We start from the raw sequence: 57,374 nt of genomic DNA, 5'->3' as shown, positions 1-57,374 counted from the left end.
AAGGGCAGGTTTGCCAGCACCCAACCCTTGCCGAATCGACCACGCCCCAGGTTGGGCCAGCACTCGATCCGGTCGTGACGGATGCGTACCAGATGCTGCTGACCGCTGCCGAGTACATCGCTGAAACCCACCCATTCGCGGGTTGAGCGGGAGACGCTGGGCAGGGTGTCATCGGCCGGCGTGTGGGGCACATCGGTGCCAGGGGCAAACCCGGCGTGTTGGCGGTTGGCATACAGGCGCACGCTGCGTGGGCCGACCAAGGCCAGGTCGTTATTCCCGCCACCCATCAGGTCGCCAAAGACCGCGTCAGGGTGGAAATATTCCAGGGGGAACGCATCGAAACGGATGAAACCCGACCAATTGAGATGCTCGCTCAGGCTGAAAAAACCACTGAGGCCGGGGCGGCCGATCACCCAGTCAAGACGCCCGTCACCCGTGACATCGGTCAGTTGTTGGTGCACGGGATATGCGCTGTCTGGCGTGGGGATTGCGGGGATTTTCCGGGCAGCGCCGTAGCTGACCTCATCCCCCCCGGCGGAGTCGGCTCGTTGCGGTTCCCTGTAGTACCAGGCCTTGTCGGAGCGGTACAGGATGCCCGGCAACCCTTCACCGTACAGATCGACCCATTGATAGCGCTGGCGGTCGTTCAGTCCGGGGCAGTCGCCAAGGGCTTGGAAGCGCGTGGTATCAAGCTTCAGGTCGACTTTTTGATACAGGCATTCAAGGGGCGGCAGGCTGCTGATCCTGCCATGCTGGTCGATGGCTTGTTCATGGGCGGCGAGCAGGAGGTTCAGGCGGTTGCGCAGGGTTTGGTATTCAAGCACCACGCGCTTGACCAACACCGGTGAGCTGCCCATTTGGGCTTCATCGGGAAAATGATGAAACAACAGCACCTGCCGGCACAGGCGCAAGGTTCGGCATTCAAATCCGTCGGCGAAGCTGGAGAAGGGGTCTTCGCGCAGTGTCCAGGGCGTGTCCGTGGCGTAGGGCGGTACGTGGTCGAGTTCGGCGTTGCGTTGCCCGTAGTCGAACAGCAGTTGGAAGTGCCAGCCCTTGGAGGCAGCCTCGTCGGTTTCAAGCAGGTACAGGCGCTCATTCGTCCGGGCGGTGAAATTTCCGTAGCAGACTTTGTCCAGGTAGCGCTGGGCGCGGCAGTCCCTTGGGTAGCGCGACGTCTCGGTCTCTTTTTGGTAGTGGTAGTAAATGTGCTCGCCGTGGGCACTCAGGCTTTCCTGCAACAGCCACTGCGCCACGTGTTCAGGCTGGTCCGGATCGGCCATCCGCGCGGCGGTGGTTTTGCCATAGAGATGCTGGCTGCCGTCGGCACTGTGAATCAGCCAGAACCCCGTCGGGTCGCCCGCCGACTGCCAGCGCTCAATGCGATCAAACTCGCGCTCGGTCCTGGGCCAGTAGCGGGTCACGGCGTAGCGGGTATCGGCTGGCCCCCGCTCGTGGCGGATCACCGGGGCGCCCTTGGCGTCCTGTTCGGGCAGCAGGGGCTGGCCGCTGGGGCCGATAAACCGGTCGTGGGCGCTGTAGGCCGGCACGCCTTGGGAGGTTTGCCGGCTCACCGTGTTCACGGGGACCGTCCAGCCCATCCCGAACGGGCCGTTACCCGCCGCGCTGTGGTACGCCAAGGTCATGGCGGGCGCGAAACCGCGAGCGGCAGCGGCGGGCAGGGGGATTTCAAGCGATGCGCCACCGTTGAAACCGATATCGCCCCAGCCCTTGGCGGTGGCTTGTATCGAGGCGCCGTCCTTGGGCAGTGCCGGTGCGTTGATGGGCGTGCTGTTCATCGGCGTTCACCCATGCCTGCTGCCCTGGCGGTGTAGCGCACGTGGATCACGATGTCGTTGATCGACTCCAGCATGGCTTTCTGCCGAGCCGGTTCGGGAAACGTCAGGGTCCAATCGGAAATGGCGCCGGTGTATTCGAACGGCAGGTAACGATCATTGCCTTCGAACATCAGCGTGAACAGCCCGTTGTCATCCAGGCCGGTAGACAGTGCGATTTGCTGGTGCGCACGGATATCCTTGCGCGAGACCCCGTTGGGCAGTTCGATTTCGTTACGGGTCTGGGTCAGGAGGGCCCTGATGTCCTGGTAGGGGCCCAGTGTCGCCGGCAATGACACGCTGATGCTCTTGATTCGCCGGAGCACATGGCCGGGATAGTCCTGGTCAAATAGCGCTTTGGTCAGCTTGAAGCCAAGCGTGCCTTTTTGCACCAGGTTGCCTTTGTGCAGGCTCCACTGTTCTCGCGTATCCAACGGCTGGGCGGCGCCGAGGCTGCTGACTTCGCATTCGCTCAAGCGATCGCGCAGGGACAGGGTCTTGACGATCTCCAACTCCCGAACGTGATGGCTCACGTAGTCCCTGTTCATCTGGAGCAGGGACAGTTTCAGCGCCTCGCCTGCCAGGTAGCCGCGATAACTGTTATTCCAAGTGCCGGGCGTGATGAACGTGCGCTCGAAGTCCGCCATTTCATATTGCCAGCAGCCTTCGGCCGCCTGGCACAGGGACAGACACAGGTCATAGGCCTGGTAGAAAAACTGGCCGAGTTGGACATTGAGCCAATCGTAGAGTCGCGCCTTGGCAAAGCGCTTGGTCAGTAACTGATAGCTGGACCACGCTTGCGCCAGCGACGTCTCGGCCAGGCGCAATTGCAGGCGCGTGGCTTTTTCCTGTTCGGCATAGGCTTGTTGTTGCGCGTCTATCTGGGCGAGTTCCAGGCGCGCTTGATCCCGTGCCTGGGTCCACTCCTGTGCGCGCCGGTTGAACTGCTCGGTGCGGTCCAGGTCGGCGGCACTGCTGCGCAAGGCAGTGGCGGCGCCCTGGGCTACCGCTTGCGCCGCATGGAAGGGACCTTCCCAGCGCGAGCCACCTACCGACATGCCGACGATATTCGGTGCCAGCATCGCGACGCCCGCTGCGGCGCCGGCAATTGCACCGGCCGCCTCGAAGCCGGCACTGCGCAGGTACAGCAAGCCGGCCTGAGCCTCCGCGCTGCTGACGCCGTCGGCGAGCTGGCGCTCGTAATAATGGGCTCGCTCCTCAATGATCCGTCGGCCTGCCGCCAGCGCCTGGCGGTTTTTTTCGTCCAGCAACACGGCTTGCTGCTGTTGGCTCACGATGATGTTGGCCAGGTCCCAGGCTTGCTGTTGTTGCAGTTCCAGGAGTTCGGCGTGCTCTTTGCGCTCGTTGAGGCTGAGCATCGTGTTGCCGAACTGGATAAGTGTCTCGGTGGCTTCTCTGGCGTGGCCGAGCATCACCTGGAAGCGATAGTGAGTGGCCGGCGCAGGCGCCAACGCGGCGAGGCTGTCCTGGTCCAGCGCCCCTTTGGTCTGGCTGACCAGCAGCCGGTGCGGTGAAAGCGGCGTGGCATACAGCGCCAGGCGCAGCGGTTTGCCACTGATGTCCAGGTTGTGCCGCAGGTTGTGCAGGCGGCTTTCCAGCTTGTCCCACCGCGCAACAAGCTCAGGGTTGAAGGGCAGGCACAGGTTGTCGGTGTCGGTGAGTAACGGCAACGAACAGCCCTCGATCGCACGGTTTGCGTCGATGTACAGGGCTTGCCACTCAAGGTGTCTCAACGCCGTGGATTGGCTCTTCGCCAATGCATCCAGGGTGATGCTGGCCCAGGGTTCGACCTGTGTGATCCTCGGCCGCGCCTCCAGCAACTGATTCACGCGGGTGTACCAGAGCTTGGCCTGCGTCAGGCTGTCGGCGGTCAGTTGCCGGTACGCCGCATCGCCGCGATTGAGCAGAACGTCGAGATAGAACTGGTAAACCGCTTTACGGAAATGAACCGGCGCCGCCAACGCCAGTTGATGCGGATCGACGCTCGCTTCACCCGTCGCCTGATCGTGGCGGGTCAGTTCGCGGAACCCCCAGTACGCCGGGCGATCACTGGCGGCATCGGCGCTTCGTCCCGGGTCGAAGATGTAGTTGAGCCACTTCAGGGCCTCGACGTACTGCTGTTCCTGATTCAGTCGGTGGGCCACCAGCCAGGGCAGGTAAAGGAACAATTCCCAGAAGTACTTGCCGTTGGCGCCCTGGAACTCAATGCCCTGGGGGGGGCCATTGGCTGTCAGCGGTGGCTCTTGCCACTGCTTTGGGGTTAACGAGTACAGGTGCTCAAGACTGAGGTTGGCGGCTTCTGCCAGTTTGCCGGCAAAGCAGGTATTCAGGCGGATGGCGGCCGGTGGGTCCTTGATCAGCGTGCTGCCGGAGAAATCAATGAATTCGGCGGCCCCCAGCGTGTGTGAAGGCAGTCGGGTGATGGTTGGTGCGCGTTGTCGGACCGGCGCAGTTCCGGGACTGGCGGCCGCGACATTCAGCGTAACGGCCTTGAGCGCGTAGCCCAGGATCTGCGGCCCGTCTTCGCTGGGCGTAAGGGTTAGTACGCCGTGTATCAGCGTGATCAGCGATTGCGCCGTGTTTGGCACTGGAATATGCGCGGTGACGCGGTGCCCAGCCGGCAATTCCGGGCTTGATCCAGTCAGGCTGTCGTGTGCCGTGTCCTGGAAGTTGAGGATGCGGTTCGAGTTGGCGTCAATGGTGTCGGTGAGTGGGTAATCATCAAAGTTGGCGCTCATGATGATGTGTTTGAATGCTTTCAGTGTGGAGGTGGTGACCGCGGCATTTGTCACCTTCAGCGCGTTTTGCAGATGCAAGCTTGCCTGTTGTTCCGTGTATGCGCCGTAGCGATTGAGGGTCACATGGATAGGGATATGCGCGTGGGTATAAAGGTGCACAAAGGCCGATTTATCAATGAACTTGCCGTTTAACGAAATAGTCTGTTGTGGCGTTAGTGTTTTATCCGAAGTGATTAATAGCTTGTCTTTGTCATGCACAAAGTTGGGGAACTCTTCATGGGTGATCGAGTTTCTGAAGTACAGCGCGTAAAAGTCGGTTTTATGTATTTCTCCCGTGCCGGTGATTATCGACCCTTCGCCCAGTTCGAGCTGCTGGGCCTGAGGGTCATTGAGCGTAGAGTGGGTCGTCAGCGTGAGGGTGATCTCTTCTTTTGTCAGCGTGACGCTGTAGGTCTGGCGAAAATCGTTCTTGAGCGTTGAGGTAATAATCAGTTTGTTGGTGTTTGAGTCGAATGACGGCGAGCCGATGGCTACGTCATCAATATGGTCTTGCTTGCCTTCAAGGTTCCAGGTGGCTTTCTCTGGAAAAGGCGCTTGCTGGTGCGTGATCGTGACATCCCGCTGGGTGTAAGGCGCAATCTTGAACTGCAAGTTGCCTTTGTTGATATAGCCAAAATACGTGAAGTATTGCCGTGCCGTATCAGGCAGCAGTTCGCTGTAATACCCATTGTGGTTGTTTGCTTCCCCGCTGAGCACACGCTGCACGGTGTCGCGCTGGTTAAAGTCAAAGGGTTCCAGCAGGCGGCTGATTTCTTCGGACAGTTCCGACCCCGGCAGCACCTTATAGCGCTCAGGGCTGCCGCCGTCGGCGACTTTAGTGACGTTGAAATGCTGGTCGAGGTGCACCGCCTGGAAAAATTTGCCGGTGAAAGACTCCTGCTGTTTTGGATCCTTGCGCATCGGCACATGCAACCCCAGGAACAAGGTGGCCGGTGAGTCGGCATCGACTATGGCGACTGTTTGGGTGACGGCTTTCAGAAACGCGGCCGTCGAGGCGTTGACCTCTTCGGTTGCGCAGTGCTGGTTGATGCAGGCCTGGGGCACGCTCCAACTGTCATCGTATTTTTTGTAGGCGTAATTGAGGCGAAACTTCACGTAGTGGCTGTTGAGCCATTCGCCCATGTGATTGCCGTTGTCGTCCTTGTTGCCTGGCGTATTGAAATTGCCGGTTCGCTCGGGCTTGACGCATTCGGCCCAGATTAAATACAACCGATTATTGAGGAAGACCGGACGGATGCTGTGCTCGGCAGTGTCATCAGAGAGTGCCAGGTTGATTTTCCGCCAATCCGACCAGGCCTGTATCGAGGGCTTGGTGGGATCACTGGGGGAACGTTTGGACAGGTCAAGCGAGCGCCAGTAATAGGCTTTTTCGGAGGTGGACTTACCGACAAAGTAATAGCGGCTGGTGTGCAGCTCAGAGGCATTGCCATCGATGTAGCCATTCAGGGTGCGGATGTTAGCCATTTCCTCGAACCGGCCCAGGTAGCTCTGCACGGCGGTGAGCACCGTGTCTGGTTGCAGCCGGTATTGGCTCAGGTCGTTTTCCAGTTGCTGGAAACTGTCAGTCTTGTTACGGCGCAGCGTGGGGTCCAGGTAATTGGCCGGGTGGTAGCGCAATTGCTGGCTGGCGCTCCAGAGCGGGTAGGCGTGCAGTTGTTCACGCCACACCTGGTCCTGCTGCGCGGTCATGCCTTGTTTTTCGTAGCCCGGTTCCAGGCCCAGCTGGATGCGCGTGATGTATTGCTGAAGGCTGGCAATCGCACAGGCCACCGGGCTGGTGGGCACGGCCTGGCTGACTTGCACGTCGAGCAGCCAGTATTCGTAGAGGTCATCGGCGTTGTTGATCTTGCCGTGTTGGGCGGCGGGTATTTTGTGGGCCAGGTAGTACGCCAACATGGCGTCGCGCAGGCTTTCATTGAGGCGTTGATTGAGCAGGTGAGACATGATCAGTCCTTGAACAGGTCGTGTAAGGGGGCTGCGAAGTAGCGTTATTGATGGGTACTGGTGAGCGCTTCACCCACGGCCTGCCATTCATCGAACGTCGATCCGCTGTGCAGGCGGCAGATATCCAGCAGTTGTTCAACGGGCAGGCCGATGTCGGCGCTGGCCTGGCGACACCGCAGGATCCAGTCCAGGCGTTCGATGGAGGTGATGCGGGGGGGCTGCAAAGACTGGCTCAAGATCTCGATTTCACCGGCGCTCCAGCCCAACAATTGGGCGAGTTGGCTGTGGGCTTCGGCGCTGCTTGACGGCATGCCGTCGGAAACGGAGTTGGCCTGTTTGAAGTAGTCCAGCAGTTGTTCTTCCGACACGCCGTAGTGGTCGATGCTGTATTTGAATTGCTCCATCAAAAACAGGTTGTGCAGGGTCAGTTCGAGCAGTGAATGACTTTTATAAATGTCATTGAGCCAATGGGGGTTGACCAGCAAGTGGTCCAGCGCCTGCCGGCTGATGGGCAATTGCAGCAGATCCACGGCGTGAGGCAGCAGCAACACCAGATGGCTGAGGGTTTGCAACGGTGAACTGGCGGCTCCGACGGGGGCGAGCAGGCGCAGTAATTGATCGTCTTCGTCGTATTTCAAATAGCGGGTTTGAGAGCCCTGCGCCTGGGGCAGCTTTTGCAGGGTGAGTTTGAGGCGAGCATACAGCGGCTGTAAGTCTTGCTTGAGTGAGTCCAGGGTCGACAGCAGTGTGTCCTTGGCCTGCCTGATCAGCGCGGACGCGCGACTGCTGTGATTGCTCAGTTTGAGCGTGGCGAGGGCTTCATCGAGTGCGGCGCTCTGGGATTTGCCCTGGCGCATCAGCTTCAAGGCACGATGGGTGGTGGCTTCCCAGTCAATCGTCGGCAAGCGGGGGTGTTCTTCCGCAGGTTGCGCTACCAGGGTGCGTTCTTTGAGCTTCTTTGACAGCGATGGTTGTGGATGGCTGTTGAACACATCGAGCAACATACCGACGCCTGGGTCCAGGCTCACCGGCTCCAGCAGCAACTGGTGACGCAGCCGTGCAAGGGTGCTGCCATTCTTTTTGATCCAGCGACTGGCCCAGTCCAGGTGCATCAGTACATCGAGTACGTCCGGCGACCCTTTTAACGTTGTGCGCAGTGTCGGTCTGGACAGCTGCTGCTGGTAGCCCCCGGGCTTGAGCAGGTGCAGCAGGTGCTTGCAATCCATGAGCGACAAGCCGAACAACCGGGCGATCCGCGCATGCCGATAGAGGATGCTGAGCGTGACGACGGTGCGCCTGGGGTGCCGGTCGGCGCTGAGCAGCAGTTGCAGCGAACTCGGCGAGTCCTGCAGGCCCAGGCTGGCGCACAGCTGTTGTCGGGTCGTGGCGTCGAAGGGTTGTCCATCCAGTTGCAGAGGCGGCAGCGCCGAGTCGGCACGGTTGAAGACCTGATCGAACAACGACAGGCGCTCGCCCGAGGCGTCGACCGGCAATTGGTGGAGGATTGCGGCGAACTCTTCGGCCTGCAGTGCGTAGCGCGTATGCAAATAGCGATACACCCCCAGCGCCCGCAGCGTGTTGTGGGTGATCAACAGCGAGGGGTTGGCCTCACCTTCGCAGCGCATGGCGCTGACCAGCAGGGTGTCGAGTTGGGCGAACGGTACATCCAGCCAGCGGTTCAGGCGAATCATGCGTTGCAAGCGATCGAAGCCTTCGACCGTGACGTTCAGAAGCCTGGCCGGGCGGGTGCTGTCCTGGCTGATCGCAGGACCCGTCGGGCCATTGATATAGCAGGCCCCATACGCCGCATCGGTGACCATAGAGCAGTAAGGAGAGCGGCGCGGCTTGTGGGTGGTCTGTGCGAGCAATACCTGAAGCTGTTCGGCATTGAGGCCGGTGTGGCGCAGGAAGTCAGTGACCCGTTCCGGGCCTTTCAGGTCGGGACCTTTATCCCAATTGTAGTAGTCGTGATAGAAACCCAGTGCGCGCGAATTGTCTGCCAGCGGCTGCTTGAGCAAGGCCTGCTGTTGCGGGCTCAGCCCGGATAACAGGAGCTGGGCGTCATCATGGTCGGCGACGACTTGCCCGTAGGCGTGCGCGGCGCGGGTGGTGATGGGCAGCTTGCGGCTGATTCGGTAGTTCAGTTCACCCAGCGACAGTTTGTTTTCAGATAGCCCCAGCACGCATTGATGGTGGTAGGCGTGATAGGGCAAGGAAAACGGATACCACGTGCTGCTCAAGAGTCTGCAGGCTTTTTTCTGATCGCCCTGGGTGAGGTTGTCGAGAAGGGTCTGGTTGATGATCGACAGCATGGGGCGCTGGCCAGACACGCTGTGGGGGGTGATCAGCAGGTCCTTGAAGTCCGGGCGGCGTTTGGCCAGTGTGGTCACCGCCGCGCCGTGGGCGTTTTTTTCCAGTTGCAGGGCGAACAGATACAGCGCTCGCAGGTACGCCACGGGCGAGTCCATCGCGGCGATGGAGGTGCTGGCGCAAAAGTGTTGCCAGTCCTCCTTGAACAGGGCGTTGTAGGTGACTCCTCTGGTGGCTGTTGCGTCAGCGGCGTCAGCGGCGGGGGGCGATACCTGTTGTCCGCGAAACAGCGTTTCCAGTTGCGCGGCAGCGCTGCGGGCCTTGAGGTGCAGGCTGGCGGCATCGTCATCGGTGTGCTGGGCCACTTGTCTGGAAAACTCGGTTTCGGGCAGTCGGACGATGTCGAATACCGAATTGATGCTCAGCAGTTGCAAGGTGTCTTTCATGTCGCGGCGGCCGGGTGCCGGCGGCAGCGAGTCGTCGATCAGCCGGGCGAGCAGCGGGCTGCTGTCTTCTTCCATGTGCATGCGTCTCCTTCGGGCCCACCGGAGGGTCCGGTGAGCGACGAGGGACGCTATCACGCAGGTTGCGAGGGCCGGGGTCAGCCGACGCCGCGACGACAGTGAGGAAATATCAACAAGCGTGCCGATGCCATCGTGACCAGGGATTTGTTAGAATGCGTTACGCGCCGCCAGTCGGCGCATTTTTTTGCATCCGGTTCACCCTTTGCGAGGGTAGCCACCTGGAGAGAACACCCATGACTCAACCGATTGTCGTGGCGGCACTGTATAAGTTCGTCACCCTCGAAGATTATGTTGCCCTGCGCGAGCCCTTGCTGCAGGCGATGGTCGACAACGGCATCAAAGGCACCTTGCTGATCGCTGAAGAAGGCATCAACGGCACCGTTTCCGGCAGCCGCGAAGGCATTGACGGCCTGATGGCCTGGCTCAAGAACGACCCGCGCATGATCGACATCGACCACAAAGAGTCGTACTGCGACGACCAGCCGTTCTACCGCACCAAGGTCAAGCTCAAGAAAGAGATCGTGACCCTGGGCGTCGAAGGTGTGGACCCGAACAAGCAAGTCGGCACCTACGTCGACCCGAAAGACTGGAACGCCCTGATCAGCGACCCGGAGGTGCTGTTGATCGACACCCGTAACGACTACGAAGTGTCCATCGGCACCTTTGAAGGTGCAATCGACCCGAAAACCACCAGTTTTCGCGAATTTCCCGACTACATCAAAGCCAACTTCGACCCGGCCAGGCACAAGAAAGTCGCCATGTTCTGCACCGGCGGCATTCGTTGCGAGAAAGCGTCGAGCTACATGCTCAGCGAAGGCTACGGTGAGGTGTATCACCTCAAGGGCGGCATCCTGAAGTATCTCGAAGAGGTGCCCCAGGAAGAGACCAAATGGCAGGGTGACTGCTTTGTTTTCGATAATCGCGTGACCGTGCGCCACGACTTGAGCGAAGGCGACTACGATCAATGTCATGCCTGCCGTACGCCGGTAAGTATTGAGGACCGCGCCAGCGAGCACTACGTGGCTGGCATCAGTTGCCCGCATTGCTGGGATAAGCTGCCGGAGAAAACCCGTCGCAGCGCAATCGACCGGCAAAAGCAGATTGAACTGGCCAAGGCCCGCAACATGCCGCACCCGATTGGCTTCAACTACAAGCAAACCCCATCCGAGGCCTGACCCATGTCCGCGCGCCTGCTCTATGTAATGGACCCGATGTGTTCCTGGTGCTGGGGCTTTGCCCCGGTGGCGCAGGCGCTGGTTGAGCAGGCCCACGCGGCCGGTGTGGACGTGCACCTGGTGGTGGGCGGCCTGCGTACCGGCAGCGGCGCGGCGCTGGAACCGACTACGCGGCGCTACATTCTCGAACACTGGCAAGCCGTCACCGACGCCACCGGCCAGCCGTTCACGCGTGAAGGCGCGCTGCCCGACGGTTTTGTGTATGACACCGAGCCGGCCTGCCGCGCCATCGTCACCGCCCGCAGCCTGGCGCCGGATTGTGCGTGGACACTGTTGGGCCTGATCCAGCGTGCGTTTTATGTCGAGGGCCGCGACGTGACCCTCGCCAGCGTGCTGGTGGAACTGGCCGAGCAGGCGGGCATCCCGCGTATCGAGTTTGCCGGTGCGTTTGACCGTGCCGAGCAGCACGCCGCCACGGCCGCTGATTTCACCTGGGTGCAGGACCTGGGGATCGCCGGTTTCCCGACGCTGCTGGCCGAGCGCAATGGTCAACTGGCGCTGCTGACCAACGGCTACCAGCCGCTGTCCGAGCTGTCGCCGTTGCTCGCCCGATGGCTGGAGCGAGCAACCTGTGCAGGATGAGTCTAAGCGCACCGACCGCCTGACCTGGGCGGAAATTCGCCGCCTTGCCCTGCGTCACAAGAAATCCCTGTGGATCGCCAATGGCGTCGCCGTGCTGGCGACCTTGTGCAGCGTGCCGATTCCTTTGCTGCTGCCCTTGCTGGTGGACGAAGTACTGCTGGGCCACGGCGATGCCGCGCTCCAGGTGATGAACCATGCGCTGCCCCTGGGTTGGCAGAAAGCCGCCGGCTATATCGGCCTGATGCTGGTGGTGACGCTGCTGCTGCGCTGCGGCGCGCTGGTGTTCAACGTGGTGCAGGCGCGGCTGTTTGCGCGGTTGGCCAAGGACATCGTGTACCGCATCCGCGTGCGCCTGATCGAGCGGCTCAAGCGCATCTCCCTGGGCGAATACGAAAGCCTGGGCAGCGGCACGGTCACGACTCATCTGGTCACCGACCTGGATACCCTGGATAAATTCGTCGGCGAAACCCTCAGCCGCTTCCTGGTGGCGATGCTGACGCTGGTCGGCACCTCGGCGATCCTGGTGTGGATGCATTGGCAACTGGCGTTGCTGATTTTGCTGTTCAACCCGCTGGTGATCTACGCCACCGTACAGTTGGGCAAGCGCGTCAAACACCTCAAGAAGCTGGAAAACGACAGCACCTCGCGTTTCACTCAGGCCCTGACCGAAACCCTCGATGCCATCCAGGAAGTCCGCGCCGGCAACCGCCAGGGCTTTTTCCTCGGGCGCCTGGGCCAGCGCGCCCAGGAAGTGCGTGACTACGCGATCCATTCCCAATGGAAAACCGATGCGTCGAGCCGCGCCAGCGGGCTGCTGTTCCAATTCGGTATCGACATCTTCCGGGCGGCGGCGATGCTCACCGTGCTGTTTTCCGACCTGTCCATCGGCCAGATGCTCGCGGTGTTCAGCTACTTGTGGTTCATGATCGGCCCGGTGGAGCAGTTGCTGAACCTGCAATACGCCTACTACGCGGCGGGTGGGGCGCTGACCCGTATCAATGAGCTGCTGGCACGTGCTGATGAGCCGCAATATGCGGGTGGCGAAGACCCGTTCACCGGGCGTGAAACCGTCGGTATCGAGGTGCGCGGCCTGGACTTCGGTTATGGCGACGATCTGGTGCTCAACCAACTGAACCTGCAGATTGCGCCCGGCGAGAAAGTCGCGATTGTCGGCGCCAGCGGCGGCGGTAAAAGCACTCTGGTGCAACTGCTGCTCGGGCTGTACACGCCGCAGGCGGGCAGTATCCGATTTGGCGGTGCCACCCAGCAGGAGATCGGCCTGGAGACGATCCGCGAGCACGTCGCGGTGGTGCTGCAACACCCGGCACTGTTCAACGATACTGTGCGCGCCAACCTGACCATGGGCCGCGAGCGCAGTGATCAGGCCTGCTGGCACGCCCTTGAAATTGCCCAGTTGGACGCTACGGTCAAAGCGTTGCCCCACGGCCTGGACAGCGTGGTGGGGCGCTCTGGCGTGCGGTTTTCCGGCGGCCAGCGTCAGCGCCTGGCAATTGCGCGCATGGTGTTGGCCGAACCCAAGGTGGTAATACTCGACGAAGCGACCTCCGCCCTGGACGCCGCCACCGAGTACAACCTGCACCAGGCACTTGCGCGGTTCCTCAGCGGGCGTACTACACTGATCATTGCGCACCGTCTGTCGGCGGTAAAACAAGCCGATCGGGTCTTAGTGTTTGACGGTGGTCATATCGCTGAGGATGGCGACCATCAGCAATTGATTGCCGATGGCGGTTTGTACGCAAAACTCTATGGGCATTTGCAACAAGTACGTTGATTTAGCCTAGGCTGTGCTATCGGAAGTGGGTGTTTGCGTGCGTATCCAGCAGTGCATATGCAAGGGACTTCATGAAGCAAAAGCGGACTCTCGGAACGCCTCGGCTGTTGGGCATTGTCTGGCCCTTTATCGCCGTGGTGCTGTTCCAGGCATTGTTGGGCTGCGGAAGTCTCTACATGCTTTCAGCGGTACGAGGCTATGTGGGCGGCGAGAGCTTATGGTCCAAGGGCCAGAAGGACGCTATCTATTACCTGACGCTGTACGCCGATGACCGCGACCAGGCCACCTATCTCAAATACCAGCAAGCCATCGCCGTGCCCCAGGGCGGACACGAGCTGCGTATCGCCCTGGACCGTGCCGCTCCCGACCTGGATGCCGCGCGTCTGGGCATCCTCAAGGGCGGCAACCACCCGGATGATGTCGCCAGCCTGATCTGGCTGTACCTGAACTTTCGACATTTCAGCTACCTGGAAAAAGCCATCGAGCTGTGGACGGTGGGGGATAGCTATCTGGTTCAGCTGGACGAATTGGCCCGTGAGATGCACAGCGCGATCAACGCCGACCAGGTCAACCCTAACGATGTGCGGCAGTGGAAGGCCCATATCACCGCCATCAACGAAGGCGTGACGCCGGCCGCCAAAGCCTTCAGCGATGCCTTGGGCGAAGGCTCGCGGATGATCCTGCGGTTGCTGCTGATCACCAACCTGGCGACGGCGCTGGGCCTGATCGTGCTGGCGCTGTTACGTACCCATAAGCTGCTGACCCAGCGCCATGCCTTCGCCGATGCCCTGCAGGCCGAGAAAGAACGTGCGCAGATCACCCTGGAGTCGATTGGTGACGGGGTGATCACCACCGATGTCGACGGTGCCATTACCTATATGAACCCGGCAGCCGAGGCGATGACCCACTGGAATTCGACCCAGGCCCAGGGCCTGCCCCTGGCGGCGCTGTTCAACCTGCTGGATGACAACGCCCAACCCGACGGCTTTACCCTGATTGAACACATCGTCAAGGGCCAGCTCCGGGGCGGCAGCGAGCATTCAAAAACCATCCAGCGCCTGGACGGCAGCACGGTTTCGGTCACCTTGGTGGGGGCGCCGATCCGCAGCGCCGGCAAGATCAGCGGCGCAGTGCTGGTGCTGCACGACATGACCCAGGAGCGCCAATATATTGCCAACCTGTCGTGGCAGGCCACGCATGACGCCTTGACCGGCCTGGCCAACCGCCGCGAATTCGAATATCGCCTGGAACAGGTCCTGCACACGGCCGGGCAGCCTGAAGGCGGGCGACATGCATTGATGTTCCTCGACCTCGACCAGTTCAAACTGGTCAACGACACCTGCGGCCATGCGGCAGGCGACGAGTTGCTGCGGCATATCTGCGCGCTGCTGCAATCGGACCTGCGCGAAGGCGACACCCTGGCGCGCCTGGGCGGCGACGAATTCGGCATCCTGTTGGAACATTGCCCTGCGGCGGCGGCGGAAAAAATCGCCGAGAGCCTGCGCCATACGGTGCAGAGCCTGCATTTTGTATGGAAGGGCCGGCCGTTCATGACCACCGTGAGCATCGGGCTGGTGCATATCTCCCAGACCCCGACCACCCTGGAGACCTCGCTGCGCGCCGCCGACATGGCCTGCTACATGGCCAAGGAAAAAGGCCGCAACCGGGTGCAGGTGTACCACGCCGATGATTCGGAGTTGTCCCTGCGTTTTGGCGAAATGGCCTGGGTGCAACGGCTGCACATGGCGCTGGAAGAGAACCGGTTCTGCCTGTACGCCCAGGAAATCTCGCCGTTGGGAAATACGGATGCCGGCAACGGGCATATTGAAATCCTGCTGCGCCTGCATGATGAGGCGGGTCGGATCATCCTGCCTGACAGCTTTATCCCGGCCGCCGAGCGTTACGGGTTGATGACGTCGCTGGATCGTTGGGTGGTGGAGAACGTGTTCAGGATCATCGCCCGTTGCATGCACGAGCGTCCGGGCCGACCTATGGCCATGTGTGCGATCAATCTGTCAGGAATAACCATTGGCGATGATGATTTTCTCGGGTTTTTGCGTGAGAAATTCGAGAGTTACAACATTCCGCCAGAAATGATTTGTTTTGAAATAACTGAAACCAGCGCCATTGCCAATCTAGGCAGTGCTATTCGCTTTATTAATGAACTCAAAGCCTTAGGTTGCCACTTTTCACTGGATGACTTTTGCGCCGGAATGTCCTCGTTCGCGTATCTGAAACATTTACCTGTAGACTTCCTGAAGATCGATGGAAGTTTCGTAAAGGATATGCTGGACGACCCGATTAACCGCGCAATGGTCGAAGTGATCAATCACATCGGCCATGTCATGGGGAAGCGCACGATTGCCGAATTTGTTGAAACACCGCAAATCGAACAGGCATTGCTCGATATTGGTGTGGATTACGCTCAGGGCTACCTGATTGAACGACCGCAATTGTTTACCTTTGATAGCTTGCAGTGTCGACCTGTGCGGCCGCAGCCTCTGTTGTTCAGGGCGCCCGGCACATTCCGCTGAAACATTTGCTGGTCTGTAAATCACACTTAAAAAGGAGCCTTAACAGTGATCGACACCTTCAACAGAACCGGCCCGCTTATGGAAGCCTCAAGTTACCCCGTCTGGGCTCAGCAATTGATCCAGGACTGTAGCGAGAGCAAGCGCCGAGTTGTCGAGCACGAACTGTACCAACGCATGCGTGACAACACGCTCAGCGCCAAGACCATGCGTCACTACCTGATCGGTGGCTGGCCCGTGGTGGAACAGTTTGCCTTGTACATGGCACAGAACCTCACCAAGACCAAATTTGCCCGCCATCCCGGCGAGGACATGGCGCGACGCTGGCTGATGCGCAATATCCGTGTGGAGCTGAACCACGCCGACTATTGGGTGCACTGGGCTCGCGCCCATGGCGTCAGCCTCGAGGAGTTGCAGGCCCAGAACGTGCCGCCGGAGTTGCATGCCCTCAGTCACTGGTGCTGGCACACCAGCTCCTCGGATTCGTTGATCGTAGCCGTAGCCGCGACCAACTACGCCATCGAGGGGGCGACAGGGGAATGGTCAGCCGTGGTGTGTTCCACGGGTGTGTATGCGGCGGCTTTCCCCGAGGAAGACCGCAAGCGTGCGATGAAATGGCTGAAGATGCACGCCCAGTACGACGATGCCCACCCTTGGGAAGCCCTGGAAATCATCTGCACCCTGGCTGGGATGAACCCGACCAGGGCTCTGCAGACAGAGCTGCGCCAGGCCGTGTGCAAGAGCTACGACTATATGTACCTGTTCCTGGAAAGCTGCATGCGCCTGGAAATGGACAAGCCGGTCAGCGTCGTGCGTGAACGCCCGCTGCGCGTCGCCAGCGAGGCATGAGGTAACGGCGATGGCGGGGGTTTTTACCCCGCCATCGCCAGGCGATTACGGCCTTCGCGCTTGGCCACGTACAAGGCATTGTCCGCCCGGCGCAACAGGCTCTCGGCCGACTCGGCGGCCAGCAAGGTCGAACAGCCGAGGCTCACCGTCAACTCAATCCGTGTGCCATCGACCCAGTAATCCTGGGCCTGTGCCGCTTGGCGCAGCCGTTCGCCGACCATCGCGGACGCGTCCCGGCCCGTGTTGGACAGCAGGATCAGAAACTCTTCCCCGCCAAACCGAAACACCATGTCCACGTTCCGCAACTGGCCCTTGATGGCCGACGCGACGCTGCGCAGTACGCTATCGCCGGCGGCGTGGCCGTGGGTGTCGTTGATTACCTTGAAGTGGTCGATGTCCAGCATCAGCAAGGACAACGGGTTCAGGTGCCGGCGCGCCATGTCGATTTCCCGCTGCAGGGTCTGGTCCATGGCAATACGGTTGCCCGTATCGGTCAATGGGTCACGCAGGGCGCTGCGGGTCGCGGCGCGGTAGAGCAGGGCGTTGCGCATCGGATACAGCAGGGTGGCCAGCAGGGATTCGAGTTGGCCGAGTTCGTCTTCGGCCAGGCGCTGGTTGCGACGGAAAATCAGCTCACCCAAGTGTTCGCCTTCATGGCTGAGGCTGTAGCTCACCGAGTGGTGGCCGCGCTGGCCGAATTCCAGGCGCAGGTCACTGGCTTGGTGCCGGTAGTGCAGGGCGTCGAGGGGCACCAGGCGCTGGATCTCACGGAAGAACACCGCCAGGATGCGCTCCGGCTCCAGGCTGGTCTGCAACAGCATGCCCAGTTGCTGGCGAAGTTGCGCGACGGTCGTCGGGCGGTGGGGCAGGATCGATGGCTGACCAAAGCCCAGGCGTTGCAATTTAGCGCTGTCAAAGTCAATTGCGTTGGTCTGGGTAGGTGTTTTCATAAGCGATCGGCCTCTAAGCACTTAGCTGTCTTACAGGCTCGATGAGAGTGGCGAGTGCCAAGCGTCTAACTGTTCCTTCAGTTCCGTAAAACGTGGGTAACAGTCTAGACCGCTTTGCAGAGGGTTATAACCCCTGGGCACCGCCGCACGTCTTGTCATCGCTTGACCTGCTTGAAGGTGGTTAGAGCCAGATTCATGCCACTTCGTTTACTTTAATAAAAATCCTTATAAATCAAAGGCCGCTTTCTAAGCAGAAAACGGCTGTTGGCGCATGACGTCAGTTATTTGGCTGATGGGACTAAAGTGGAGTGGTCAATCTGGTCAATCGACGTGACGCCGGTCAGCGTCATCGCCACGCGCATTTCCTTGGCAAAGATATCCAACAGGTTCTCCACCCCCTGCTGCCCGTCCGCCGCCAATGCGTAAGCGGTGGCGCGCCCCAGCAGGCAGGCCTTGGCGCCCAGGGCCAACATGCGCACCACGTCGAGCCCGGAGCGGATGCCGGAGTCCACGAGCACCGTCAAGTCATCGCCCACGGCTTCGGCAATCGGTGGCAACGCTTTGGCGGTGGACAGCACGCCGTCCAGCTGGCGGCCGCCATGGTTGGAAACCACGATGGCATCGGCGCCGAAACTCACGGCGTCCCTGGCGTCCTGAGGATCAAGAATGCCTTGATAATCATCGGACCCTTCCAGAATTCGCGGATCCACTCCAGGTCTTTCCAACTGATGGAGGGGTCGAAATTGTTGGCCAGCCAGCCGATGTAATCTTCCAGGTGAGTGGGTTTGCCGAGGTACTTGGAGATATTGCCCAGGTCGTGGGCCGGCCCATCAAGCCCACATCGAAGGCCCATTGCGGCTTGGTGACGGCCTGCAGCATGCGCCGCTGCGCCGCGAACGGCCCGGACATGCCCGAGTGGGCGTCGCGGTAGCGTGCGCCCGGCGTCGGCATGTCCACGGTGAACACCAGCGTGGTGACCCCGGCCGCCTGGGCGCGCTCCAGCGCATTGCGCATAAAGCCGCGGTCCTTGAGCACATACAGCTGGAACCAGATCGACTGCGGGCTCTGGGAGGCCACCTCTTCGATCGGGCACACCGACACCGTCGACAAGCAGAACGGGATGCCCTTGTTGGCCGCCGCCTTCGCCGCCTGCACTTCGCCGCGCCGCGCATACATGCCGGTCAGGCCTACGGGGCTGAGGATCACCGGCATGTCCAGCGTCTGGCCGAACAGCGTGGTCTTGAGGCTCAGGTTGTCGACATTGCGCAGGATGCGCTGGCGCAGGCTGATCTCGGCCAGGTCCGAACTGTTCGCCCGCATCGTGTGCTCGGCGTAGGCGCCGCCGTCGATATAGTCGAACAGGAAGCGCGGCAGCTTGCGTTTAGCGGCTGCGCGGTAGTCAGAGGCGGACGAAATGATCATGCACGGAATCTCGGCAAGGCAAGGTGCCTCCAAGATAGGCGAACTTCTGTCATGATAAAAACAACTTTTATCGCTAGTAATCAGTCGGAAAAGGAATACTGATGAACCTGAGAACACTGCGTGCCTTTGTCGAAGTGGTGCGCCAAGGCGGTTTCTCCCAAGCTGCCGACGTGGTGTCGTTGACCCAGTCGAGCGTGAGCAAGGCGATCAAAACCCTGGAAGATGAATTGGGCATGCCACTGCTCAACCGCCTCGGTCACCGCAACGAACTCACCGCCGCTGGCGAAATCGCCTATAGCCGCGCCCTGGTCCTGCTCGCCGAACATAACGACCTGGTGGCCGAGATCAACGACCTGCGTGGCCTCAAGCGTGGCGTACTGCGCATCGGCCTGCCGCCGGTGGGTTGCGGCGTGCTGTTTGCGACGATGTTCGCCACTTATCGCAGCCGTTACCCGGACATCGACATCGAACTCACCGAGTACGGCAGCAAACGACTGCGCGAATGCCTGGATGCGGGCGAGGTCGACCTGGCTGCTCTCCTGTTGCCCATCGACGAAGGGTTCGACTACCAGCCCGTACGTAACGAACCGCTGATGGCTGTCCTGCCAATCAGCCACCCCTTGGCCCAGCGCAAACGGATTGATTTCAGCGACCTGGCCGATTCGCCATTTATCCTGTTCGAAGCCGGCTTCGCCCTTAACGCCAAAATCCTCGCCGCTTGTGAGCGTAAAGGCGTGCAACCCCGTGTGGCGGCACGCAGCGGCCAGATCGACTTCATTGTCGACCTCGTATCCGCAGGCCTCGGTGCGGCCTTCCTGCCGCGCATGCTGGCGCATAAGCACCAACACCCCGGCATCGCCCTGATCCCTTTGGACGAACCCCATACCGACTGGCACATCGCCCTGGCCTGGCGCGCCAGCGCCCACCTCCCACCCGCTGCCCGGGCTTGGTTGGAATTGGCCAAGGAGTCGCAGCGTTCAACCGGCCATCCGGATTAATCGCCCGGGTTGTCAGGGAAAGCTTGACTTCTCCTTTTCAATCAGTAACATACGGCGCATTCCGCGATAGCTCAGTTGGTAGAGCAAATGACTGTTAATCATTGGGTCCCTGGTTCGAGTCCAGGTCGTGGAGCCAGATAGGAAAAGCCTGCAGCGATGCAGGCTTTTTTTTGCCTTGGATTTCTCCGGGGTGATCAAAGCGCACAGCGTGACCTGCATGAATGCGGCTCTAATCCTACGATTCTGAGATTTGGTAAGGCCCCGTGTGCCCGTCGACAAATAAAGGCCCGCTGCGAGCAATCGCGCGGGCCTTTTGTGTTTTCAGCGGCCCCGTAAAACTGCATCTCGTCGCTTGCCAGGTCGTGGCGCCGTGCAGGTCTCCCAATCTGTGCCTATGCTGGCTCCGTTAGTATCAAAATGTTCCAAAAATCTTCTCTGCACCTTGCTCGCATGGCCATGAAGGCCGCGGCATCGAAAGGCACAACCAAGTGTGTGCGCAAAACGGCTGATGAATAGCGCTGTGATTCAGCTTGCTTCGGATAGGGAAACAGTTCTGTGTCGGTAAAAAAAATCCTTTGTGTCATCGGGACGCGCCCCGAAGCCATCAAAATGGCCCCGGTCATTCTGGCCTTGAAAAAAGAGCGATGGGCGGATGTGCGGGTGGTCGCCACGGCGCAGCACCGTCATTTGCTGGATCAGATCCTGGGGGTTTTCGGGATCGAGCCGGATATCGATCTGGATATCATGCGGCCAAGTCAAACCCTCACCACCCTGACCGCCCAGTTACTGCTTGAACTGGATACGGTCCTGCTGGAGCAGCAGCCCGATGCGGTGTTGGTGCAAGGCGATACCACGACGGTGATGGCCTGTGCCTTGGCGTGTTTTTATCACCGTATTGCGCTGGGCCATGTTGAAGCCGGCCTGCGCACCTGGGACAAGCAATCTCCGTTTCCCGAAGAAGCCAACCGGGTCATTACCGGTGAATTGGCTCGTTGGCACTTCGCACCGACTCAAGGTGCCCGGCAAAATCTGTTGAAAGAGGGCGTCTGCAGCGCGGGCATTTTCGTCACCGGCAATACGGTGATTGATGCGCTGCTTGCGACGGCGACCACGGCGCCGGAACTCGGCCTTGACCTTGACCCGAGCAAGCGCCTGGTCTTGGTGACAGCCCACCGCAGAGAGCATTTCGGCGCACCGTTTCGCACCATTTGCCGAGCGCTGCGAACCTTGGCCGAGAACAATCCAGGGGTTCAGTTTCTGTATCCCGTGCACCCGAACCCGAATATCCAGGAGGTCGCCCAGGCATCCCTGGCGGGCATCGCGAACTTCAGGCTGTGCGCGCCGCTGGATTACACGACGTTCGTCGCCGCCATGAAAGCCGCGTATTTCATCCTGACCGACTCGGGAGGGGTGCAGGAGGAAGCCCCGGCGCTGGGTAAGCCGGTATTGGTCATGCGTGATGAAACCGAGCGGCCGGAAGCGGTTGAGCAGGGCGGGGTAAAGCTGGTTGGCGCGAACTATGAACGCATCATTGAAGAGGCGCAGCGCCTGCTGGACGATGAGTCGGCCTATCGCGCCATGGCACGCAGTGTCTCGCCCTACGGCGATGGGCACGCGGCCGAGCGCATCGTGCATGTCCTGCGCGAGCATTTTGCTTGAAGCGTCTGGTATTCCTCTCGCCTTTACCCTGGGACAGCTTCGCCCAGCGGCCGCACAAGTTTGTCGAGTGGGCTCACCGGCGCACAGGCGCGCCGGTGCTGTGGGTCGACCCTTACCCCACGCGGCTTCCCAGGTGGAGCGATCTCAGGCGTTCGCCGCCAGCCCCGTCGACCAACCAGCCTGCGGGCATACCGTCGTGGCTTGGCGTGATCAAACCTGGCGGGTTGCCCATTGAACCGCTACCGGGCGTCGGCTGGGTGAATCGGTTTTTGTGGCGAGATCTGCTGAACCGGATCGATGCGTTCACCCGCGACGGTCCGGCCTTGCTGGTGGTCGGAAAACCCTCGGCGCTGGCGCACTTGCTGTTGCGCCGACTGCCTCACTGCGCCTCTTTATACGACGCCATGGATGACTTTCCGGCTTTTTATACCGGGCTTTCCCGGTCTGCGCTGGCGCGCCGTGAGCGGATGATCGCTCAACAAGTGGACGTCATCTGGGCATCCAGTTCCGGCCTCGATACGCAGTGGAGGCGCTATCGACGTGATGTCCACCGGGTGTTCAACGGCCTTGACCTGTCGGCGATCTGCGCCGTGCAGCCCGCGCCGGTCGCGTCGGCAGGCAAGGTCTTCGGCTACGTCGGTACGATGGCCGCCTGGTTCGACTGGGAGTGGGTCGCCGCATTGGCCAAGGCCAGGCCAAACGACGAAATTCGTTTGATCGGGCCGGTCTTCGGCGCCTTGGGTGCTCGGCTGCCGCCCAACGTTGTGGTGTTGCCTGCATGTGACCATGGGGCCGCATTGAACGCCATGGCGGAGTTCGATGTCGGGTTGATTCCCTTCAGGCAGAACGCGCTCACCGCAGCAGTCGACCCGATCAAGTACTACGAGTACCGCGCACTGGCGTTGCCGGTGATCTCGACCGATTTCGGCGAGATGCACGGGCGCAGTGGCCAGTCGGGGGTTTTTATCAGCCACTCGTTGAATGATCTCGCCGCGCTGGCCGAGGCTGCTTTGCAGTGTGAGCGCAACTCGGATGAAGCCCGTGCCTTTGCACTGCAGCACTCATGGGAAGCGCGTTTTGATGCCGCCAAGCTTTATCCATAACTGCGACGTGATCGTAGTCAACTACAACGCCGGCAAGCTGATCGGAGACTGTGTGGCCTCGGCGCTGAGAGAAGGCGCCTTGCGTGTGATCGTGGTGGACAACGGTTCCAGCGACGGGAGCCTGGCCCACCTGGAGGTTTACGAGGCCGATGCTCGCGTGAGCATCATCAGGAACATCCACAACACGGGCTTTGCCGCGGCCTGCAATACCGGCGCGGGCGTTTCCAACGCCGGTACATTGTTATTCCTGAACCCCGATTGCGTAATGATGCCTGGGGCGTTGGGGTACATGATGGACGCGCTGCACAGCGATCCTGCCACGGGCATGGTCGGTGGGTTTCTGTGCAACCCCGACGGGTCCGAACAACCGGGTGGACGACGGGTGTTCCCCACGCCAAGGCGCGCGTTCGTCCGGGCGTTTGGCCTGTCGCGCCTGGACTGGCTGTTTCCCTCTTTATGCGCGGATTTCCTGCTGCATCGCGAACCACTGCCCGACGCCCCTGTCGCGGTGGAAGCTATCTCCGGCGCCTGCATGCTGGTCAAACGTGAGGCCCTGGGCGCGGTAGGTCTGTGGGATGAAGGCTATTTTCTGCATTGCGAAGACCTGGATTGGTGTATGCGTTTCAAACTCAACGAGTGGCGCGTGGTGTTCGTGCCCCAGGCTCGTGTGATGCACTGGCAGGGTGCCTGCAGCCGGGCCAGACCGTTCTTTGTCGAATGGCACAAACATAGAGGCATGGTGCGCTTCTATGAAACGTACTTCAGGGCGCAGTACCCCAAGGTGTTGTGGTGGTGGGTGGTGATGGGCGTGTGGCTGCGCTTCGGCATGGTCTCGACCTACCATGCCGTCAAGTTGACGCTGGCTCGACTGGGCGGTCGGGGTGCCTGAGGTCACGTTGGGAGTGCTGGGCGCCAGCAGCCTGGTGGGGCGTCATGTCCTGGCGTTGCTTGAGCGCGAGCCGTTCACGGTCACCGCGTTTTCCCGGCAGGAACAGCACGCTGCGCAAGGTGGCGCGATCCGTTGGCGACGTATCACCGAGGGGGGTGAACCTGAGCCTGTGCAGCCCATTTCGTTATGGATCTGTGTGGCGCCGATCTGGGTGCTGCCGCAGTATTTTGCGCTGCTGCAGGCCTGCGGTGCGCGCAAAGTCATCGCGCTTTCTTCGACCAGTTGCTTTACCAAAAGCCACTCCGATGACCTGCAAGAGCAGCACCTGGCCAGCCGGTTGCGCGCCGCTGAGGTCAGCGTTGAAGACTGGGCTCTGCATCACCAGGTTCACTGGAGCATCCTGCGTCCCACGTTGATCTACGGCGACGGACGCGACAAAAACATCGCAGAGATCGCCCGCTTTATCCGCCGCTTCGGTTTTTTCCCGGTGTTTGGCCGCGCGATGGGGTTGCGCCAACCCGTGCATGCCGAAGATGTGGCGATGGCCTGCGTGCGTGCAGTGCAGGCGCCTCAAGTCTGCCATCACGCCTACAACCTCTCTGGCGGGGAAACATTGGCCTACCGGGACATGGTGGGCCGCGTGTTCGGCGCGCTGAACCGGCGCCCGCGTTTGCTCACGGTGCCGCTCTGGGTGTTTCGGATTGTCGTGCCGCTGCTTCGATGCCTGCCGCGTTATCGCCAGTGGTCGGCGGCGATGGCGCAGCGCATGAACCAGGACCTGATCTTCGATCATGGGGATGCAGCCCGCGACCTTGGCTTTGCGCCCAGGGCTTTTGTGCTGTCGAAACCCGACCTGGGTTAATTACTCATGCTCATGGGCACCCACGTGCCCCACTTGGCCTCATACAGCGCCTTGTTGCGTTCGAACAGCGCGAGGCGTTCGCCCTGGTGCATGAGTTTGAACGATGCCGACAGGTGGTGATGGATGAACACATCATGCGCACAGGCGTTGATCAACCCGGCCTGTTCGACACGCCGGCAGTAGTCGTCATCCTCGAAGAAGCCCCTTCCATAGATTTCGTCCAGCGGGCCGATGCGCGTGTAGGTACTGCGCGGCATCATCACGCAGAAGAACGCCAGGGTCGGCAGCCGGACTAACTCACCCAGGTGCCGGCAGGTATAGCCACGGGCCGCCTGCGGCATCTGCGCCGGGCTGGTGTAGCCGATGTCGACCTTGGCCTGATTGCCGATGTTGTTGGTCACCGGCCCGATCAAGCCAAGTGCGGGGTTACGTTGCAGATGCCGCTGCAAGGTGCTCGCCCACCCTGACGTCACCTGCGTGTCATTGTTGAGCAGCACCAGGTAATCGCCGCTGGCAACCGCCAGCCCCTGATTGTTTGCGGCGGCGAAGCCACGGTTGTCGGGGTTGAGTATCAGGGTCTGCCCGCTGCCTGCGGCCCACGCGGTGAGGAATTCAGCACTGCCATCACTGGAGGCGTTGTCCACCACAATGATCTCCAGCGCGGGGGATTCGCGGTGGCGCTCCAGGCTGTCCAGGCAGGCGCGGGTCAGTGCCAGGTTGTTGTAGGTCACCACGATCACGCTGGTCCGTGGCGCGTGTTCGCGATGTTCGGCCAGGGCCATGAGCGCATCGGCACGGTGTGCCCAGGTTTGTCGGGCAGCGAACGCCTGTCGTTGGGCGATCTGTTCGGTGGTTGACGGCACCAGCGCCCGGGCGACGGCTGCAATGAACCCTGGGGTATCTCGCGCGACCTGCACCTGCATGCCAAATTGCTGCATTTCCGGCAGGTCCACCGCGACCACGGGTTTCCCTGCGCTCAGGTACTCATAGACCTTGACCGGGTTGGTGGCGAGCGTCAGCGGCGTCACCTTGAACGGCACGATACACAGGTCGAAACCGTGCAAATAATAGGGCAGTTCGGCATAGGGCACTTCGCCGATAAATTCGACGTTCGGGCAGCCGCGCAAGCGGGCCCGAACGCCCACCGTATCGGCGCCGATCAACAGCACCACATGCTGGGGAAAGGCCTCGGCGACCTGGATCACCAACTCATGGTCGAACCAGTCGGCGATGGCGCCGTAATAGCCGATCACCGAGCGTTGCAACCGATCACGGTAGATCGACGCCGGGGCGTTGGAAAACTGGCTGAAGTCTGCGGCATTGCGCAGGACGGCGCAGGGCTTGTTGCCGTGGGCCGGCCATTGCTCGGCCAGCCAGTCGGAGGTGAATAGACGGATGTCGGCGTCGCGGACCAGTCGCTGCTCAAGCTGCAGGATGTCGGCGGCGTTGTCGCCGAAGCCTTGATGGTGGTCCATGCAGTCGTAGATCAATCGACTGTCGGGCAGTTCACTTGCGACGTCGCACCAGAACGGGTGCTGCACCAGTGAAATCACGCGTGCAGACCCGGCCCATAGCAACACCTCGCCGATGCTGCGGCACAGCTGCTGAACCTGCGCAGCGCTTGGGGCACCCGCGTAGATCAGTGGTGCGCCACGCAAAAACAGGTGGACCTGGAACAGCCGGTGCTCCTGGTCCAGCACCTCAAGCTCAAAGCCGGCGTGGCGGGTGTCGACCAGCGACGTTGAAACGTAGATGACCCGCCGTCCCGTGGCGCTCAGCGCGAGGGCCAGTTGTTGAGGGCGTTGGTGCCTGAAATCCCAGTCGATAGCGCCCCAGATAATATAGTCCGCCAGCCCGGCCTGCTGCGGTTGCGGTGCCGGCGAAGGGCTGACGAAGCCTGGCGCGGGCTTCAGGGCTCCGCGCAACGCGCGTACCGTCCTGAGCACGGCCCTGCGGTAAAGCGCGGCGAGCAGTTTTTTTACGCTGGCCGGCAGTGGCAACCGATGGTAGGCCACGCGCCAGCGGCTCCAGCGCGAGGGACGCCGATCGATCAGCATAGGGGAGGGCAGCCTTATCCGGATTTTCGCGGTGAGGCGGCGACGATCACGAAGTCGCTTTTCAGCGTGTCGGATTCGATCAAGCCGTCTTCGATGTCGAACAACATTTGCAGCACCCGTAACGACTGTGGATTGTCGTCCCTGAAATTGCCGGCGATACCGTGCATCAGGAACTGCAGCAGCGAGCCGCCACAGCGGTTCAGCGCACGGATGTCAAAGTGCTCCCCCACCACCCGCAGGATATCCGCCGAACGCACGGCTTCCGAGGGGTCGACTTTGACCACATCGACCGGGTCGGGTAATGGCACGACCTGTTGCACCTGGCCGTATGAGCCCTGCACGAATGACCGGCGAAACTGCTCGGGAATCAAGCCGAACGCATGGCTGATGGCCGCCCGTTGTTGCGTATCAAAGGCAAAGTGGTTGGCTCCGACGTATTCGTTGAAGAACAGCCAGCCGCCGGGTTTCAGGCTGTTGGCAACCCGCCGGCAGACCACCTCCAGCTCACGGATATGGTGCAGCGAGCCATTGAACCAGACCGCATCGTAGTGACTGGCGGGCAGATCGGTCTTTTCGATATCGCATAACGAGTAGTTGATCGTCGACGCGCCGATCGCCAGCGCTTCGGCCCTGGCGGCTTCGATTGCGCCGGGTGCGATGTCCACGGCGTCACAGTGTTCGAATGCATTGAGCCGGTAGAGCTCGCGCTCCAGGGTGCCGGTACCGCAGCCGATACTGAGCATCCGTGCGCCTTGCACCTGGTCGCCCAGGAACTCTTTGAGGCAGTACTGCACCCAGCCGGGGTGGCCGCTGCCGGCCGTTGCCTTGTGCTGATGGCGCCGCTGTACCGCCGGTACGGCGAGCCAGTACACATCCGCGGAGAAGGCGTCGGAACCGGCCATGTTTTCTGACCAGTGATCGGCCGTGACTTGCTTGTCGGCGGTTATACCTTCCAGCTTACCGCTGAGCTTGCTCATGATTTGCTTGAACACGGTGTCCTCCTTGGGTTGGTCAGTGCGTACCCGGTTGTCGCTGCGGCTGCGGACGTGTCCAAGCCCCCCATTTGCTTTCGAAATACGCCTGGTTCTTGTCCCAGAGCGCCTGGTATTCACCGCTGGCAATCAGCTTCTTGAAGGAGGCCTGGCCAACGTGATGGATGAACGCGTCTTCTGCGCACACCGTCCTCAAACCGGCCGCCTGGATGCGTCGGCTGTAATCGTCATCTTCGAACATGCCGATGCCGAAGGCCTCGTCCAGCCAGCCGATACGCTCGAACACGTCGCGGCGCATGGCCACGCAGAACATGGCGAGCATGCTGATATCGAAGGTACGGCCCTGGTGCTGCGCGACATGGCGGTCGGCGAAGGCTTCCATGTTCGCCATGTCAACGTAGTCGACACTGATCTTCGCTTCGTTGCCCACCGAGTTGGTCATCGGGCCCACCAGTCCGATCTGTGGGTCTTGCAGGTGCTTGAGCAACGGGTCGACCCACCCCTTGGGCACCACGGTGTCGTTGTTGAGCAGTACCAGGTATTCCCCGGTCGCCAATTTGAGCCCCTGGTTATTGGCGGCGGCGAAGCCCAGGTTGCGGTCATTGAGCACCAGGGTGACATTGGCATGGGTGCGACCCAGGTAGCGCAGGTAGTTGCCGGTATCGTCCGAGGATGCGTTGTCGACGATGATCAGCTCGTAATTGGGGTAGGTGGTATTGCGCAGCAGGCTCTTGATGCACGCTTGGGTCAGCTCGACATTGTTGTAGGTGACGACCACGATCGACACTTTGGGATGCAACGCCGTCAATGCTTTGAGGTTGGCGTCGAAGCGGTTGCGCCAGTCATTCGCGCTGGCGAGTGCCACGCGCTCGCTGGCGACTGCGAGATCGGTTTCGCTCAGGGCGCGCTCGATCTGCTCGATGAACGCCTGCGGCCCATCGGCGAAATACACGTAGTTGTCGTAGATCTTCATCTCTTCCAGCGGCACCGACACCACCGGTTTGCCCGCGCTGATGAATTCGTAGAATTTCACCGGATCGACCGCGTGGGTCACGTTATACAGCCGGAACGGGATCAGGCAGACATTGAAGTGGTACAGGTACAACGGCATCTGGGCGTAGGGCTTTCTGCCGAGCAAGTGCACGTTGGGCAAACGGTCAAGGCCGGCAAGGTCCTTGACGAAGACGTCGCCGATCAACACGAAATTCCAGTCTGTGCGCTGCTGGGCGATGGTGGCGATCAGCTTCAGGTCTACCCATTCGGCCAGGCCTCCGTAAAAGCCGATCAACGGCCGCGTGATGTCTGAAAGCAGGCTGTTGGGGACGCAGTTGCGTTCGAAGAATTGGAAATCCACACCATTGCGCAAGAGCAGGCAGTTGCTGCTCGCCTTGGCCCATTTGTCGTGCAGCAAGGCGGCGGTGACCGTCATCAGGTCGGCGTCTCGAACCAGGGTTTCCTCTTCCTCCAGCAGTACCTGGCCGATGCCCGGAAAGCCCACCCAGTCATCCATGCAGTCGTACTGGATTTTCCAACCATGCTCGCGACGCAACCGCGTGGCGAGTGGGGCCCAGAAGGCCAGGTGGACAACCGACACCGCCGTCTTTATGCGCAGGTTCTTCGCCAGTTGCTCAATCGCCGTGGCATAGGCCTGCAGGTTTTGTTCGCCCAGGCGGTGGTTGTAGCAGTCCACGAACTCATCGCGGTGCAGCGCAATTTCGAAGACCCCGGGCGCCACTTCAAGGCTGCTGTAGGCATGGCCGGGCTCGGCACTGCGCGAAGGCACGATGTAGAAGACGCGATAGCCATGACGGGCGAACTGGCTCATCAACTGCTGGGGGCGCTGGAAGCGCGCGGTCCAGTCGATATTGGCGAAGCAGAGGATATCGAAGCGGTTCTCTGTCGGTGCGTCGCCAGGCGACGACGACCGACGGCTTGTAGACGGGGCGTCGAGCGGAACGCTGTCCTGGTGCAGGAAGTCGAGGGTCTCGGCGTCTGTGTGCAGGGATCGGTACCGCAACCAATGAAGCAGTGCGCGCAGCGGCTTGGTGATCCGCCAGGACCGCGTGTTTTTCAACGTGGCGATATAGGCAATCGCCGCGTCGCGCTGGCGGTTGGCCGCATCGCGCTCAACGCGCAGGCGGTCGTGGTCAAGCGTGGCCAGGGTGTCCTTATCCATGTCGTGATCCTTCACGGGAGCGTTACGTTGTTTTGCTCGCCATAAGCGTGCAGTGGTGTCTGGTCGCCGGCGGGCCACATCGAGCTGCTGGAGCCGGGGCGGTAGAAGGTGACGGTCACACTGCGCCGGGAGGATTGGCAGCCGTCCACCACCCGTGAAACGGCATGCCAGGAATTATCCGAGCGCACCAGGATGGCTGAGTTGCCGATCACCGGGACCACTTGCGCGACGACATCGGTGGGGGCGGCAGAACCAAGGATTTGCAGGCAGCCACCCTCGGCCGGGTTCCACGTCTGGTTGAAATACAGGATGTGCGTGACCAGCTTGTCGTCCAGGTCCGGGTGAGGCCCCAGGTTGGCACCGGGGCCGTAATGGAACAGATTGACCTCCATGGGGACCTCGGTCAGGTCCACGTCGGTCAGCGCTGACATCGCCTCGCGGTATTGCGGTGAACGCAGGCTGTGGGTCAATGCCAGCCATTCGCGGCTTAACGCCTGGGGGTGGACCACTTCGTGGGTGCCCATGGCGATCAATTGCCGCGCCTCGTACTCGTAGTCCTTGGCGCCGCCGTAGCCGGAGACCGTCTTGAAGTGATCATGCGGATAGGTTTCGGCCAGCGCCCTGGCATCTTCCGGGGCGTATAGCTCTCCGATCTCGGCCCAGGCATACGGGGCGGTGTGCAAGCGATGGGCTCTCAGTTTGCTCAGGTCAATCATGTCGAAGGGCTCCCAGCCATTTCTGCAAAGTACGGCGAGCATGGCGCAGCGGCGCCGTCAGCTTGAAAGAGTTGGATTGATACAGCTTTTCAAGCGCCTGTTGATGGTGTTCGTGTTCGGTTTGCCGGTCGGCGGCCTGGCGTTGCATCTCTGAATATAGATCTTCGAAAACGCCAGGCAAGGCTTGCCAGTACCGGTTGAGCACGGGGGCGGTGGCTCTGCGCCCTTCGCGGATCAGGTCCGCCACACGGTCCCAGTGCGCGTCGACCTGTTCCACGGCCGAGGCGGTGACCGCAGATATCGGCTGCCTGCCCAGCTGTGCGCGAAACCACTGGGGGTCTATCGCTTCGTCCCGGCGTAATTGGAAGATTCGCCCATGGCTGGGCAGCGCGGTGTATTTGCCGGTGCCCAGGTCTGCCGAGCAGAAAATCGGCACACCAAACACCAGCGAAGTGATCGCCAGGTGGTAGCTGTGCCCGATGACGCCTTCGGCATGGGCGAGCACCTCGGCCAATAGCAGGGGATTGGGCCAATACGGCAGGCATCGCGAACGCTCCAGGTCATCGCCGAGCACGGAAGGGTGATCGCCAAGTACCGGCCCAATGGGCAGCAGCAACAGCTGCAAGTCCTCGAACAAGTCCGCATGGGTTCGCCACAGCGCCAGGAAACTGTCCAGCCCCCACATGGCATGCACCACCAGGTAAGGCTTGGTCAGGTCTGCGCTGGCACGCAATGCCAGGAACTCGGCTGACGGTGATTGGGGGTCTATCAGCCGTGGAAGGCCGAAGGCGGTGTCGGGCAACACTTCCACCGGGGCCGTTTCCGATACTCGGACCAAGGCCGCCTGCGACAGTGCATCCCGGACCCTGATATGGGGGCTGTGATCCAGGGTCAGCTTCACCAGCGGCGCGGCCCATGGCGGTATGTCGTTGCAGTGCATGCCCGGCGCATTCCAGATCAGCGGGACGCCGTGTTGCAACGCAATCAGTGCCGGGGTCAACCAGTAGCCGGTGGGGTGGTGAATGGAGGCGTCCGGCGGGTAGTAGCCGGTAGCTACCACCTTGTCGAAGCGAACGATGAAGCCTCCACCGATCAGCGCCCCGTCCAGCTGGCTGGCGATGTCCGGCAGCCGGGTCACCGAGGTGACCTCATAAGGCCATTCAGGCATGGTTTTGCCATGATAGGAAAACCGGTGAAGCGTTATCGGCCCCAGCCGCCTGGTCAACTCCGCCTCGGCGAGGATGGGAAACAACAGGTCGCCGTAATTGGCGACATCGAAGGTGCCGAAGATCCCGACCTGCCATGCTCGACTCATTGCAGCTCCCGCGATTGGACGGCTTGAGCGCCAGGGCTGGCTTCTATCCCCAGGTCGACGAAACCCAGGAAGTCCTTGGTGCCAGGCAAAGTGTCGAAGGCCAATAGTGCCACCTGCTTCTCGATCAACTGCGCGGTTTCCTCGGTATGGCCGTTCATCAGTTTCAGGGTGATGTGGTACTTGCCCGCCGCGAGACTGGCCGGGAAGCGGACGGTGATCGTTGCCCTGCGCCAGCCGTCTTGCGCCGCCTCCATGTGCAGCGCCAGATTGGCCCCGCCGATCACCAGCAGCCGTGCTTCCTGGATCGTCACGCTGATGGTCGGCAGTTCGATGGTGTCGCGCACACGGGTTTCGATGCGCAACTCGATGGTCTCACCATACACAAAGCTCGAATACAGGCTGTCGGTGTTGGTAAAGCAGGCCGCAACAATATGGCCTTCATCGGTGCCAAAGGCGATACCGCCCTGTTTGGCCAGAAACGCCTTGGGGGCGACGGGCACTGTGCCACCGCTGGCCCAGCGGCGCTGCTCGTCACGCATTTCGAGCAGGTAGAGTTCGGCCATCTCTTCGGGAGAACCACTGGCGCGCACCTTGCCTTCACGCAGGTAGATGACCCGGTTGCAAAAGCGTTTGACCATGCCCATGTCATGGGACACGAACAGCAGCGTCGTCCCTTGCTGGGTCAGTGTCTCCAAACGGTTGAGGCATTTGAACTGAAAGGACGCATCGCCCACTGCCAGGGCTTCGTCGACGATCAGTATGTCCGGTTGCACGCACACCGCCACGGCGAAGGCCAGCCGCACCAGCATGCCGCTGGAGTAGGTCTTGGTCGGCTGGTCGATAAAGTCGCCAATATTCGCGAAGTCGGTTATTTCGGTGAAACGGGCTTCGATTTCGGCATGGCTCAGCCCCAGCACGGCACCGTTCATGTAGACGTTTTCGCGCCCGGTGAACTCGTGATTGAAGCCCGACCCCAGCTCCAGCAGCGCGGCGACGCGGCCATGGCTCTGAATGCTGCCGGATGTGGCGCTCAGCGTGCCGCAGATCAACTGCAGCAGGGTCGACTTGCCACTGCCGTTGCGGCCGATGATGCCGACGGTCTCGCCTTTGCGCAGCTCCAGCGACACGTCGTGGAGTGCCCAGAACTCCCGGTAAAAATGTTTTTTGCCACGGGACAGCATCTGCCACAGGCGGTCCCTGGGCGTGTCGTAGATGTGATAGCTCTTACTCAGGTGGGCCGTCTGCACGGCGATGTCAGAGCACATCGGCAAATCCTTTGCGGGTCTTCTGGAACCAGGTGAACCCCAGCCAGGCGACGGTACTGGCAACCAGCAGGCCGTAGGCCCAGGTGAAGGGATCTGGCACGATGCCCCAAAACAGCACGTCCCGGGTCTGCTCGACCACCTGTGTCAGCGGGTTGAGGTGCAGGAGGCCCTGGTAGGCCTCGGGGAATGCGCTGGTCGGGTAGAAAATCGCCGAGACAAACATCAAGGCGGTTGTCAGCACGCCGACCATCTGACCGACATCACGCAGGTAAACCCCCAGCGAGGCCAGCAGCCACGAAATGCCCAGGGTAAACAGTACCAGCGGCAACAGCACCAAGGGCAGTAACAGGCTGGTCAACGGCGGCAGGCCGAAGAACACCAGGTGGAACACCAGCCAGATCACCAGCTGGCCACGGTATGGAACAACACCGCACCCAGCACCACCCACGGCAGGATCTCCAGGGGGAACATGACTTTCTTGACGTAGTTGGCGTTGGAGATGATCAGGCCCGGCGCACGGCTCACGCATTCGGAAAACACGTTGAACACCAGCAGGCCGGCAAACACCAGCAACGCGAACTCCGTTCGGGAGCCGCTGCCCTGGGGCCAGCGCAGCTTGAACATCATGCTGAACACGAACGTGTACACCAGCAACATGAAGAGCGGGTTCAGGAACGACCACAACAGCCCCATGATGGAGCCACGATACCGACCAATTACATCCCGCTGGACCATGGATACCAACAGTTCTCTATGTCGCCACGGACTGGAAAACATTCCAGCCTGTGTGTTTGCTTACTCATCCAACGGTTCCCATGGTCAGTGCAGTGCGCTCATCAGTCTAGTCCGCAATTGCTGTTTCGCTATGTGCCTTTCATGAATTGTTCCAGCTCGGGGTATCGACCCCTCCCATCGTCACGAATAAAAATTTTTTGTGGGTCCCGCTTGAAATTTTTCCCCCTGATCCTACTTAGGGTTTACGCGATGCCGAATGCGGGTCGCGGATCAAATCACTTGGAGAAAACTCAGGAGATTTCGCAATGGCTACTACTCTCTCGTTGGCCCCACTGTTCCGTCATTCCGTTGGTTTTGACCGGTTCAACGACCTTTTTGAATCGGCGCTTCGCAGCGAGGCCGGTACCACCTATCCACCTCACAACGTCGAAAAGCACGGCGATGATCATTACCGGATCGTCATCGCGGCCGCAGGACTGGTGGAGGACGACCTGGAGATCCAGGTGGAAAAAGGCGTGTTGACCGTCGCCGGTGGCAAGCGTGAACACGATGAGGGCATTACTTACTTGCACCAGGGCATCGCCCAGCGTGCGTTCCGGTTGTCGTTCCGCCTGGTTGACCACATTGAAGTGCAGGGCGCGCAACTCGCCAACGGGTTGCTGAGCATTGACCTGCTGCGTGTGGTCCCGGAGGAAGCGAAACCCAAGCGCATTGCGATTGGCGGTGCGGCCAAGGCTGAGGTGAAATCCATCAGCGAGCAGTAAGGCTGGAATGAATAAAGGCGCTCTTCGGAGCGCCTTTATTCGTTGGGGCCGCGTTACTGCGTGGGGATGTTGCGCCCGCCCGGCGCTTGTGCGGCCGATGCTTCACGCCCCTCCCACTTGGCAATCACCAATGGCGCCAACGCATTGCCCAGCACATTCAGCGCCGTGGTCGGCATCTCCATCAACCGATACACCCCGGCAATAAACGCAATCCCTTCCAACGGCAAACCAGCGCTCGCCAGGGTGGCGGAGAGAATCACGAACATAAACCCCGGCACACCGGCAGCGCCCTTGGAGGTCAGCACCATGGTCACCACCAGCAGCGCCTGATCACCCAGGCTCAGGTCGATGCCGTACAACTGCGCGACAAACAAGGTGCCGATCCCGAGAAACAGCGACGCACCGTCGAGGTTGAACGAGTAGCCCACCGGCACCACAAAGCTCACCAGCGATGGCGGTACGCCGTAGGTTTCAAGCTTCTTCATCAATTGCGGCATCACCGCCGCCGAGCTGGCGGTGGAGAAAGCCAGTACCAGTTCGTCCTTGATATGGCGCATCAAGGCGAACAGGTTGATCCCGCATACCCGCGCCACCAGGTTGAGCACCACCAGCACGAAGAAGGCGATGGCCACATAACTGACCATGATCAGCTTGGCCAGTGGCACCAGTGAGCTGAAGCCGAAGTTGGCCACGGTCACGGCGATCATGCCGAACACGCCGATGGGCGAGTAGGCCATGATCATCGAGGTGACCTTGAACATCGCATCGCTGACCCCGCGCAGCAGCGCGATGACCGGGTCTTTGCGTTCGGCGGGCAAACGCGCGACACCGAGGCCGAACATCACCGCAAAAAACAACACCGACAACAGGCTGCCCTGGGCCATGGCGTTGATCACATTATCGGGGATGATGCCGACGATGATCTGCCCCAGGCTATGGCCCGCGCCGTTGCTGGTGGGCAGGGTGATAGTGGCGGCGTGCAGGCTGGACAGTTCTGTCCCGGCGCCGGTTTGAGCAGATTGCCCATGACCAGGCCAATAATGATTGCCAGTGTCGTGATGCAGAAGAAATAGCTCAGGGATTTGACCCCGATACGGCCCAGGGACTTGCCGTCACCCTGTCCGGCGATGCCGACGACCATGCAGGAAAACACGATAGGTACCACGATCATCTTCATCAACTTGATAAAGATATCGCCTGCCGGTTGCAGAATATTGTCCACCAGCCACGGTCGTGACTCGGGAAAGCGGTGCAACAGGGCACCGATGGCGATGCCGGCGAGCAAGCCGATCATGATTTGCCAGACCAGCGCGATACGGGGCGTGTGCATGGGAATGCCTCATTTGATCAATGATTTTAAGTTGTTGTTCTAGGCAGTCAAAAAGGCGGCCGTCCGCTGGCCACCGGGTGTTGCGAAGGCCGTCAGCGCAAGTCGTGGCATGCGTCTTTGAGACGGCGGCAACCTTCTTCAATCACGTCCAGCGAACTGGCAAACGACAGGCGCACATACGGCGACATGCCGTAGGCCGCGCCGCTGACCGTGGCCAGGCCGTAGTCGCGCAGCAGGTAGTCCACCATTTGAGTGTCGCTCTGCAGGCGATCACCTTGCGCGGTGAGCTTGCCTATCAGCCCGCTTACATTGGCGAACACATAAAACGCACCGTCCGGCGGGGTAAAACCCAGGCCGGGTATGCCCTCCAGCAGCGTCAACATGCGTGCACGGCGGTGTTGATATTCCTCACGCATCCCGGCGATAGGCGCCTGGTCACCGGCAAACGCCGCCACTGCCGCCGCCTGGCTCAGGGAGCTGGGGCAAGTGGTGGTTTGCGACAGCAACTTGGCAATGGCCGCGATCAACCAGGCCGGCCCTGCGCCAAAGCCCAATCGCCAGCCGGTCATGGCATAGCCCTTGGAGGCGCCATTGACGATCAGCGTGCGCGACTTGAGGTCCGGCGCCAAACGCGTCAGCGGCACATGTCGGGCGCCGCCGTAGACGAAGTGCTCGTAGATCTCATCAGCCATGACCAGTACATGGGGATGACGACGCAAAACCTGGGCCAGGGCCAGCAGCTCGGCTTCGCTGTACACCGCGCCGCTGGGGTTGTTCGGGCTGTTGAGGATCACCCATTTGGTGCGCGGGGTGATCGCGTGTTCCAGCGCCTCGGGCGACAGTTTGAAACCCAGGCTTTCGTCGCCGGGGATGATCACTGGCGTCGCATCGTTGAGCCGTGCGATGTCCGGGTACGACACCCAGTACGGCGTGTGCACGATGACTTCATCGCCGCGATTCAACGTGGCGGCCAGCGCGTGATAGATGATGTGTTTGCCGCCGCAGCCGGCGACCACTTCGTCCAGGCCATAGGCCAGGTCATTGTCGCGGGCGAGCTTCAGGCAAATGGCCTTGCGCAGGGCCAGGGTGCCGCTGGTGGGCGTGTAATGTGTGTCGCCACTGTGCATCGCCAGGCTGGCGGCTTCAAGGATATGGGCCGGGGTGTCGAAGTCCGGTTCGCCCACGGTGAAGTTGACGATGTCCCGGCCCTGGGCGCGCAACTCGGTGACCAAGGCATTGGCGGCGATGCTGGGGGATGGCGCGATGCCTAGCACGCGGTCAGACAAAAAACTCATGGCCGCGTCCTTCATTGCGCCAGGCCTGCTTGATCCAGCACCTTATCGATCCAGCTCTGGCGCACCGCCCCGCTGGCGATTTCGGCCTTGACCGCGTCTTCATGCGCGGCATGTTGCGCAGCGCGGCGCAGCACTTCGGCGGCGTCGGCCTGGGAGAATGCGACCAGGCCGTCTTCATCGCCCACCAGCAGGTCGCCGGGGTTGATCAGCATGCCGCCGATGGACACCGGCACATTCACCTCACCAGGGCCGGTTTTATACGGGCCGGTGTGCACCACGGCGCGGGCATAACACGGCGTGTCCTCAAAGCTGGCGACATCGCGGATCGCACCGTCGATCACAAAGCCCACGCAACCGCGCTGCTGGGCATAGAGCTTGACCAGCTCACCGATCACCGCGTTGTTGGTGTCGCCCTGGCCGTCCACCACCAGCACGTGACCCGGTTGCAGCAGGCTCATGGCCTTGTAGATCAGCAGGTTGTCACCGGGGCGGGTCTTGACGGTGATCGCCGTGCCCACCAGCTTGCCGCTGCGGTTGTAGCGCGTCAGGCCACGGGCGCCGATATGGCGGCCGAGGTTATCGCTGATATGCGGGGTGACCACCTGGGCAAATGCCTCGACCAGTTCGGCCGGGGCCATGGGCGCGTTGGGAAGGATGCGTGAACCGGGCAAGGACATGGCAAATCTCCAGAATCGTTTGGATAGCGACGGGCTATGTCTGGATCTTAGGAGGGCTGAACGGAGAGTTTTAGCGATATTTTATGATGTGTTAGCATCGCTTTTTCGCATGAATGGCTCGCCATGATCACCTTCAAGCAAATCGACGCGCTGTACTGGATCGCTGAACTCGGCAGTTTTGAAGCGGCGGCCAACAAGCTCAACATGTCCCAGTCGGCCATCTCCAAGCGTATCCAGGAGCTGGAAGACACCTTCGACGTGGAGATTTTCGACCGCAGCAAGCGCAATGCCCGGCTCACGGAAAAGGGCGGTGAACTGCTCGACTACGCCCGCGACCTGCTCAAAAGCCGCGACCAATTGCTTGAACGCGTGAGTGCCCGCGAAGTGCTGGTGCGCCGGTTTCGCCTGGGCGTCACTGAGCTCACCGCGCTGACCTGGTTGCCGGCGTTGGTGGAAGCCCTGCGCCAGGCCTACCCCAAAGTGCAGCTGGAACCCTCGGTGGAGCTGAGCAGCGAGCTGTTCCGCAAACTGGAAAGCGACCAGCTTGATCTGGTGATCGTGCCGGACGTCTACAGTGATCCGCGTTTCCACAGCACATCGTTGCAAAGCGTGGAAAACGCCTGGATCTGCGCGCCTGGCCTGATTCCTGATCCTGACCCGGTCAGCCTCGATACCCTGGCTGGCTACACCGTACTGACCCAAGGTTCACAGTCGGGCACCGGCCTGATCTACGAGCGCTGGCTGGCTGCGCACAACGTGCAGATGCCGCGCACGCTCACCAGCCACAACCTGCTGGTGCAGGTGGGGCTGGCGTTGTCGGGAATTGGGGTGAGCTACCTGCCCAAGGCGTGCTTGTCGCACTTGATCGAGCAGGGTGCCTTGCGTGCGTTGGTCACGCAGCCGGAATTGCCGAGCGTGCAGTACGTGGCGCTGCACCGCGCGGATCGGCAATTCGGCTTGAACCAGGACGTGGCGCGGATGGCCCGGGCGTGCTGCAATTTTTCGCGGTTGTTGTTCTAGCGGCCGTTACCAGCGGTAGGTCACCGAACTGACCAGTTGCCGCTCATCGCCATAGCGGCAAATCGCAAACTCGCAGTAGGTGTAGCGCTTATTGGTGACGTTATTGGCGTTAAGCGCGACTTCCCAATTGGGGTCGATCTCGTAACTGGCGCGGGCGTCGTACAGCGTGTAAGCCGGCATCGAAGACGGCACGCCGGATGCCTGCGTGGTGCCCTTGTAACGAGCGCCGCCGCCGATGCGCAGTTGCGGCACCCCCAGCGCGGCCAGGCGGTAATCGGCCCAGAGCGCGGCCTGGTGATAGGGCGTGTCTTCGCTGCGCTGGCCGATTTCGCTGGCGATATCGCTTTTGGTGATGCGTGCGTCGATGTAGGCATAGGACGCGATCAGACTGAGGTTGGGGGTGACTTCGCTCTTGGCTTCCAATTCGAAGCCTCGAGAGCGCACCTCGCCGACCTGCACCGAGAAATTGATATCGGTGCGGTCCTGGCTCAACACGTTGCGCTGTTCCAACTGGTACACCGCCGCACTCAGCAGCGTGGCGCTGCCCTCGGGCTGATAGCGGATACCGATTTCATACTGCTTGCCCTGGGTGGGTACAAAGCTTTGACCCGCCTTGTTGGTGCCGGCCACCGGGAAGAACGATTCGCTGTAGCTGATGTAGGGCGCCAGGCCATTGTCGGCCTTGTACACCAGGCCCGCACGCCAGGTGGTGGCTTCATTGCTTTTGCCACTGTCGTCGCCATTGCGGAACAGTTCGGTGTGCTGGTCCGCCCAATCATGACGGCCACCGAGCAGCAGAATCCAACGCTCGTCGAACTTGATCTGGTCCTGGAAATAGATGCCTTTTTGCAGCGTGTCGATTTGCGAGCCACGGTCGGTCGCGGGGTTTTTATTCACCACCACCGGCTGGCCATATTGGTAGGTCGCCAGGTTCAGCGGTTGTGCAGTGCCCCGGAAGTTATGGGAGTCGTAGCTGGTGTCATACCCATCAAGGCCCAGCAGGAAGGTGTGCTGCCAGTCGCCGAACTGCCATTTGCTTTCGATGTGGGTGTCGCTGGCCAGGCCCCGTGAGCGTTCTTCACGGTCGCTGTACTGGCGACGCAGCAGGCCGGAGGTCTGCGCAGTGGCGATGTTGGTGCCGGAGGTGTTGACCTGCAGGTAGCGCCAGGTCACATCCGATTGGTAGTACCGCAGCTTATGGCTGATGCGCGTGTGCTCATCGAAGCGGTGCTCGAATTCGTAGCCCAGCGCCGACATCTCGCCGTTCATCTCGTCGTAGTCCGGTTCGCCGATAAAGTCGTGGCGGCCGATCTGGAAATTGCCGCTGCCCACACCTTTGGTCAATTGATAGGGCAGGGGCGCGGAGAAGCCGGTTTCGGTCTTCTGGTAGAACGACAGCAAGGTCAGCGAGGTGTCGTCATTCGGCCGCCAGGTCAGGGCCGGGGCGACGTAGACCTTATCGTTCTGGATATGGTCGGCGGCGGTGTCGCTCTTGCGGTCGAGCAGGGTCAGGCGGTAGCTCAAGGTGTCGCTGTCGCCCAGGGGGCCGGTGAAGTCGGCGGACAGTTGCTTGCGGTTGTTCTGCCCGGCTTGCAGGTTGACCTCATGGTAAGGCGTCTGGCTCGGGCGTTTGCTCACGGTATTGATCAGGCCGCCCGGCGACAGTTGCCCGTACAGCACCGACGCCGCGCCGCGAATCACTTCGGCGCGTTCCAGGCCATAGGGTTCCTGCACGCCATCGTAGGAGTTGTTTTGCAGGCGCAGGCCATCGCGCAGGGAACCACCGGTGGCGGATTCCACATCGAAACCGCGAATGCGAAAGCGGTCCGAGGTGCGGTTGAAACTGGTGGGTTGGCTGGTGAAACCCGGCGTCAGGTCGAGGGTTTGCGACAGGGTTTCCGATTGCCGGTCGCGGATCTCGTCGCTGGTGACCACCGACAGCGATTGCGGGGTTTCGATGATCGGTGTGTCGGTCTTGGTCGCGCTGAGGTTGCGCGTGGCCACGTAGCCCTTGACGTGCTCGGTGCTGCTTTCTTCGCTCAAACCGGTGATCGAGGTCGGCCCCAATTCCAGGGCGCCGCCGGTGTTGACCGGCACCAGCACATACCCGTTGGCACCTTGCACCGCTTGCAAGCCACTGCCGCGCAGCAACTGGGCAAAGCCCTGGTTGATCGGGAAATCGCCTTGCAAACCCGCGGTGCTCAAACCGGCGACGGTCGTGCTGTCGAACAGCAACGCCACATGGGCCTGCTGGGCGAACAGGTTCAGTGCCGGGCCCAGCGGGCCGGCGGCGATGGCATACCGCGCGCCTCTTGTGCGGCCACCGGGCTGCACAGGCCCAGGCTCAGTGCGGTAAGGCTGGCCAGGTTGATCGCCAGGGCGAGAGGCAAAGGTGAACGCTTGAGGCGGCGCGGCATGGAAGAGTTCCTGTTATTGAGGTGCTTTCTTCCTTGACGGGGCAGTGCGGAAAAGCGGAACCCGGCACGCGTAACTATTTTTCGTGACGTTCGATCTGCAACCACAGCGGACTGAACGAGCGGATGCGCACCGGCAGGCCATCGGAAATCAATTGCAGGGCGCGACGCGGGTTATCCAGCGGCAACACGGCAGAGACGCGCAGGTCGGTCAATTGCTCGCGATTGAACTGTACATGGCCGCCGTACTGGCGTGCCAATTCATCCAGTACTTCCGGCAACGGCCGGTCCTGTACCACCAACTGGTGGTGCTGCCAGGCGTCGTTCGTGATGCGGGGATCGACCTTGCCCAGCAGCATCACCGCGTCCGGCGTAATGCGCGCCTGTTCGCCGGCACTGACGTTCACGGCAGTGTGCTGACCGGCATCGGTGGCGGCGACGGTCGACTCGAGCATGGTCAGCAGCGTGCCCGGCGTCACGCCTGACCGTGAAACGCGTGCCGAGGGCGCGCATCTGGCCATCGTCGGTCACCACGGTGAATGGCCGCGTGGCATCGTGGGCCACCTGCACCAGTATTTCGCCGCGCAGCAAGCGCACCTGGCGTTGCTGGCCGTTGAAAGTCAGGTCCACGGCGCTGTTGCCGCTGAGGGTCAGTTGCGAACCGTCCTCCAGGTTGATCCGCTGCCAGTGCGCCGGGGCGGTGCGTTGGTCGGCCAGCAGGTAACTGGGCGGATACGCCCGCAACGCCAGGGCCACCGGCAACGCCATCAGCAAGCCCAGCAGGACGCGGCCGGCCGGGTTGCGCCGGCGTACCCGGGCCGCTTCCAGTGCGGCTTGCACCGGTGCCTGTTGCGGGCGCAGGGCCTGCAAGCGCCCGACAAACCCCTGTAAGCGCTCAAAGGCCGCCGCGTGCTGTGGGTCGGCGGTCTTCCAGCGGTCGAATTGCTGCTGCTCGCGCTCGCTGAGGTTGCCTTCATTCAGACGAATCACCCAGTTGGCGGCCTGTTGGTCGAGATCGGCGCTCATACGTCCAGCGCGTGGTTGCAGTGCAGCAGGGCATTCATCAGGTGCTTGCGCACCATGCGCTCGGAAATCCCCAGGCGGCTGGCGATGTCGCTTTGGCGCAGGCCTTCGAGGAAGTACAGCAGGAACGCCTGTCGGGCATTCAGGGCCAGGCCGTCGAGGACAAAGGCAATCTGCTCCAGCGCTTCAAGGGTGACCAGGATCTGTTCCGGCGACTGCTGGCATTGCTCCATCATCTCGATGGTCAGCGCCAGTTCGCGCAGGTAGGCGTCTTCCAGCTGACGGCGGCGCGCCCGGTCGATGATCAGGTGGCGTGCGGTGGTCGTGAGGAACGCCCGCGGTTCACGCAGGGCGCCGAGGGCGTCCCGGGACGTAAGGATGCGTACAAAGGTATCGTGGGAAAGGTCCGCAGCGTTCTGTGGGCAACCGAGTTTTTTTCGCAGCCAGCCGAACAACCAGCCATGATGCTCGGTGTAGAGCACATGGACGGCCTGGTTCAAGGGAAGGTCGCTGGCCGACATGGGAGGTTACGTCTGCGGATAAGAATTATTCGCAAGATTAGCGGTGTGCCATCAGCGAAAGCAAGCGTGGCCAGCAGTGATTGTGTATTTAAGCCTTCGGTTTGGATAACGGGGACGTGACAGACGCGGCGACATCCCATGTCAGCATGAGCTGGCTGATCGCTGCATCGATGGCTGAATGCGCCATCCCATCGCGTGCCAGGATCGACACCCCCTGCAGGAAACTGTCAAACACCGTCGCCATCACCACCGGTTGGGTATGCGCCGGCAATTGCCCCAGGCGCACCGCCCGCTCTACACACGCCACGATCCCTGCCCGTGTGCGCAACCGCGATTGGGTCAAGCCATCTGCCACCCGTGCGTTCTCCGGGCTTGGCGCGCTCATCACGCCCAGCGCCACCATGCAGCCTTTGGGATGACCGTCTTCACACTGCATGCGCGCCGACTGGCGCAACGCGGTCTCGATCGCCTGACGTGGTTGCAGGGTTTCATCCCACAAGCATTCGGTGACTTGGGCGTAGGTTGTCAGGTAGCGCTGCACGCATTCGTCGAACAAGGCTTCCTTGGAGCCGAACGCGGCGTAAAAGCTTGGCGCGGAGATGCCGCCGCCCAGGCCCGCCTTGAGCTGAGCGAGAGAGGTGGCGTCGTAGCCGTGCTGCCAGAACAGGTGCAGGGCCTGGTCCACAGCCTGTGCACGGTCGAAATTACGCGGGCGGCCCATTTGTGCCATATGAAGACTCCGGTGGAAAGCGAGATAAATACTAGTCGATACATAAGTCGTTGACAACGTGCGCCGGTCGCCTGCAACATTTATATCGATCAGTATTTAAGTCTGTTTCCAAGGAGCTTCCCGTGACGCCTTCACTCACTTTATCGGCCTCGTCCGAACGCCTGCCCATTGGCGCCTTGCTCGCCCTGGCCATGACCGGCTTCATCTGCATCGTCACCGAAACCCTGCCCGCCGGCCTGTTGCCGTTGATCAGCGAAGGGCTGGCGATTTCGCCGTCCATGGCCGGGCAGATGGTCACGGCCTATGCATTGGGATCGGTGCTGGCGGTGATTCCCATGACCATCGCTACCCGTGGCTGGCGTCGGCGCAATGTGTTGCTGCTGACCATCGTCGGTTTCCTGCTGTTTAACTCGATCACCGCGTTGTCATCTCACTACGGCGTGACCCTGGTGGCGCGTTTCTTCGCCGGAGTCGCGGCGGGGTTGGCCTGGAGCCTGCTCGCCGGTTATGCCAGGCGCATGGTCGCGCCTCATCAACAGGGCAGGGCGCTGGCACTGGCCATGGTCGGCACGCCGATTGCGCTGTCGCTGGGTGTACCGCTGGGTACCTGGCTTGGCGGGCTGGTGGGATGGCGCACCGCCTTCGGCCTGATGTCGGGGCTCACCGTGGTGTTGATCGTCTGGGTGTTGGTGAAAGTGCCGGACTATGCGCCGCAACCCGCACACCAGCGACTGTCGCTGGGCCAAGTGCTGACCACGCCAGGCGTGCGCCCGGTGCTGGCGGTGGTGATCAGTTGGATGCTGGCGCACAACATTCTGTACACCTACATCGCCCCCTTCGTGGCGTCGGCGGGGCTGGCGGAGCGCGTCGACCTGGTCCTGCTGGTGTTCGGTAGTGCCGCGTTGGCGGGGATCTGGATCACGGCCAGGCTGGTCGAGCCGTTGCTGCGCAAGACCGTGCTGGTGAGCCTGGCGGCCTTTGCGCTGGTCTGCGTGGTGTTCGGCTGGCTGGGCTCAATGGCTGAGGTGATCTACTGCGGCGTGGCGGTGTGGGGCCTGAGCTTCGGCGGCGCCGCGACCTTGCTGCAAACCGCCCTGGCGGATGCGGCGGGCGAGGGCGCGGATGTGGCGTTGTCGTTGAATGTGGTGGCGTGGAACAGCGCGATTGCCGGCAGCGGCGTAGTGGGCGGGGTGCTGCTGGACACGTGGGGAGTGGGGTCGTTTCCGTGGGCGATGCTGGGGTTGGTGGCCGTGGCACTGTGCATTGTGTGGACGGCGCGGGTCCATGGGTTCAAACCGGGTAAGCGGTCTGCCGATGGGCCCGCAGCAGTGGGACATTGAGCCGGGCCTAAGCCAGCTTCACGTTCATGGTGATACGCGCGGTAAACACGTTGACGTCGCCTTCATCGAAGATGTCCACCGGCACAATCTTGTCCCCAGCGGTGTGCCAATCGATACCGCTGCCGTCGGCCACTGCGCGAATGTCGGTTTTTGCCTTGGCCAGGTATTCCACCGTCATGCCTTTGGGAATCCAGCGAGCACCTGTTGGAATCGAGGCGTCCGTCATCATGCCGCCGGCCAGTTCGGCGGCATTGCACAGCGCTATCGCGTGTACCGAGGCCAGGTGGTTTGTGATTTCCTTGCGAAACGGCACGGTGACTACCGCGTAGTTCGGGCGCAGCTCGGCGATATTGGGAGTGATAGTGCTGAAGTACGGCGCCATCTGGCACGCCAGGGTGCTGAATGCGGCGGGGCCTACGCTATTGAACATGCTCAGTGCTTGGCTCATCGGGTGTCCTCAGGGTCAGTTGACAGAATAATATTCTGTAACGGAACAATATTCTGTTAATTCCATGAGTGTCAAGCCGATCGATCAACCTATAAACTCTTTTTATTTGGCGCCTCTTTGCATGCACTCCATCGACCTGATCGAACGCACCTACCCCGGCAGGCGCAGCGACCTCAAGCGCACCATCCTGCGTGAGGCGCTCGCGTGTTTTAACGACGTAGGCATCGAAGCGACCAATATCGAGACCATCCGCGCACGCTGCGAAACCAGCGTGGGTGCTATCTACCACCACTTCGGCAATAAGGAAGGGCTGGTGGCCGCTCTGTTTTTTGCCGCGCTTGAAGATCAGGCCGCCCTGCGTGATCGCTACCTGCAAGAGGCGAACACCGCACACGAGGGCATCGTTGCGTTGGTGTACAGCTACGTGGAGTGGGTGGATGCACAGCCGGACTGGGCGCGCTTTGTCTTTCAGAGCCGCTTTGCGGTGTCCAACGGCCCGTTCAAGGACGAACTGATGTCGCGCAACAAGCAGCGAAACAAGCAATTGAAGGACTGGATGAGCGCCGAGGGACGCCAGGAATATTTCGGCCACTTGCCTGCCGAATTGATCCCCTCGTTGATCATCGGCGCGGCGGAAAGCTACTCACGGGCCTGGCTTTCGGGCAAGGTTAAAAAGAGCCCTCAGGCGTATCGAGAGCCGTTGGCCGAGGCCGCGTGGAATTCGATTCTTCAGGGTCGGCACTAAAGTGCAATGTGAGGGTCCATAGGTCCCGCCTGACCCTCACGAAAAGATTTAAAAACATGCACTTACGCAATATTGCAGCCGCGCTCTCGACCCTTTTGCTGCTGTCCACCGGGGCGCAGGCCCGTGGTGCGATGGACCTCTATTCCAGCCAGGAACAACGCCTTTCGTTCGACAGCTGCGCCGATATTTTCCCTGCCGCGACACCGATCAAGACCGCCACCATCCCCGCCAGCATGAAACCCCTGGCGCTGTGCTCCGACCATTTTGCGGTGCTCTATTCACAAACCAGCAAGACCCCGCTGGTGGTGGTCGAACGCCTCAACGCCAGCCAGCTTAAGGACGCCAAAGGCGAAGAACGCACCAACCACTTCTACGCCGACCCGCGCATCCCCAAGGGCGCGCGCGCAGAGCTGAGTGACTACCGTGGTCAGCAACCGGCCATGGACCGTGGCCACCAATCCCCGGCCGCCGATGCACCCGACGCCAAGGCCATGGCCCAGTCGTTCGCGCTGTCGAACATGGTGCCCCAGGACCCCACCAACAACCGCAAGATCTGGAGCAAAGTCGAGGCCGACGTGCGCAAATTCGCCGTGCGCGCCGGTGGCGATGTATTTGTGTTTACCGGGCCGTTGTTTGATTCGGGCTACAGCACCATGGGCGACAACCAGGTGTGGGTGCCGACGCGTCTCTTCAAGTTGGTGTACGACGCGTCGTCCAAACGGGCCTGGGCGTATGTGTTGCCCAATGCTGAAACGCGGATTCAGCGGCCGATGGATTACGACACGTTTGTGAAGGCGACCGGGCTTAAATTGCTGGGCAATCTTCCGGTGTCGGGGTCGGTGGGACGCGGCTGATTGAGCGGGTTTATACTTTGCGGCCTCGTACTCCATCTTCTTCAAATGAACTGAGATCCCGATGAGCACCTCTCTTCCCACAACGCCCACGCGCACACCCGTCGCGCCGCTGGTAGCTTTTATCATCCTGGTGCTCGGCGCCTTGTTCCTGCAAAACAGCGTCGGCTCACGCCAGGTGTTGCTGCTGGTAGTCGGCGCCGCGCTGGGCCTGACCCTCTACCATGCGGCGTTCGGCTTCACCTCTGCCTGGCGCGTCTTTATCAACGAGCGCCGTGGCGCCGGCTTGCGCGCGCAGATGGTGATGCTCGCGCTGGCGGTGCTGCTGTTCTTCCCGGCATTGGGAGCGGGCACTTTGTTCGGGCAACCGGTTGTCGGGCTGGTGGCGCCAGCCGGGGTGTCGGTGGTGTTCGGTGCGTTTATCTTCGGCATCGGCATGCAGTTGGGCGGTGGCTGTGCCTCGGGCACGCTGTTCACCGTGGGCGGCGGCAATGCGCGCATGCTGGTGACGCTGCTGTTCTTTATCTGCGGCTCGTTGATCGCCACGCACCATGTGGACTGGTGGTTCGCCCTGCCGGCGTTCCCGGCGGTGTCCATCGTCAAGAGCTTTGGCGTAATGCCTGCCTTGCTCGCCAGCCTGGCGATGTTCGCCCTCATCGCGACCGTCACCGTACGCCTGGAAAAGCGCCGTCATGGCCAGCTTGAAGAAGGCGTGAAGAGTGAACACCAAGGCCTGCGCCGTTTCCTGCGCGGCCCGTGGCCCCTGGTGTGGGGCGCGATTGGTCTGGCGCTGCTCAACTACGCCACCCTGGCACTGGCCGGGCGGCCTTGGGGCATCACGTCGGCCTTCGCCCTGTGGGGCGCCAAGGTGGCGAGTGGTTTGGGTGTGGACGTAAGCGCCTGGGCGTTCTGGCAGATGCCGGGCAATGCCAAGGCCCTGGCGGCGCCGGTGTGGGAAGACATCACCAGCGTCATGGACATCGGCATCGTCCTCGGCGCGCTGTTGGCTGCCGGCCTGGCTGGGCGTTTCGCCCCCAGCCTGAAGATCCCGGCCCGCTCGCTGATCGCTGCGGTGATCGGCGGCCTGCTGCTCGGTTATGGTTCGCGGCTGGCGTACGGCTGCAACATCGGCGCGTACTTCAGCGGCATCGCTTCGGGCAGCCTGCATGGCTGGGTGTGGTTGGTGGCGGCGTTTATCGGCAACAGCGTGGGCGTGCGCCTGCGGCCGTTTTTCTTTGCGGGCGAGCGCCGGCCGGTGGCGCTGAGCGGCTGCTGAGTCAGTCCTGCGGGGAAACGCCTGGCGCCTGATCGGCTTCAGCCGCCAGCTTTTCCCGCTCCGCCTTGCTGATGTATTTGTCCTTGGATTTGGGCGCCAATTTGGCGCTGGCCTTTTTGGCCTTGGCCTTGAACAACTGCTGCAGTTTTTTCTGGCGATTCATGGGGCTCTACCTGGGTTAAACGTGCCCGGATGATACCAGCTTAAAAACCGCAGCCAATGGCTAGCAAGGTTGTGCCGCCAAGCTGTTGCTGACGCTGCGGCCCAGCACCAGCACCGTCACAAACCCGCAACCCACCAACGCCGTGGCCAGGCTCAGCAGCACCGCGCTGCCCATCTGGTCGACGATCTGCCCGCCAAAGAACGAGCCCAAGGCAATAATCACCTGGAACAACGCCACGAACAGTGGCATGCCGCGCTCGACATCCTTGGGCGCCACCACGAACATCCAGATACTCGCGCAGGCCGGGAACGCACCAAAGGCAAAGCCCCACAGCGCGATCAGCATCGCGGCGCCGGTCATGCCGGTGGCGAAATACGGGAACAGCGCGGTGCTGGTACCGATCATCAGCGCCACCAGCAGCAAGGTATTGCGCACGCTGCGGTTAGCCGCGAACCCGGCAAAAATATTGCCCATCACCCCTGCGACGCCATACAACAGCAGCAGCGAACCAATGGTCGGCCCATCAAAACCGGAACTGTGCTTAAAGAACGGCGCGACATAGGTGTAGGCCGCAAAGTGCGCCAAGCCGATCAGCAACACCGCGATCAACCCGACCCGCGCCTGTGGGTTGATAAACAACGCAGGCAGATCACTGACGCGAATGGCCTTCTCTGGAGTGAGCCTTGGCAGCAGGAACACCTGCGCCAACAACACCGGAATGCCCACCAGCGCCGTCACCAGGAACGTCATGCGCCAGCCCATCAAACCACTGAGCCAGGTGCCGACGGGCACGCCGAGTACCGTGGCCAGGGTCACGCCCATCATGATGATCGAAGTGGCCTTCGCCACGCCCACACCCTTGGGCGCCAGGCGGCCACTGAGGGCAATCGCCGTCGCCCAGAAACCGCCGATGCTGATACCCAGCAACACACGGCCGAACAGCAGCAGGTTGAAGTCGCTGGCGAAGGCCACGACCGTGTTGGCGATGATCATGATCAACGTCAGGCCGATCAGCAGATACCGCCTATCCATGGTGCCAATGCTCACCGACAGAAACGGTGCGGCGAGGGCCGCCATGATGCCGGGCAGCGTCACCATCAAACCGGCGTGGCCGGCACTGATACCGAGGTCGGCGGCGACGTCGTTGAGCACGCCCACCGGCAGGAATTCACTGGTCACCAGGGCAAAGGCACCCACGGCAACCGAAAGAATCGCCAGCCACTGCTGCTTGACGCTTTGTTGATTATGTTCGGGAAGGCCGCTGGAGGCCTGGCTCGCGCTTGGCATGGTGATGGGTTCCAAGAGGGGAGGTCGCCTGAAGACAGGCGCAGGGGAAGACGTGGGAGGCGATTATAGGAACGGGGGGTGGTGAGCCTATAGGCGAGTGGTTCGATAGTAATCATCAGTGCTATCGATGTGACGGCACTGCGCTAGAAAGTTTATCAAGCAAACACAATCACTCCGGCTCACTCCTCGCCAGCCCCTTCGCCCATGCGGAGGTCATTTTTTCCACCACGGCGACAAACTCGTGATGGGCGATTCGATAATCGGAAAGTTCCCCGATGGCGCGGCTCATTCCACCGTGCACTCTTGCAAGCAATTCGTTGCAACGAGACTCCGTCAAATTGCATGAGCTGCGACCGAACTTGACCAGCATCTTACGTTTGGGCCTTGCGCATCCCTACTTCAGGTATGGTGTTGTTCTCGATGCCTGAAATAGTTGCACGGCTCATTCCGTGCCGTTGCGCAAGTTGGCTTTGTGAAAGACCGGCTGCCTTGCGCAGATTTTTAATAAGGGTCCCCAAGTCATTCATTTTTTTGCATCCTATACGGTGCATTTTTGATTTAACTGATTAAGTGCACCGTATTCGATGCATTTTTTTCTTGGGTAGCACTTTCTTTTAATTGTTGTCTGCTCGCCCCAAAAACCCAGTAATCAGCCCCACAATCTGCTGCTGAATTACCCCTCGCGCCCGAGCCCCTTCGCCATCCCGGCAAATCATGCCATCCCCCGGCGAGCTCTCTTCAATCAAGGCAATCGCCCCTGGCTTGCAGATCGACATGAAGCTGAAGTGGGTAGCGTCGGCAATCTCCACATATTGCGTCGAAGCTTTTGCCATCCGCCGGACCATATCCGCGGACTCCAATTCAGGTGTCATATCCTCCGTTGGCACACCCCCCGCAATTACCAGCGCCGGCACTGGCAAGGCGGCGAGGCTGGCGTCGGTGAAGCCGCGCGACAGGCCCAGGTCCAACGACACAATGGCGGTGACACGTTTGTCCCTCAAATCAGCAGCCAGCCTGGCCTTGCCCGCTGGCGTGGCGGCAGGGTTCATCTCGTGGTAGCCGATGCAACCGCCCAGCTTGGGGTAGGTGCTGCACTCCCTGGCGAAGAGATCAGGATCGAAGCGCGCCCCGGCGATTGCCAGCACGGTCCAGCCGCCGAGGGAATGGCCCACGGCGGCGATCTGTTTGCTCGCTACCGCGCCAAATTGGGCGGGCTGAGCCAACACCGCATCGATAGCCCGGCTCAGGTCCGCCGGGCGTTGCCATAACTGCGCGGCGGCTTGCGGGCTGCGGTCCTTGGTGGTGGTGCCGGGGTGATTGACCGCCGCGACGATATAACCCTGATGGGCCAACGCACTGGCCAGCCACACCTGTTTACCCCAGTTGCCGCCGTAGCCGTGGGAGAGCACGACCAGGGGATGTTCACCGCTGGCCGGTGGCGCAGCGGGCACGGCGAGGGCGCCGATGAAGACTGCATTGTCGGCGATCATCTGCGGTTGAGCGGTGGTGGTGGCGGGGTACCAGACGGCCAACTCAAGTGGACGCTGGTTGTGGGTATCGGGCAGCAGGGTGGTTTTGAAGCCGATGGGGCTTTCGTCAGCGAAGGTAGGAGCGGTCAAGCACAGCAGGAATAGGGCGCAGAAAGCCGTTCTCATTGTTTTTATCTTCCTTGATGGGATCGAAGCTTCGTGGGTTACGGTATTGCGTAAGCCTCGCGGGCGAGCGCGATCGTATCGTCTTTTTGGGCTCGGGTCGCCGTGGCTTTTGTGGTGAGCGGGCGGTGCGACGATTCGACAAGCCCGCTCACCACAGCAACGCTTCCACTTCATCGTATCTATCCGCCAACTTGAGGAAGGTATTTGCCCAGCCGCTACTGAGGCTGAGTTCTTGCAGGGGGCCGGTGACGGTAAACAGAACGGCCACATCCAGCTGTCTGGGCAAGCCGCCCGATTTGAGCACGCCGATCAAACCCATCAGTTCGGCCTTTGCCTGTGCCTCGTCTTCCCAACTCGACCAGCTGAAGTCATTGTCCGGAAGGCCGATCAGCTCTACCGAGGCTTCGAGAACGTGGATGAGGCTTTCAATCGGAGCCTCACGCTTTATACCTTCTTGAAGCAACGTTCGTGCACGACCCAACTTCATAAGAGCTGTCCGTTCAGTGTGGATGCATGGTGAATAGCATAATAAAGATCGGGCGGCGGCCATAGGCACAGTGTTCGACCTTGACTGACTGGCATTAGGGCAAGCCCGCTCACCATAAAGGTTGGTGTTCGCTCGCCTTAAGAACCGCTACGCGTGGGTCAGCCCCGTCAAGGTATCCGCGATGGTTTTGGTGCGCTGCGCCGTGCCCTCCGTCGCACGGCTGGACGCTTCCAGCGCATCGAGCATCTCGCGCAGCGCGCCCACCCCGGTGGACTGGTCTTCAATCTGCTGTGCCACCCGCTGGATCTCACTCGACAGCAGGTCAATATCCACGCCAATTTCCGCAGCATTCTTGCGCGTAATCTCGGCCAGCTTGCGCACCTCGTCCGCCACCACCGCAAAACCCCGGCCCAGGTCGCCCGCCCGCGCCGCTTCAATGGCCGCGTTGAGCGCCAGCAAGTTGGTCTGCCCGGCGATCTGCTGGATCACCTGCACAATCGACTGAATCCGCAAACTCGACCCGGCCAGTGTGCGCGCACCTTCCACCGCCACGTCCGCCTGGCTCGACAGCCCCTCCACCGTGGCACCGGCCTGGGCCGACACGCTGTTCTGTTGGTCGATGGTGCCCACCAGGTCATCCATCGAGGCGTGCAACTCCCCGGAGTAATGCTTGAGCTGCGCCGCGATTTCCTCCTGCTGTTGCTCGGCCTGGGCCAGCACCTGGCCCAGGTCGGCCAGGCCTTCGAACACCGGCAGGATATTGCTGTCCAGCCCGCGGGTGTTCAGGGTGTTGGAGAAATCATTGTTCTTGAACGCAGCAATCTGCTTGACCACCACATGGTTCAACCCTGCCAGCTTCTTCACCTGGCGCCGTAGGAAAAACGCCTTGAACTCGCCGTAGTGGGCAATGAAATTGTCCACATACTCGTCCGTGAAACCCACGCCCTTGGCGACCCGAAAGAAGAAAATCGCTGTCAGCGTCTGGTTCAGGTTCAGCCCCAGGATCTCCCCAAAGGTCGAAAATCCCGCCAACGGCACATCGCCAAACGTCCCGGCCATGCTGCCCAACTCGGCGCCGTTGTTGAGCCGGCGCAAAATGCAGTCATTCAAAATCCCCGCCACCGGTTGGCCGCCCTTGCCGCGCAAGAACTGCTCATAGTCCAGCCGCGTCGCCTCCCGCAACGGCGTACGCCGCACCATCACCAATTCCTCACCGGGTGCCACGTCGCAAAACAACTGCACGATCTGCTGCTCGAAGTCGATACGGGCGATGGAACGCACAAACAACTCACTGCCCACCCGGATTGCAAACGAATAATCCGCCAGCTTCGACTCCAACGCCTGGGGCGTGCAATTGAACGCATCACACAGCGCCTGCACCATGCTCTTGATATTGCCGCTACTGTCGATCACCTGGTCAATAGTGCGATCCTCCACCGACGCCGTCAGCACACTGAAGGTCAAATCCGCCGGTTTGAAATTTTGGCTCTTGAACACCCCAAACCGCACATGGGCCGCCGTCTTCAGGAACACAATCTGCGCATGGTTCTGATAACTGCGCTGGCCGTCATGTATCAGCGTCTTCTGGAAATCCGACTTACCCCCGGCCGATCCCCCTACAAACAAACACGGAAACCGCCCCGACTCGTACAGCGCTTCCATAAAAAACGACTCCGACGCCGACAACCCATCGAACACCACATAAGCCAACGTATCGCGATGATCAATCGACGTACGTACCTGTACCCGCTTGATATGCCCCACCAACTTGGCAATCCGCTCCTGCATCCCCAACCGCTTGCCGCCCCTACGAATGTCCTCACACTCAAGCGGCACCATCACCACTTCGGCCGAGGCAATCACGCTGTCGTCGAACAGCTGCAACACGATCCGATCCCAGCGCTCGCCCGTGGCGCAATACAACGAATTGGGCGCATTGCACAGCTCGCCGGAGGTGGTGCACAGGCTGATAGTGGAGTGGGGGAAGCGGCGCTTGAGCTTGGCGGCGATCTGGTCAATGTCCAGGTGTGGCGAGATAAAACCGGTGACCAGGGTGGGGGTGATGCGCAGGGCGGTGAGGCCGGCATCCAGCTCGTTGGCGGTGCTGGTGAGGGTGGCGGTGCCTTGGCGCGAGGGTCGGGATTTTTTCAGGAGAGAGAGTGGGTTCATGGGGTGAGCTCGGTCGAGTGGGGGCACGCGGCGAGGCGTGTGGATACTCAGGGTATCGGCGGGCGAGCTTGGGGCAGGAGGGGGTGGGGAGGGGATGCGACGGATGGACGCGGTATGTAAGTCGAACGCAAATGGGGGCGAGCCCCCCTGCGATTCCATTTAGAGCGTCGGTAGTCGGTCCAGCGCACAATTTCGGTCCATTTTCGGCTCGTCGGCGATGGGGACGCGTGCGCCCGAATCGACATTGAAAATGTCAATGTAACAACCGCTCAGCGCGCCCGGGTTATCGACGATTCCCCCTTTGATCACATACCGTGCGCCCGGCGCAAATTCGCTGACAAATCCTACGCTGCACGAGCGATTGGCATTGGCCGAGCCGCGCATCACCAAGTGCAGCGGCTTGCCGGCTTCAATCGGAAAAAAACCTGCCGGTGTCGACACATTCTTATAAACGGAAACTAACTGCCCTCCCGGCGCAGTTGCCACGGTTCTGCCGTATTTGCAGCCGATGGCAGGCGCCTCGACCAGAGACACGCCGTTTCGATAATTTTCCATCGATACCAATTCACTGCGGATAAGCGCCTGAGGCGCCCCCGCAGGCACAAGGTATTTCGGTGCCGGCGCGCAGCCTGCAAGCAGCAGAATTGAACACAGGTAAAGAGGCTTCATAATTTCCTTATTAATGTCGGTAGAGGGCGGAATCAGGTGAAGGCGTGTGAGGCTGCTCTGGCGGTTCGGCACCCGCGTTGAGGTAGTGATCAATTGCACGATGCGCCGCCTGATTAAACTTCAGGTCCAGACCGTTCGGAGGGTTCGGCGTGACTTTGAACATGTGTGTTGTACCTGTTTTAGGGCCAACACCGTTTCGCTACTAAACGAGAGGGTGGCGGCTGTACGCAGGTTAGTAGACCGGGGAAACACACAAAGCCGGCGGATTCTGACGCAACTGTAGACAACGGAGCAAGACGCCGAGGTTTATTGTAGGACTTGTGCTTGTGCTGCAACGCCATCCCGCTTTCCGCCACAGGTAGGGTGTTCGTCCTTGACTGACGGGTATCAGGCTGCTGCCCTGTTTTTCCTTGATTCACCTTGGTATTGCCCAACATCACCCCATAACTACCCTGTCTCCATCAACCGCAAGGACAGACCATGACCAACCCAACCGAAACCGCTATCCTCGCCGGCGGCTGCTTCTGGGGCATGCAAGACCTGTTGCGACGCTACCCCGCGTACTGCACACGCGAGTCGGCTACACCGGTGGCGATGTGCCGAACGCCACTTACCGCAACCATGGCAACCATGCCGAAGCGATTGAGATTGTGTTTGACCCGGCGGTGATCACCTACCGACAGATTCTTGAGTTCTTTTTCCAGATCCATGACCCCAGCACGCCTAACCGGCAGGGCAATGATCTGGGGCCAAGCTATCGTTCGGCGATTTACTACCTGAGCGAGCAGCAAAGGGATATTGCCGAAGATACCGCGGCTGACGTGGATGCCTCCACGCTGTGGCCGGGGCGTGTGGTCACGCAAATAGAGCCCGCCAGGGAGTTTTGGGAGGCGGAGCCGGAGCATCAGGATTATCTGGAGCGGATACCGAACGGGTATACCTGCCACTTCATCCGGCCGAATTGGACGTTGCCCAAGCGGGCGTGAGCGGGAGTAGCGCCGGGGGGAAGGTCGCGACAGGGGAGACCGGCCTGACCCCTATTTCCTCATTTGCTTTTTTTGCCTTGAATCCATTGCCCGCCTTCTAGAGAATCCCCGCCTTTGGCTCGAAAGGATGCGTGCGATGAAGTTCGAAGGGACGTTCCAATACATGGGCAATCACGGGATCGTGTTCAACGTTTCGCAGATCACCCTCACCGACAGCGAACGCGGACGCCTGCGCGAGCTGCATTTTGGCGAGGCTAAAAGTGCCCACTACGAGGTCAACAGCAAGGTTGTCGAGGTGTACGACAAAATGTTGGCCAAGAGCCTGCCGTGCGTGATGATGATCGGCATCTCCAAGCCACTGACGCGGCAACAGGGCGACGCCCTCAATGCCCAGCGCACCAAGATCGCTAACCTGGCCGCCAGTGCCTTCGCTGGCGCCACTTCTGCTGTGGCTTCCCCTTACGTGGGTGTTCCTGTCGGGGCGGGTGTGCGCATGTATGCCAATGAGGTCCTGCCCACCTATCATGCCGGCGACGTGCTGGTCAGCATCGAAGCGCAGGTCAACGGCGGCATTGGCCCGCAACGCAGCGCCTCGACACTGATCATCAAGACCTGACTGGAGATGCACATGCCTGAAATTACCCAGCTGGTCTTGGCCCTGGTGCTGTTTTTTCTGCTCGATCGGTTTGTTAAACCGTACCTGCTTCGCAAGTGGCTGGGGGTGCTGCTGGTGGTGGGGGGGGCGGTCGGTTGCGTGACGGCAAGCCAGGTCCGCCCAGGAGGGGCTGACCTGGGGTTGCTGTCGATCTTTGCGGTTGCGCTGGGGGTGGGATTGTTCCTGAAACGGCGGTGTCATCGGGGTCAGCTCCCTAAAGCCTGACCCCTGTAGCCTCCAGGTTATGGCCATTTAGGCGCAGAGCTTGTTGCTGCTGCGCTGGAGGGCGCTTGCGCCCAGTGCATCGAACGATACGTGGCTCGATGGTATGAGAGATATGTGTGGCAAAACAGCGGTGCTGACGCGGCTGGACCGAGCCGAGGAAAACAATTTTGGCGATTGTGAGCCTGCTGGCGACGGGATGAGTGACATGCGTGTGTTTGTCGGGCCCGGCTACAGGATTTATTTTGTGCGTACGGGTATCACTGCTTACCTGATGCTCTGGGGCAGTGATAAAACCGACCAGAACAGAGGAATCAAACGGGCTAAAGAGATCCTCGCTGCCCTGAGAGGTCAATGAGATGAGCGAATCGAAATTTAAACCGGAGGACATGCCGATCCTCGATCTTGATACCTCCGGCACCAGCGTCTATGAAGCTTCGCGCTTTCTCGACAGCCCGGAGATCATCAGTGCGTACCTTGCACAAAGCATGAAGTCTCAAGACCCGCAGGTGCTCATGAAAGCGCTTGCCGAGGTCGCCAAGGCCCGGGGTGTGAACAAGGTGGCGGAGGCGGCGGGGGTTAATCGCGAGAGCCTGTATAAAACGCTGAAAGGCGGTTCTAAAACGCGTTATGAGACGATTCAGAAACTGATGCTGGCGTTAGGTGTGGAACTGACTGTACAGCCGATTGCGCCGGTGGCGGGCGACCACAACCCTTGAAATACACCGGGGCCCCATGTGGGAGGGGGCTTGCCCCCGATGGCTGAGTGTCAGTCGATACATGTCTGGCTGATACACCGCTATCGGGGGGCAAGCCCCCCTCCCACAGGGGAGTTACCTTAAATCAACAGCACTTGGGCCCACCCTTGCCACCGTAACGGGCTTCCTGGCGTTCCCGGAAGAACGCCTTGTAGTCCATCATCGGCTTGTCCGGGTGCTTGGTTTGCATATGCTCGACGTACGTGTCGTAGTCGGGCATGCCGACCATCAGGCGCGCGGCCTGACCGAGGTATTTACCGAGGCGACTGATGTCATTGAACATGGTTGCAATCCTCGATCATGCGTCCGGCACAGCCTGGAACGGGGTTCTT

46 protein-coding genes, 1 tRNA gene and 8 pseudogenes (1 of these 55 running past the window's edge) are annotated in these 57,374 nt (G+C 60.9%); 22 read left to right on the top strand and 33 right to left on the bottom strand.

Features of this window, described 5'->3' with window-relative positions; all coding sequences use genetic code 11:
* The 3 genes in view from IQK56_RS05440 to IQK56_RS05430 are tightly spaced (at most 44 nt apart) and all read right to left on the bottom strand, a layout consistent with a single transcriptional unit that may run on beyond the window.
* Positions 1-1,796, bottom strand: the 5' portion of a protein-coding gene (locus IQK56_RS05440) for a SpvB/TcaC N-terminal domain-containing protein (RefSeq protein WP_193901590.1). The gene continues 2,695 nt to the left of window position 1, outside the view; the window shows 1,796 of its 4,491 coding nt (coding positions 1-1,796); the start codon lies at positions 1,794-1,796; its stop codon lies beyond the left edge, outside the window.
* Positions 1,793-6,595 (bottom strand): Tc toxin subunit A-related protein, encoded by a 4,803-nt coding sequence (locus IQK56_RS05435; protein WP_193901588.1) that lies wholly within the window; start codon positions 6,593-6,595, stop codon positions 1,793-1,795. The genes IQK56_RS05440 and IQK56_RS05435 overlap by 4 nt, the downstream gene beginning before the upstream one ends.
* A gap of 44 nt (positions 6,596-6,639) precedes the next feature.
* Positions 6,640-9,426 (bottom strand): Tc toxin subunit A, encoded by a 2,787-nt coding sequence (locus IQK56_RS05430; RefSeq protein WP_246500152.1) that lies wholly within the window; start codon positions 9,424-9,426, stop codon positions 6,640-6,642.
* Positions 9,427-9,662: 236 nt separating this feature from the next.
* Here IQK56_RS05430 and trhO point away from each other — a divergent pair, with 236 nt between their 5' ends.
* From trhO to IQK56_RS05405, 5 genes are all read left to right on the top strand, one after another.
* Positions 9,663-10,604, top strand: coding sequence for an oxygen-dependent tRNA uridine(34) hydroxylase TrhO (trhO, locus tag IQK56_RS05425; protein ID WP_122308368.1), 942 nt, complete (start codon positions 9,663-9,665; stop codon positions 10,602-10,604).
* Positions 10,605-10,640: 36 nt separating this feature from the next.
* Positions 10,641-11,246 carry a DsbA family protein gene (locus tag IQK56_RS05420; RefSeq protein WP_183140550.1) on the top strand — a complete coding sequence of 202 codons (606 nt, stop codon included), beginning with the start codon at positions 10,641-10,643 and terminating at the stop codon, positions 11,244-11,246.
* Complete coding sequence (locus IQK56_RS05415; protein WP_193862253.1) at positions 11,236-13,038, top strand: ATP-binding cassette domain-containing protein; 1,803 nt, start codon at positions 11,236-11,238, stop codon at positions 13,036-13,038. Before IQK56_RS05420 ends, IQK56_RS05415 begins: the two co-directional genes overlap by 11 nt.
* A gap of 71 nt (positions 13,039-13,109) precedes the next feature.
* The gene (locus tag IQK56_RS05410) at positions 13,110-15,572 is read left to right on the top strand and encodes an EAL domain-containing protein (protein ID WP_193901587.1); all 2,463 of its coding nucleotides are present in this window, start codon (positions 13,110-13,112) and stop codon (positions 15,570-15,572) included.
* A gap of 78 nt (positions 15,573-15,650) precedes the next feature.
* Complete coding sequence (locus IQK56_RS05405; RefSeq protein WP_206691758.1) at positions 15,651-16,418, top strand: iron-containing redox enzyme family protein; 768 nt, start codon at positions 15,651-15,653, stop codon at positions 16,416-16,418.
* Between the two features lie 23 nt (positions 16,419-16,441).
* On the opposite strand, the gene IQK56_RS05400 is transcribed toward IQK56_RS05405, so the two are convergent.
* Together IQK56_RS05400 and lldD are read right to left on the bottom strand one after the other, a co-directional pair.
* On the bottom strand, positions 16,442-17,368 hold the full coding sequence (locus IQK56_RS05400) for a GGDEF domain-containing protein (RefSeq protein WP_122309273.1): 927 nt from the start codon (positions 17,366-17,368) through the stop codon (positions 16,442-16,444).
* A 281-nt stretch (positions 17,369-17,649) separates the two neighbouring features.
* A pseudogene (lldD, locus tag IQK56_RS05395) lies at positions 17,650-18,790 on the bottom strand (FMN-dependent L-lactate dehydrogenase LldD).
* A 101-nt stretch (positions 18,791-18,891) separates the two neighbouring features.
* Here lldD and IQK56_RS05390 point away from each other — a divergent pair.
* From IQK56_RS05390 to IQK56_RS05365, 6 genes are all read left to right on the top strand, one after another.
* A complete protein-coding gene (locus IQK56_RS05390; RefSeq protein WP_150760350.1) occupies positions 18,892-19,788 on the top strand; it encodes a LysR family transcriptional regulator in 897 nt (298 codons plus the stop codon).
* A gap of 60 nt (positions 19,789-19,848) precedes the next feature.
* Positions 19,849-19,924 (top strand) — tRNA-Asn (locus IQK56_RS05385).
* A gap of 419 nt (positions 19,925-20,343) precedes the next feature.
* Positions 20,344-21,447: a non-hydrolyzing UDP-N-acetylglucosamine 2-epimerase gene (gene wecB / locus IQK56_RS05380; protein ID WP_341869487.1), complete on the top strand. Its 1,104-nt coding sequence runs from the start codon at positions 20,344-20,346 to the stop codon at positions 21,445-21,447.
* Complete coding sequence (locus IQK56_RS05375; protein WP_246500151.1) at positions 21,444-22,550, top strand: glycosyltransferase family protein; 1,107 nt, start codon at positions 21,444-21,446, stop codon at positions 22,548-22,550. Before wecB ends, IQK56_RS05375 begins: the two co-directional genes overlap by 4 nt.
* Positions 22,528-23,439, top strand: a complete 912-nt coding sequence (locus tag IQK56_RS05370) for a glycosyltransferase family 2 protein (protein ID WP_193862250.1) — start codon at positions 22,528-22,530, stop codon at positions 23,437-23,439. The genes IQK56_RS05375 and IQK56_RS05370 overlap by 23 nt, the downstream gene beginning before the upstream one ends.
* Complete coding sequence (locus IQK56_RS05365; RefSeq protein ID WP_193862249.1) at positions 23,432-24,301, top strand: NAD-dependent epimerase/dehydratase family protein; 870 nt, start codon at positions 23,432-23,434, stop codon at positions 24,299-24,301. The genes IQK56_RS05370 and IQK56_RS05365 overlap by 8 nt, the downstream gene beginning before the upstream one ends.
* Here the strand turns inward: IQK56_RS05365 and IQK56_RS05360 are convergent.
* The 7 genes and pseudogenes from IQK56_RS05360 to IQK56_RS05330 all read right to left on the bottom strand — a co-directional run bounded on the left by IQK56_RS05360 (position 24,298) and on the right by IQK56_RS05330 (position 33,599).
* The gene (locus tag IQK56_RS05360; RefSeq protein ID WP_193901585.1) at positions 24,298-26,358 is read right to left on the bottom strand and encodes a glycosyltransferase; all 2,061 of its coding nucleotides are present in this window, start codon (positions 26,356-26,358) and stop codon (positions 24,298-24,300) included. The two genes, IQK56_RS05365 and IQK56_RS05360, sit on opposite strands and share 4 nt — an antisense overlap.
* A gap of 14 nt (positions 26,359-26,372) precedes the next feature.
* Positions 26,373-27,350, bottom strand: a complete 978-nt coding sequence (locus tag IQK56_RS05355; RefSeq protein WP_224793911.1) for a class I SAM-dependent methyltransferase — start codon at positions 27,348-27,350, stop codon at positions 26,373-26,375.
* A gap of 19 nt (positions 27,351-27,369) precedes the next feature.
* Positions 27,370-29,526, bottom strand: a complete 2,157-nt coding sequence (locus tag IQK56_RS05350; RefSeq protein ID WP_193862247.1) for a glycosyltransferase — start codon at positions 29,524-29,526, stop codon at positions 27,370-27,372.
* An 11-nt stretch (positions 29,527-29,537) separates the two neighbouring features.
* Positions 29,538-30,242: a 2OG-Fe(II) oxygenase family protein gene (locus tag IQK56_RS05345; protein ID WP_122309287.1), complete on the bottom strand. Its 705-nt coding sequence runs from the start codon at positions 30,240-30,242 to the stop codon at positions 29,538-29,540.
* Complete coding sequence (locus IQK56_RS05340; protein WP_150760345.1) at positions 30,235-31,557, bottom strand: polysaccharide pyruvyl transferase family protein; 1,323 nt, start codon at positions 31,555-31,557, stop codon at positions 30,235-30,237. The genes IQK56_RS05345 and IQK56_RS05340 overlap by 8 nt, the downstream gene beginning before the upstream one ends.
* Positions 31,554-32,822, bottom strand: coding sequence for an ABC transporter ATP-binding protein (locus tag IQK56_RS05335; RefSeq protein WP_122306604.1), 1,269 nt, complete (start codon positions 32,820-32,822; stop codon positions 31,554-31,556). The genes IQK56_RS05340 and IQK56_RS05335 overlap by 4 nt, the downstream gene beginning before the upstream one ends.
* Positions 32,812-33,599: pseudogene (locus IQK56_RS05330) on the bottom strand (ABC transporter permease). The gene IQK56_RS05335 and the pseudogene IQK56_RS05330 overlap by 11 nt, the downstream one beginning before the upstream one ends.
* A 263-nt stretch (positions 33,600-33,862) precedes the next feature.
* On the opposite strand from IQK56_RS05330, the gene IQK56_RS05325 reads away from it, so the two are divergent.
* Entirely contained in the window at positions 33,863-34,321 is a 459-nt protein-coding gene (locus tag IQK56_RS05325; RefSeq protein WP_112196305.1) for an Hsp20 family protein, read from the top strand.
* A gap of 53 nt (positions 34,322-34,374) precedes the next feature.
* On the opposite strand, the pseudogene IQK56_RS05320 reads toward IQK56_RS05325, so the two are convergent.
* The 3 genes and pseudogenes from IQK56_RS05320 to IQK56_RS05310 all read right to left on the bottom strand — a co-directional run bounded on the left by IQK56_RS05320 (position 34,375) and on the right by IQK56_RS05310 (position 37,623).
* Positions 34,375-35,651: pseudogene (locus IQK56_RS05320) on the bottom strand (cation:dicarboxylate symporter family transporter).
* A 92-nt stretch (positions 35,652-35,743) separates the two neighbouring features.
* Positions 35,744-36,946, bottom strand: a complete 1,203-nt coding sequence (locus IQK56_RS05315; RefSeq protein ID WP_246500150.1) for a pyridoxal phosphate-dependent aminotransferase — start codon at positions 36,944-36,946, stop codon at positions 35,744-35,746.
* Positions 36,947-36,957: 11 nt separating this feature from the next.
* The gene (locus tag IQK56_RS05310) at positions 36,958-37,623 is read right to left on the bottom strand and encodes an RraA family protein (RefSeq protein ID WP_150760341.1); all 666 of its coding nucleotides are present in this window, start codon (positions 37,621-37,623) and stop codon (positions 36,958-36,960) included.
* 123 nt (positions 37,624-37,746) lie between these two features.
* On the opposite strand from IQK56_RS05310, the gene IQK56_RS05305 reads away from it, so the two are divergent.
* The gene (locus tag IQK56_RS05305; protein WP_122306599.1) at positions 37,747-38,643 is read left to right on the top strand and encodes a LysR family transcriptional regulator; all 897 of its coding nucleotides are present in this window, start codon (positions 37,747-37,749) and stop codon (positions 38,641-38,643) included.
* Positions 38,644-38,649: 6 nt separating this feature from the next.
* On the opposite strand, the gene IQK56_RS05300 is transcribed toward IQK56_RS05305, so the two are convergent.
* From IQK56_RS05300 to IQK56_RS05285, 6 genes are all read right to left on the bottom strand, one after another.
* On the bottom strand, positions 38,650-40,977 hold the full coding sequence (locus tag IQK56_RS05300) for a TonB-dependent siderophore receptor (RefSeq protein WP_341869486.1): 2,328 nt from the start codon (positions 40,975-40,977) through the stop codon (positions 38,650-38,652).
* Positions 40,908-41,060 carry a hypothetical protein gene (locus IQK56_RS31035; protein WP_246500149.1) on the bottom strand — a complete coding sequence of 51 codons (153 nt, stop codon included), beginning with the start codon at positions 41,058-41,060 and terminating at the stop codon, positions 40,908-40,910. Before IQK56_RS31035 ends, IQK56_RS05300 begins: the two co-directional genes overlap by 70 nt.
* 74 nt (positions 41,061-41,134) lie before the next feature.
* Entirely contained in the window at positions 41,135-41,338 is a 204-nt protein-coding gene (locus IQK56_RS31500; protein WP_341869485.1) for a FecR family protein, read from the bottom strand.
* Positions 41,319-42,083 (bottom strand): FecR family protein, encoded by a 765-nt coding sequence (locus IQK56_RS05295; protein WP_341869484.1) that lies wholly within the window; start codon positions 42,081-42,083, stop codon positions 41,319-41,321. The genes IQK56_RS31500 and IQK56_RS05295 overlap by 20 nt, the downstream gene beginning before the upstream one ends.
* Positions 42,080-42,601: a sigma-70 family RNA polymerase sigma factor gene (locus tag IQK56_RS05290; protein ID WP_150760338.1), complete on the bottom strand. Its 522-nt coding sequence runs from the start codon at positions 42,599-42,601 to the stop codon at positions 42,080-42,082. Before IQK56_RS05290 ends, IQK56_RS05295 begins: the two co-directional genes overlap by 4 nt.
* An 88-nt stretch (positions 42,602-42,689) precedes the next feature.
* Positions 42,690-43,331 carry a TetR/AcrR family transcriptional regulator gene (locus tag IQK56_RS05285; protein WP_150760337.1) on the bottom strand — a complete coding sequence of 214 codons (642 nt, stop codon included), beginning with the start codon at positions 43,329-43,331 and terminating at the stop codon, positions 42,690-42,692.
* Between the two features lie 122 nt (positions 43,332-43,453).
* On the opposite strand from IQK56_RS05285, the gene IQK56_RS05280 reads away from it, so the two are divergent.
* Positions 43,454-44,671 (top strand): MFS transporter, encoded by a 1,218-nt coding sequence (locus IQK56_RS05280; RefSeq protein WP_150760336.1) that lies wholly within the window; start codon positions 43,454-43,456, stop codon positions 44,669-44,671.
* 7 nt (positions 44,672-44,678) lie between these two features.
* On the opposite strand, the gene IQK56_RS05275 is transcribed toward IQK56_RS05280, so the two are convergent.
* Complete coding sequence (locus IQK56_RS05275) at positions 44,679-45,119, bottom strand: hotdog fold domain-containing protein (RefSeq protein WP_122306593.1); 441 nt, start codon at positions 45,117-45,119, stop codon at positions 44,679-44,681.
* A gap of 121 nt (positions 45,120-45,240) precedes the next feature.
* On the opposite strand from IQK56_RS05275, the gene IQK56_RS05270 reads away from it, so the two are divergent.
* From IQK56_RS05270 to IQK56_RS05260, 3 genes are all read left to right on the top strand, one after another.
* Positions 45,241-45,864, top strand: coding sequence for a TetR/AcrR family transcriptional regulator (locus tag IQK56_RS05270; protein WP_150760335.1), 624 nt, complete (start codon positions 45,241-45,243; stop codon positions 45,862-45,864).
* A 56-nt stretch (positions 45,865-45,920) separates the two neighbouring features.
* The gene (locus IQK56_RS05265) at positions 45,921-46,718 is read left to right on the top strand and encodes a DNA/RNA non-specific endonuclease (protein WP_150760334.1); all 798 of its coding nucleotides are present in this window, start codon (positions 45,921-45,923) and stop codon (positions 46,716-46,718) included.
* 61 nt (positions 46,719-46,779) lie between these two features.
* On the top strand, positions 46,780-47,991 hold the full coding sequence (locus tag IQK56_RS05260; protein ID WP_150760333.1) for a YeeE/YedE family protein: 1,212 nt from the start codon (positions 46,780-46,782) through the stop codon (positions 47,989-47,991).
* 1 nt (position 47,992) lies between these two features.
* On the opposite strand, the gene IQK56_RS05255 is transcribed toward IQK56_RS05260, so the two are convergent.
* The 10 genes and pseudogenes from IQK56_RS05255 to IQK56_RS31680 all read right to left on the bottom strand — a co-directional run.
* Positions 47,993-48,154: a DUF2986 domain-containing protein gene (locus tag IQK56_RS05255; protein ID WP_099586304.1), complete on the bottom strand. Its 162-nt coding sequence runs from the start codon at positions 48,152-48,154 to the stop codon at positions 47,993-47,995.
* A 60-nt stretch (positions 48,155-48,214) separates the two neighbouring features.
* The gene (locus IQK56_RS05250; RefSeq protein WP_150676142.1) at positions 48,215-49,441 is read right to left on the bottom strand and encodes an MFS transporter; all 1,227 of its coding nucleotides are present in this window, start codon (positions 49,439-49,441) and stop codon (positions 48,215-48,217) included.
* 169 nt (positions 49,442-49,610) lie between these two features.
* A pseudogene (locus IQK56_RS05245) lies at positions 49,611-49,829 on the bottom strand (type II toxin-antitoxin system HipA family toxin); the annotation flags it as partial.
* A pseudogene (locus tag IQK56_RS05240) lies at positions 49,825-49,968 on the bottom strand (helix-turn-helix domain-containing protein); the annotation flags it as partial. The pseudogenes IQK56_RS05245 and IQK56_RS05240, both read right to left, overlap by 5 nt.
* Before the next feature lie 87 nt (positions 49,969-50,055).
* A complete protein-coding gene (locus tag IQK56_RS05235; RefSeq protein WP_193862244.1) occupies positions 50,056-51,096 on the bottom strand; it encodes an alpha/beta hydrolase family protein in 1,041 nt (346 codons plus the stop codon).
* 148 nt (positions 51,097-51,244) lie between these two features.
* A complete protein-coding gene (locus IQK56_RS05230; RefSeq protein ID WP_122305923.1) occupies positions 51,245-51,583 on the bottom strand; it encodes a hypothetical protein in 339 nt (112 codons plus the stop codon).
* A 147-nt stretch (positions 51,584-51,730) separates the two neighbouring features.
* A complete protein-coding gene (locus tag IQK56_RS31895) occupies positions 51,731-52,225 on the bottom strand; it encodes a methyl-accepting chemotaxis protein (RefSeq protein WP_263596790.1) in 495 nt (164 codons plus the stop codon).
* A 372-nt stretch (positions 52,226-52,597) separates the two neighbouring features.
* Positions 52,598-53,752: pseudogene (locus IQK56_RS31890) on the bottom strand (FIST signal transduction protein); the annotation flags it as partial.
* 159 nt (positions 53,753-53,911) lie between these two features.
* Entirely contained in the window at positions 53,912-54,520 is a 609-nt protein-coding gene (locus IQK56_RS05220; protein ID WP_224794964.1) for a hypothetical protein, read from the bottom strand.
* Positions 54,471-54,584: pseudogene (locus IQK56_RS31680) on the bottom strand (DUF6124 family protein); the annotation flags it as partial. The pseudogene IQK56_RS31680 and the gene IQK56_RS05220, both read right to left, overlap by 50 nt.
* 317 nt (positions 54,585-54,901) lie before the next feature.
* On the opposite strand from IQK56_RS31680, the pseudogene msrA reads away from it, so the two are divergent.
* The 5 genes and pseudogenes from msrA to IQK56_RS05195 all read left to right on the top strand — a co-directional run bounded on the left by msrA (position 54,902) and on the right by IQK56_RS05195 (position 57,003).
* Positions 54,902-55,407, top strand: a pseudogene (gene msrA, locus IQK56_RS05215) (peptide-methionine (S)-S-oxide reductase MsrA).
* 136 nt (positions 55,408-55,543) lie between these two features.
* Positions 55,544-56,023 carry a hypothetical protein gene (locus IQK56_RS05210; RefSeq protein ID WP_122305937.1) on the top strand — a complete coding sequence of 160 codons (480 nt, stop codon included), beginning with the start codon at positions 55,544-55,546 and terminating at the stop codon, positions 56,021-56,023.
* A 12-nt stretch (positions 56,024-56,035) separates the two neighbouring features.
* Positions 56,036-56,287, top strand: coding sequence for a hypothetical protein (locus IQK56_RS05205; protein WP_193862243.1), 252 nt, complete (start codon positions 56,036-56,038; stop codon positions 56,285-56,287).
* Between the two features lie 40 nt (positions 56,288-56,327).
* Complete coding sequence (locus tag IQK56_RS05200; RefSeq protein ID WP_193862242.1) at positions 56,328-56,642, top strand: type II toxin-antitoxin system RelE/ParE family toxin; 315 nt, start codon at positions 56,328-56,330, stop codon at positions 56,640-56,642.
* 1 nt (position 56,643) lies between these two features.
* Complete coding sequence (locus tag IQK56_RS05195; protein ID WP_193862241.1) at positions 56,644-57,003, top strand: addiction module antidote protein; 360 nt, start codon at positions 56,644-56,646, stop codon at positions 57,001-57,003.
* Between the two features lie 124 nt (positions 57,004-57,127).
* On the opposite strand, the gene IQK56_RS05190 is transcribed toward IQK56_RS05195, so the two are convergent.
* The gene (locus IQK56_RS05190; RefSeq protein ID WP_003176208.1) at positions 57,128-57,325 is read right to left on the bottom strand and encodes a YbdD/YjiX family protein; all 198 of its coding nucleotides are present in this window, start codon (positions 57,323-57,325) and stop codon (positions 57,128-57,130) included.
* Between the last annotated feature and the right edge of the window lie 49 nt (positions 57,326-57,374).

Origin of the sequence: Pseudomonas cyclaminis (assembly GCF_015163715.1) — a bacterium.
Lineage (GTDB): Bacteria > Pseudomonadota > Gammaproteobacteria > Pseudomonadales > Pseudomonadaceae > Aquipseudomonas > Aquipseudomonas cyclaminis.
Note: the sequence above shows the minus strand (reverse complement) of the source record. Positions and strands in the feature narration are given on the sequence as shown.

What these genes read in the sequence shown, in the direction of transcription:
- IQK56_RS05295 (WP_341869484.1), bottom strand. Translation starts at nt 42,083, where the DNA reads ATGAGCGCCGATCTCGACCAACAGGCCGCCAACTGGGTGATTCGTCTG.
- IQK56_RS05230 (WP_122305923.1), bottom strand. Translation starts at nt 51,583, where the DNA reads ATGAAGTTGGGTCGTGCACGAACGTTGCTTCAAGAAGGTATAAAGCGT.
- IQK56_RS05370 (WP_193862250.1), top strand. Translation starts at nt 22,528, where the DNA reads ATGCCGCCAAGCTTTATCCATAACTGCGACGTGATCGTAGTCAACTAC.
- IQK56_RS05335 (WP_122306604.1), bottom strand. Translation starts at nt 32,822, where the DNA reads ATGTGCTCTGACATCGCCGTGCAGACGGCCCACCTGAGTAAGAGCTAT.
- IQK56_RS05305 (WP_122306599.1), top strand. Translation starts at nt 37,747, where the DNA reads ATGATCACCTTCAAGCAAATCGACGCGCTGTACTGGATCGCTGAACTC.
- IQK56_RS05360 (WP_193901585.1), bottom strand. Translation starts at nt 26,358, where the DNA reads ATGCTGATCGATCGGCGTCCCTCGCGCTGGAGCCGCTGGCGCGTGGCC.
- IQK56_RS05285 (WP_150760337.1), bottom strand. Translation starts at nt 43,331, where the DNA reads ATGGCACAAATGGGCCGCCCGCGTAATTTCGACCGTGCACAGGCTGTG.
- IQK56_RS05350 (WP_193862247.1), bottom strand. Translation starts at nt 29,526, where the DNA reads ATGGATAAGGACACCCTGGCCACGCTTGACCACGACCGCCTGCGCGTT.
- IQK56_RS05315 (WP_246500150.1), bottom strand. Translation starts at nt 36,946, where the DNA reads ATGAGTTTTTTGTCTGACCGCGTGCTAGGCATCGCGCCATCCCCCAGC.
- IQK56_RS05235 (WP_193862244.1), bottom strand. Translation starts at nt 51,096, where the DNA reads ATGAGAACGGCTTTCTGCGCCCTATTCCTGCTGTGCTTGACCGCTCCT.
- IQK56_RS05195 (WP_193862241.1), top strand. Translation starts at nt 56,644, where the DNA reads ATGAGCGAATCGAAATTTAAACCGGAGGACATGCCGATCCTCGATCTT.
- IQK56_RS05205 (WP_193862243.1), top strand. Translation starts at nt 56,036, where the DNA reads ATGCCTGAAATTACCCAGCTGGTCTTGGCCCTGGTGCTGTTTTTTCTG.
- IQK56_RS05430 (WP_246500152.1), bottom strand. Translation starts at nt 9,426, where the DNA reads ATGGAAGAAGACAGCAGCCCGCTGCTCGCCCGGCTGATCGACGACTCG.
- IQK56_RS05290 (WP_150760338.1), bottom strand. Translation starts at nt 42,601, where the DNA reads ATGTCGGCCAGCGACCTTCCCTTGAACCAGGCCGTCCATGTGCTCTAC.
- IQK56_RS05270 (WP_150760335.1), top strand. Translation starts at nt 45,241, where the DNA reads ATGCACTCCATCGACCTGATCGAACGCACCTACCCCGGCAGGCGCAGC.
- IQK56_RS05250 (WP_150676142.1), bottom strand. Translation starts at nt 49,441, where the DNA reads ATGCCAAGCGCGAGCCAGGCCTCCAGCGGCCTTCCCGAACATAATCAA.
- IQK56_RS05190 (WP_003176208.1), bottom strand. Translation starts at nt 57,325, where the DNA reads ATGTTCAATGACATCAGTCGCCTCGGTAAATACCTCGGTCAGGCCGCG.
- IQK56_RS05345 (WP_122309287.1), bottom strand. Translation starts at nt 30,242, where the DNA reads ATGATTGACCTGAGCAAACTGAGAGCCCATCGCTTGCACACCGCCCCG.
- IQK56_RS05390 (WP_150760350.1), top strand. Translation starts at nt 18,892, where the DNA reads ATGAACCTGAGAACACTGCGTGCCTTTGTCGAAGTGGTGCGCCAAGGC.
- IQK56_RS05260 (WP_150760333.1), top strand. Translation starts at nt 46,780, where the DNA reads ATGAGCACCTCTCTTCCCACAACGCCCACGCGCACACCCGTCGCGCCG.
- trhO (WP_122308368.1), top strand. Translation starts at nt 9,663, where the DNA reads ATGACTCAACCGATTGTCGTGGCGGCACTGTATAAGTTCGTCACCCTC.
- IQK56_RS31895 (WP_263596790.1), bottom strand. Translation starts at nt 52,225, where the DNA reads ATGGATGACCTGGTGGGCACCATCGACCAACAGAACAGCGTGTCGGCC.
- IQK56_RS05210 (WP_122305937.1), top strand. Translation starts at nt 55,544, where the DNA reads ATGAAGTTCGAAGGGACGTTCCAATACATGGGCAATCACGGGATCGTG.
- IQK56_RS05420 (WP_183140550.1), top strand. Translation starts at nt 10,641, where the DNA reads ATGTGTTCCTGGTGCTGGGGCTTTGCCCCGGTGGCGCAGGCGCTGGTT.
- IQK56_RS05340 (WP_150760345.1), bottom strand. Translation starts at nt 31,557, where the DNA reads ATGAGTCGAGCATGGCAGGTCGGGATCTTCGGCACCTTCGATGTCGCC.
- IQK56_RS05255 (WP_099586304.1), bottom strand. Translation starts at nt 48,154, where the DNA reads ATGAATCGCCAGAAAAAACTGCAGCAGTTGTTCAAGGCCAAGGCCAAA.
- IQK56_RS05275 (WP_122306593.1), bottom strand. Translation starts at nt 45,119, where the DNA reads ATGAGCCAAGCACTGAGCATGTTCAATAGCGTAGGCCCCGCCGCATTC.
- IQK56_RS05310 (WP_150760341.1), bottom strand. Translation starts at nt 37,623, where the DNA reads ATGTCCTTGCCCGGTTCACGCATCCTTCCCAACGCGCCCATGGCCCCG.
- IQK56_RS05400 (WP_122309273.1), bottom strand. Translation starts at nt 17,368, where the DNA reads ATGAAAACACCTACCCAGACCAACGCAATTGACTTTGACAGCGCTAAA.
- IQK56_RS31035 (WP_246500149.1), bottom strand. Translation starts at nt 41,060, where the DNA reads ATGCCGCGCCGCCTCAAGCGTTCACCTTTGCCTCTCGCCCTGGCGATC.
- IQK56_RS05325 (WP_112196305.1), top strand. Translation starts at nt 33,863, where the DNA reads ATGGCTACTACTCTCTCGTTGGCCCCACTGTTCCGTCATTCCGTTGGT.
- IQK56_RS05410 (WP_193901587.1), top strand. Translation starts at nt 13,110, where the DNA reads ATGAAGCAAAAGCGGACTCTCGGAACGCCTCGGCTGTTGGGCATTGTC.
- IQK56_RS05265 (WP_150760334.1), top strand. Translation starts at nt 45,921, where the DNA reads ATGCACTTACGCAATATTGCAGCCGCGCTCTCGACCCTTTTGCTGCTG.
- IQK56_RS05435 (WP_193901588.1), bottom strand. Translation starts at nt 6,595, where the DNA reads ATGTCTCACCTGCTCAATCAACGCCTCAATGAAAGCCTGCGCGACGCC.
- IQK56_RS05405 (WP_206691758.1), top strand. Translation starts at nt 15,651, where the DNA reads ATGGAAGCCTCAAGTTACCCCGTCTGGGCTCAGCAATTGATCCAGGAC.